The following is a 57,671-nucleotide window of genomic DNA, read 5'->3' as shown; positions in this document are numbered from 1 at the left end:
GCAAAGCGCATGTCATTGGCATCGAGCGTGTAGGGCACGATCAGCTGCGGACCGTGCGGCCCCTGGATCCAATAAGGCAGCTCGTCGGCGTAGGAGTCCGCGCTGTAGAGGAAGCCCTGCTCGTTCAGGACAATGTCCAGCGTGTGCTCTGACGTGCGCCCCTGATAGAAGCCGAGCGGCCGCGCGCCGGTGAGCTCGGTGTGGAGACGGATCGCCTGCTCGATATGGGCACGCTCCTCAGCCTCTGAAAAATCGCGATAGTCGATCCATTTCAGCCCGTGCGAGGCAATCTCCCAGCCCGCTTCCTTCATCGCGGCCACGGCGTCCGGGTTGCGGGCCATGGCGGTGGCGATGGCGAACACGGTGACCGGCAGCTTGCGCGCGGTGAACATCCGCCACAGGCGCCAGAAGCCGGCGCGCGCGCCGAACTCGTAGATCGATTCCATGTTCATGTGACGCTGGCCCGGCCAGGGCGCCGCGCCGACGATCTCGGACAGGAACGCTTCCGAGGCGGCATCGCCGTGCAGGATATTGTTCTCGCCGCCCTCCTCGTAATTTATCACGAACTGCACGGCGATTCGGGCATCGCCCGGCCAGCGTGGATGCGGCGGCGTGCGGCCATAACCGACCATGTCGCGCGGATAGATGTCGGCGCTCATCTGTGTCAGCTCCCGCGATAGGTCGAGTAGCTCCAGGGCGTCGCAAGCAGCGGCACGTGGTAGTGCGCGCTTGCATCAGCGACGGCGAAGCGGAGCGGGATCAGGTCGAGGAACAGCGGATCATCCGCGGCGAGCCCATGGGCCTTGAAATAGGCGCCCATGTGGAAGGTCAGCATATAGGTGCCGCTCGCGAGGTCGTCACCGGCCAGCACCGGCTGATCGGTCCGCCCATCGGCATTTGTCCGGACCTGCTTGATGCGGCGCCAGGAGCCATCCGGCTCCAGCCTGTCGAGGTCAATCGCGACGTCGGCGGCAGGCTTGCCCCTCACCGTGTCCAGAATATGCGTGCTCAGCCGCCCCATGCGTATGTCCTTCTGCGATCCATCCGAAGATTATCAGCCGCCGGTTAAAGCTTCGAGGCGATTTGACGCTCACGAGACGCCTATCGGCTGGTCAGCCCGCCTCCCTGCCGAAGCGCTCGACCAGGAAGTCGATGAACAGCCGCACCTTCACCGACAGGTGCCGCGTCGGAGGATAGATCGCATAAAGCGCGAGCGGCGGCGCCGTGTAGTCGGCCAGGATCGCGGTCAGTGCGCCGCTCTCGAGCGCGTCTGCGGCGATGAAGCGTGGAATCAACGCGATGCCCTGCCCCTTGATGGCGACGTCGCGCAACACTTCGGCGTTGTTGACGCATAACGACCAGGCCGGCTGAATCCAATGATCGCCGTCGGGGCCGGTGAGCTTCCACTGGTTGCCGGTCAGCAGGAAGCCATAGGTGAGCGAGGTATGGCGGCGAAGCTGCTCCGGGCTGGCAGGCGTGCCATGCTGCGCCAGATAAGCGGGTGCGGCACAGATCACCCGCTCCACCGGCATGATCTTGCGCGCAACCAGGCTCGACGATTCCAGCTCGGCGATCCGCAACGTGACGTCGAATCCGTCCTGCACCGGGTCCAGCAGGTCGTCGCTGAGCACGATCTGCAGCTGCAGCTCGGGATAGCGCAGCATGAATTCGGCGACGACCGGTCCAAGCCGCATGGTACCGAACGACATCGGGGCGTTGACCCGCAGCAGCCCGCGCGGCGCCGCCTGCGACTGGCTGACGGCTTGATCCGCGGCATCGAGCTCGGCCAGGATCGCGACCGCCCGCTCGAAATAAAGCTGGCCCGCCTCGGTGGGGCTTGCGTGGCGCGTGGTGCGAACGATCAGCTGCACGCCGAGGCTCGCCTCCAGCTCGCCGATATATTTGGAGATGGCCGAGCGCGACAGCCGGAGCTGCCGGCCGGCCTCGGCGAAGCTGCCGCTCTCGACCACCTTCACGAAGGCCCTGAGGCTGCTGAGCTTGTCCATCGTCCCGGATCGCCATTGTCGCCAAATCGTAGACAGAGACGTCACAAGAGCACAGATTGTCTCCAAATCAAAGCCGACCGATATTGCTGTCCAAGACTTCAACGCCCCTGAAGGGCCTGATCGACAGGAGATCCCCATGCCCGGACTGCACCACGTCACCGCGATTGCCGGCGATCCGATCAGCAATTTCGGCTTCTACACCCGCGACCTCGGCCTGCGCTTCGTCAAGAAGACGGTCAATTTCGACGATCCCGGCACCTACCATTTCTATTACGGCGACGAGACCGGCCGCCCCGGCACCATCCTGACCTTCTTCCCCTGGGCGGGGGTACGGCCCGGCCGCCGCGGCGTCGGCGAAACGCATCAGACCGCGTTCCGGGTACCGCAACGCTCGCTCGGCTATTGGACGCAACGTCTCACCGAAAAGGGCATCGCCTATGAGGCGCTGGAGAAGCGCTTTGGTGAATCCGTGCTGCCCTTTACCGATCCCGACGGCATGGCTCTGGCGCTGGTCGGCGTGCCCGGTGCGGAGAACGAGCCTGGTTACAGCCATGGCGACATCCCGGCCGAGCATGCCATCCGCGGCTTTCATGGCGTGACCCTGCTGCTCGACTCCGCCGAAAAAACCGCGGCCGTGCTCACCGACGTGTTCGGCTTCGAAGAGACAGGCCGCGAGGGCTCGGTGATCCGCTTCAAAGCGCCGGGCGACGCGCAAGGCAGCGTGGTCGACATCTACGAAGCCAAGGGCTTTCTGCGCGGCACGCAGGGCGCCGGCTCGGTGCACCATATCGCCTTCCGCGCGGCGGACGATGCCGCGCAGAGCGTGATGGCGCAGCGGCTGGTCGACCACCACGGCCTGCATCCGACCGAGCAGAAGGACCGCAACTATTTCCGCTCGATCTATTTCCGTGAGCCGGGCGGCGTGCTGTTCGAGATCGCCACCGACGTTCCGGGCTTCGCGGTCGACGAGCCGGTCGCCGAACTCGGACGCAATCTGAAGCTGCCCGCCTTCCTCGAATCGCATCGCAAGCAGATCGAGGGCGTGCTGCCCAACCTCGAGGAGGCCGCATCGTGACCACCACATTGTCCTTTACGCACCGCTTTCAGCCCGGAAGCGCAACCGGAGCAGCGCCGCTGCTGCTCCTGCACGGAACGGGTGGCGACGAGAACGACCTGTTGCCGCTCGGTGCCACGCTGTCGCCCGGCGCAGCGCTGCTGTCGCCGCGCGGCCAGGTGCTCGAGCACGGTATGCCGCGCTTCTTCCGCCGTCTGGCCGAGGGCGTGTTCGACGAGGACGACGTCCGCCGCCGGGCGCTGGAACTCGGCGAGTTCATCGGTGAAGCTCGTCGGCACTACGGCATCGCCGCGCCGGTCGCGGTCGGCTATTCCAACGGAGCCAACATCGCGGCCGCGCTGCTCCTGCTGCAGCCGCAAGCGCTGGCCGGCGCGGTGCTGTTCCGCGCCATGGTGCCGCTGAACCAGCCCCCGGCCGTGAAGCTGGCGCGCACGCCGGTCCTGATCTTGTCGGGCCTGACCGATCCGATCGTGCCCGCCGCCAACGCGGCAAAGCTGTGCAACCAGCTCATCGATGCCGGTGCCGACGTCACCCACACGACGCTTCCGACCGGGCATCAGCTGTCGCAGCCGGACATCGCGCTCGCCCGCGACTGGATCGCCGGATTGCCGCAGGCGATGGCCGCCTGAAGCCGCTTGCGGCGCAGAGCGATCCTGATCGACAATGCTCTCATCGGCCACCGCATCAGTCCGTCCTCAGGACGGCTGAGATGCTGTGGCCGATCGAGAGAAAGGATCTGCGTGATGGCCATCGACAAGCTGTTCATCAATGCGCGGTTCGATCGAGGCGCGCGCCACGCCATCGCGGTCGACAAGGGCCGCATCAGCGCTCTCCTCGCCGAAACTGAGCGTCCCGAGGCACGCGAGGTGATCGATCTCGGTGGCGCGCTGGTCGTGCCGGGCTTCGTCGAGGGCCACATCCATCTCGACACCAGCTTCTATGGCGATGCCTGGAAGCCGCACAAGCCATGCACCAACGGCTTCGACGTGCACGAGCGCGTTACCTTCCAGGCACAAAACATGGCCGCGGCCGCACCGATGGACGTGCGCGCCCGCAACCAGCTCGATCTCTGCATCGGCCATGGCACCACGCGCATGCGCAGCCACGTGATGGTCGACGGCTCCGTCGGGCTCAATTCACTCGAAGCCATCCTGCGTGTGCGCGACGAATATCGCGAGTTGATCGAGATCCAGCTCGTGGCGTTTCCGCAGAGCGGCATCCTCAAGAGCCCCGGCACGCCGGAGCTGCTTGACGAGGCGATCAGGCTCGGCGCGGATCTTGTCGGCGGCCTCGATCCGGCCAGCTTCGACCGCGATGTCGAGAAACATCTCGACGTCGTGTTCGGCGTCGCGCAGAAGCATGGCGTCGACGTCGACATCCATCTGCACGATCCGGGCATGCTCGGCCTGTTCGAGCTGGAGCAGATCGCGGCACGCACGCGCGTGCTGGGCATGCAGGGCCATGTCGTGGTCAGCCACGCCTATGCGCTCGGCGATCTCGCGGCAGATGCACTGAAGAGGATCGCTGATGTGCTGGCGACCTCGGGTGTTGCCATCATGACGAACGCACCCGGCGCGCGGCCGTTTCCACCTGTCGCGCTGCTCCGCGCAGCCGGCGTCACCGTGTTCAGCGGCAACGACAACATCCGCGATTCCTGGTGGCCCTATGGCGACGGCGACCTGCTGAACCGCGCCATGATGGTCGGCTACCGCTCCGGCTTCTATGTGGACGAGGAGCTGCGCATCGCCTTCGACCTCGTCACCGCGGCGGGCGCCAAGGCCCTGCGCCTTGCGGGGTATGGCCTGAATGTCGGCGCCCGCGCCGACTTCGTCACGCTCGACGCGGAGCACGTTCCCGAGGCGGTGGTGGCTGTCCCGAAAGGACGCTCCGTCTACAAGGATGGCCGCCTGGTCGCGCGCGACGGCCGCGTCCTCCGGCCGCGGTGAGCGTCACTGCGCCGGTTCGACCGGCGCGTGTGTGCGCGGGGGATCGGAGCGCGACACGGTTGCCACTTCGATCCAGCGCAGGACTGCCGACAATTCGCCACCGGACTCGCGATAGGCCTGCAGTTGATAGTCAGCGGAGCTGCCGAACTGCATGATGGTGCGGCAACGTTCGACCTCGGCGAGGCAGTCGAGCGCCTCCGCATGCGGCGCGATGTCGGCGATCATCCGGTTCAGGATCTCCTGCCCGGTAACGGGCCCCTCCTCGGCGACGAACAGGCAGTCGGTGCCGTAGCGCTGCGCCCGCCATTTGTTCTCGACCGCGATCGCGCGCTCGACATTGCCCACGGCATCGGCGAGGTCCGGATGGAGATAAAGATGGCGCGCCAAGGCCCGATACAGCGACGCGACCGCCACGGCGTCGTCGACCGACGTGCAGACGTCGGGAGCGCGCAATTCCAGGGTCGGGTGCCGCAGCGACGGCCGCATCGCCCACCAGACATGGCTTTCGTCCGGCATCACACCCGACCGTGTCAGCGCCGCAACATAGCGGTCGTACTCCGGCTTCGAGGTGAACAGCTCCGGCAGGCCGGTGCGCGGCAGCTCGTCATAGGCCGCAAGCCGATAGCCCTTCAGCCCGGTCTCGCGTGAATTCCAGAACGGCGAGGATGCCGACAGAGCGATGAACACCGGGATATAGGGAATCATCGCGCGCATCACCGCGAAGCGACGCTCGCTATCCGGCAACTGGACATGCACATGCATCCCGCACAGCATGTTGCGCTGGCCGACGATGCGGAGATCCTCCATCATCTCCGCGTAGCGTGGTCTCGGGGTCGGCTGCGAGCTGCGCCACATGGCGGTGGGATGCGTCGAACAGGCCAGAATCGTGAGCCCATATTGGCCGGCCACGCTGGCGACCTCACGGCGCAGGAATTTCAGCTCCTCGCGGGCGTCCCGCGAATCGACATGCACATTGGTCGCGACCTCGATCTGCGCCTGCAGCATCTCGCGCATCGCCTGTCCGCCAGTCGACCAGTTCGCCGCCTCGAACAGGTCATCCGGCGTGCGGATCGCGACGTCCAGCGTCCTCGCATCCGCCAGGAAGTACTCCTCCTCGATGCCGAAGGAATATTCGGTGACGTCCTCGCCGCCGGTAGCCGAGCGGATCACCAGGCGCCGTTCGTCGTCGCTCAGGCCCAACCTGAGCCGTTCGAGTATTCTCGGGTCCAATCCCATGTGATCGATCCTGTCAGACTCAGAGGCCGTGGGTTTGCAGCCAGGCTTCGAGCAGGCCCGCCTGCCACAGCCGCGAATGCCCTTTCGGGCTCATTTCGGCTTCAGGGTTTTGCAGCATGTGATCGATGAAATCGCGCTGGTAGAGCCCGCGGCTGCGCGCCTTCTCATCGCTCAGCACGTCCCGCACATAAGCGAGAAACGGCCCGCGCAGATAACGCAAGGACGGCACCGGGAAGTAGCCCTTGGGACGGTCGATCACCTCCGCCGGCACGCAACGGCGTGCCGCCTCTTTCAGGATATGCTTGCCGCCATGCGTCACCTTCAGCTCGGCTGGCATGCGCGCGGCGAGCTCGACGACCTCGTGATCGAGGAACGGTACGCGGGCTTCGAGCCCGAACGCCATGGTCATGTTGTCGACCCGTTTCACAGGGTCGTCCACCATCATGATTTCGGTGTCGATCTGCAGCACCTTGTCGACCGCAGAGACGCCGGCATGATCTGCAAAGAAGCGCTCGACGAGCTCAAGGCTCACATCGTCGCCGAGGAGATCCGGAGCGAGCAAGCGCCGCAGATCACCATGCTGCCAGTCGAAATAGGCGTTCTGATACTGATGGACGGCGTCATTCGCCGCGAGGAATCCGGGATACCAGCTGTAACCGCCGAACACCTCGTCGGCGCCCTGCCCGCTCTGGACCACCTTGACGCGCTTCGCCACTTCCGACGACAGCAGATAGAAGGCGACACTGTCATGGCTGACCATCGGCTCCGACATCGCTGCGATGGCATTCGGCAACGCCTCGAGCGCGCGATCCCCGCCGATCCTGATCTGCTCGTGATCGGTGCCGAAGGTTCGCGCGATGATGTCCGAGTAGCGGAACTCGTCACCGCTATGCTCGTCCACCGCATCGAAGCCAATCGAGAAAGTGCGGATATCTTGGTGTCCCAGCTTGGACAGCAGGGCGACCAGCAGGGATGAATCGAGGCCGCCGGACAGCAGCACGCCCACCGGCACGTCGGCGACGCGACGGCGGTCGACCGCCACGGTCATCTCATCGAGCAACGCATCCGACCATTCCTCCTGACTCATCGCCCGATCGGTCGGGCGCTGCTCGCCCACATTGAAACTCCAATAACGCTCGCGATGCTGCGTTCCGTCGGGATCGATCGTGAGCAACGTCGCGGGCGCAAGCTTCTTCACGCCGTTGAGGATCGTCCGCGGCGCCGGGACCGCAGCGTGAAAGCTGAAGAAGTGATGCAGCGCCGTAGGGTCCAGGGATGTATCGACATCACCAGCTGCGAGCAGTGCGGGCATCGACGAGGCGAAGCGGAAGAAGCCCGCGCCCTCGGCATAATACAGCGGCTTGATGCCGAGCCGGTCGCGTGCCAGCACCACGCGGCCGCTGTCACGTTCCCATAGCGCGAAGGCGAACATGCCCTTGAAGCGCTGCACACAACCCTTGCCCCACGCATGATAGGACTTGAGGATGACCTCGGTGTCGCCGTCCGAGAAGAAACGATAGCCCTTGGCCTGGAGTTCGGTCCGGAGTTCACGGAAGTTGTAGATGCAGCCGTTGAAGACAATGCCGAGCCCGAACGCCGCATCGATCATCGGCTGCTGGGCGGCAGCGGACAGATCGAGGATGCTGAGCCGGCGATGGCCGAGGGCAACCCCGCCTTGCACGTAGAGCCCAGCTGCATCGGGACCCCGCGCCTGCATCGCATCGTTCATGCGGCTCAGCGCGTGCAGCAACGGCGGGGAGGAATATCTGACTTCACCACAAATGCCGCACATCGCAGGACATCCAACTCCATTGTTCTATAGGTCTCCGACAACCCTCTGTGATCGCTTGCGTTCCGCATCAAGACCAGCAGTGCCTGCGGCAAATAGCGGAACGATCTCGGCAGCGCAGGACGCGCGCGCCACCAGCACATGATCGGGGGGCACCTCGATCCAGTCCGGCTCCCTGTCATAGGGCTCCGACACCGCGATCACTTGGTCGCCGTCCTCGCGATAGTAGAGCGAATTGGCGCGATCATTCGCGGCGAATCGGAACGCGTAGAGATCGTGGCCATTCGACAAAGCCGACGTGAAGCGCAGGTGCTCGCGAAGCCCGTCCTGGTTGACGAGCTGACAAAGTGACCCGAGCACCTTGCGCGTCGCGCCGATCGGGTCCTGATCGATGCCGGCGCCGACGATCGCGAGGAAGACCGCCTCGGAATCCGTGGTGCCGAGGCGCGACGGATACAGCGCATCGGGAATCATCGCCTCCACCTTGCGGCGCAGCCTGTTCCAGCTGCCGACAAAGCCATTGTGCATGAACAGCCACCGGCCACAGGCGAATGGGTGGCAATTCTGCCGTGTCACCGCCGTGCCTGTCGCGGCGCGCACATGCGCGAAGAAAAGGTGCGAGTGCAGATGCCGGCACAGATAACGCAGGTTCTCGTCCGACCATGCCGGCCGGGTCTCGCGATAGAGACCTGGCTCCGGATGATCGCCGTACCAGCCGAGGCCAAAGCCATCGCCATTGGTGCCTGCGGTCGATTCGAGCGCACGGATGCTCTGCGTAACCAGCGAATGCTCGGGCTCCGTCACATAATGCTCGAAGGCGGTTGTTTCTCCGCGATAGGCGATCCAGCGGCACATCGTGATGCTCCAATGCGGAGGGGGGCGTCGAACCGGCCGTCATGGCGGCATGCGATTGGCTGATCACGCCGGACGAACGTCTTGATCCGGGCTGTGTTCGCAGGTGGAAAGCGGGGATTTGCTCACTGCTGGCGTCTCCTGCTGATTGTGGGGCTGGCGGAAACGCCTTGCGGGACGGCCCGGTTCCACGCCGCGCGGAACGCTGATCGTCAGTATCAGCCGTGCGCTATGCGCCACGTCCCAGTCTGCCGTCGCGGGCCCTAGCCGGGCACCGGGCGCGATAACCAATGTCTCGCCCCACGTTCCACCGCAAACAACGCGCGACATCGTCGCGCTGTCGCTCACGCCTCGCCGCGTTCGCGGACCAGTCTGAGCCAAGCCGCGGCCGCGGGCGACAGATAGGCGCCGCGGCGCCAAGCCATCGACAGGGTCCATTCCGTACCCGGCTCGTCGAGCAGGACGAGACTGATCGGCACCTGCGTGCGCTGGGTCGCAATCATGCGCGGCAGGAAGGCGATGCCGAGTCCAGCGCCGGCAAGCTCGGCGATGAAGTCGATCTGGGTGCTGCGCGCCGCCACCACTGGCTCGAAGCCGTTGCGGCGACAGGCCTCGCGGATGATCCGGTTGAGCGCGAAGCCGGCTTCGAACAGCACGAACGGAGTCTCGCGCAAATCGGCCAACGTCACGGCGTCACGCTGTGCCAGCGGATGATCGACCGAGACCAGGGCCATCAGCGGCTCTCGGCGTACCACCTGGGCCGCGAACTCATCGGCGATCGGCGGCAGCAGGCCTGCGAAGTCGATTTCACCGGCGGCGAGCAACTCGCTGAGGCGGTCGCTGCCGTGCTCGACCAGCCGGATCTCGATATCGGGATAAAGCTGGCGATACAGCGCAAACAGCGGCGCGAACAGTGTGCTGGAGCCGATCGGCGGCAGGCCGAGCCGCAGCACGCCCCGCTTCAATCCCTTGAGTTCCTCAAGCTCCGCCTGCAGGTCGTCTCGTTCGGCAAGCAGCCGGATCGCGCGGCGATAGACGATCTCCCCGGCCGCGGTCATGCGGCTCTTATGGCCGAGCCGGTCCAGCAGGGGCAGACCGAGTTCGTCCTCAAGCTGCTTGACCGCCTTGCTGACGGTCGACTGGGTCGCGAAGACCACCTTGGCGGCCTGCGAGAAACCGCCTTGGCGGACGACCTCGACGAAGGCCCTGAGCGTCCTGAGTTCCATCCTCAGCATTCCAAATTCGACTGAAGATTATTCAACCAATTCATTTTGTACATGCTGCATTGCGACATATCCTCTTCTGCGACGGCTGACTTCGGACCCCCCATCATGACGCAACGCAGCATTCTTCTTCAGGCGCACCGCCTCCTCCGCCGCAACCAGCTGGCGCAGCTTGGCCTGCTCGGCGTGTTCTGGGCCGCTGGCGAGGCGGTCGCGCGGGCCACCGGCCTGCCGCTGCCCGGCGGTATCATTGGCATGGCCCTGGCGCTCGCGCTGTTCCTCGCAGGCGGGCTCAAGGTGGCCAGCATGAAGCGGGGCGCCAACTGGATGCTGGCCGAGATGCTGCTGTTCTTCGTGCCGGCGGTGCTGGCGCTGCTCGATCATCGCGAGCTGTTCGGGCTGCTCGGCTTGAAGATCTTTGCCGTCATCGTCGTGAGCACCACCGCCGTGATGTGCGTGACCGCTCTCACCGTGGATCTCTGCTATCGTTGGACCGAGCATCATGACGCTGGCAGCGCTGTGGCGTGAACCGCTGGTCCAGGCTGCGGTCTGGTCGCTGGCGACGATCCTGCTGTACCTGCTGGCCAAGCGGGTGCACCGGCGCTGGCCGCGCTGGTGGCTGATGCCGCTCGCTGTCGCGCCGGCGCTGCTGATGATCGCGGCGCTCGCGCTCAACGTCTCCTATCGTGACTACATCCGCGGCACGCATTGGCTGGTTGCGCTGCTGGGCCCAGCGACCGTCGCCTTTGCCGTGCCGATCTATGAGCAGCGGGCGCTGATTCGCCGCCGCTGGCCGCTGCTGCTCGCCGGCATGGTTGCCGGCAGCCTCACCGCCGTCGCGACCAGCTGGGCATTGGCCTATGTGCTCGGCATCGACGGCGAGCTGCGGCTGAGCCTGCTGCCGCGCTCGATGAGCACGCCGTTCGCGATGGAAGTCTCCGGCGAGATCGGCGGCATTCCTGACCTGACCGCAGTGTTCGTCGTGCTCACCGGCATCATCGGCGCCGCTGTCGGCGACATCGTGCTGGCACGGCTGCCGCTTCGCTCGACGCTCGCCAAGGGCGCGCTGTTCGGCGTGGGCGCGCATGGCGCGGGAACAGCGCGCGCACACCAGATCGGACGCGAGGAAGGCGCCATCGCGGGCCTCGTGATGGTGCTGGTCGGGCTGATGAACGTGGCGCTGGCGCCGCTCATCATCCAGTTCATGAAGTGAGCCAGCGAACTCAGCGCCGATCGAGTGAGGCCAGCCAGTTGCTGATCTCGGCTTGGCGCAGCGCATCGTCGGCCACGTCCTGATCGAGCCCGAGCCGCCACAGAACATCCCGCCTACCGCGGTCGCGATGTAGCGTCGCGAGATCTGCCGCGTAACGCTCCAGCTCGGCCAGATCGGCGAAGAAGCCTTCATCGACCAGCGGCTGTCCGATACGGCTGATCACCCAGGCAACGTCCTGGAAGCTGAACTCGGGATGATACTGCACGCCCCAGAAGCGACCGCGCCCGTATCTGATCTCTGCGGCCTGCACCTCGCTCATGCCGTTGCGCGCCGTCACGGTCGCATCCGGCGGCAGCCGGGTCACGATATCGCTGTGGATGGCCGGCGCATCGAACACGCTGCCGCGCGCAGCATGCAGGCGATGAGCGCGGCCCGCCTCCGTCAGCGCGATCTTGCGCGCGAAACCGACCTCGCGGCCGGCAGGATTGAGCGACACCTCGCCGCCGGCCGCCACCGTGGCGAGCTGCAGGCCCCAGCATGAGCCGAACATCGGCACGCCCTGGGCGAAGATCGTGCGCACCAGCTCGATCTGCCGCAGCGCTTCCGGCTCGCGCTGATAGATGTTGAGCGCGGAACCGGTGATGACGATGCCCTGATAGGCATCGATCGGCTGCGGCAACTGCGCATCGGCGTCGGCTGGCGTGGCGATGTCGACCACCGCCTCCGGCGCCAGCGCGCGAAGCACATCGGCATAGCTCTCAGATGGCGTATGCCCCGCGATCTCCGCCCAGCGGCGCCGGCCGGCAAGTGAGTTGCCTTCGAGGACGAGCAATCTCAGCACGTTTTCGCTCTCCGAACGTTCATGGATGCGGCCGCCTCAAGGATTCAAGACACCGCGCAGGAATTGCGCCGTCCGCTCGCGCACCTCCGGCCGGTTCAGGATCGTATGCACGTCAGCATCCAGCACCATCACCTCCGCCTTCGGATCATCCTTCAGCGCCGCCGCGCAGGAGCCGGTGACGGCGCGGTCCTTGTTCCAGGGATTGGCACCCGAGAAATAAGGATCGCGCGCCGAGATCGCATTCAGCACCGGCTCCTTCGGCCCGATGCCGAGCCGGGGCGCGGTGACGAAGTAGTTGTCCTCACAGGACCACGAATAGATCAGCCGGGCAGCGACGTCCTTGCCGGCGTAGCGGCCAACCGCCACCGCGCCCTCGCTGCTGCCGGCCAGCAGGGTCCGCTGCCGGTCGACCCAGCTCCAGTCGCGCGACGCCTTCAACGCGTTCTCCAGCTCGGCCAGCCGCAAGGTATGGACACGCTCATAGGTGTCGACATCGACCGGCGAGGTATAGGTCAGCCGGTCCGGGATCGCGAGGCTGTCGGGAGCGACCGAGGCGGCGCCGAGTTCGTCGGCCAGCCAGGTCTGAAACTCCTTGATCGCCGGCGCCACGCCGCTGGAGCCGTGCATCACGACCACCAGTGGCACGATGCCGATCACGTCGGGCGCATCCTCGGCACGGCCTTCCCAGCGCCGCCCGCCCGCGAGCGAAGCCGGCAGGACGAGATTGGCCTTGGTCCAGGTCAGCGCGAGATTCTCCGGCGAGGGCTCCAGCACCGTGCCCTTGATCGTGCCCGGCGCGTCGGCCGCGAAAGACGCGGCAGAGAGCAGCATCGCGACCCCAGCGAGCAGAGAGCGGCAAGAGAACATGATCAGTCCAGACCTCGTGCGTTGAGCGCGCTCCGACGAATTCAGCGCCGGAAGGCCCCTCAATCCCACGGCATGGCAGCCGGCACAAGATGACGCCAACGCGGGCTCCCCATGCAGGCCCGCCTGCCATGTGCAGCAGGTCACAGGGATCCAGCCTCACGCGATGAGGACATCGTTGACAATCATCTGCTCAAATGCGTCGAGAGAAAATCGTGCATCTCTGCGACCGAGCGGCCGGCGGCATCGGCGTCATATTGCAGCCAGTGCCCGAAATTGGACCGGCCCGATGCCAGCCAGGGAAAATCGAAGGCGTGATAGGCGCCGGGATAGACCTCCAGCCTGACAGGAGCGCCCTGGTCCGGTTGCAGCGACAGCCACTGCTCGCAATTCGCCGCGGGTGTCCAGTCATCCTTGTCGCCGATCAGGATGAGCGTCGGCACTACGAGCCAACGCCGCGCGGAGCTGCACCGCGGATAGTAGGCGACCGCAACCTTGAAAGTCAGATCATCGGGCAGCTCGTAGATCTTGACGTCATGCTTGGAAACGAGCCGTAGCGTGACGATGCCGCCTTGGGATGAGCCGACCAGGCCGATGCGCGAGCGGTCGACGAACGGAAGCGACGCGAGATACGTGAGCGCGCCCCAGGCATCGGCATTGCGATCCGGCATCGGGCGGTCGCAGGCCTGCGCAAGTCCGCGCGGCCGGAAGCTGTCGACGGCCAGCACGACATAGCCCCACCCCGTCAACAAACGCGAGAAGTACTGACGGGCGCGATCACCGAGCCCGGCGCAGCCGTGCAGATAGACGATCGCTGCGAACGGGCCGTCCCCCTCCGGCTTGGACAGATAGCCGTCGATCGTCTGGCCGGTCGCCACAACCATCTCGCCGCGCTCGAGCGCGAGACGCCGCTGGATTTGGCCAAGAACATAAGGCGCAGTGTCGAAGGTGACGTGCTGATCGGCCGTCTGGGCCGCCGCGCCTTGGATCAGCGACACGACAGTCAGCAGACACGCGACGATCCATTTCGACCCTTGCATGGCACACAGCCCTCGCGAGTTGCAGCGCCAGCATGATCCAAACGGCCTCCGGAATCCAGCGCGGTGCGCTTCATCTCACACGCGAACTGCGACGGTAATACGCGCGACGGCGCTGCGTCGGCACGTCCCGAACGATGTCAGCGCAGGCGCTCGGACGTGCCGCCGACGCAAGAGACGAGCCGCAATCGCGAACCAGACGCAGCCGCGGCTCGCCCGCGGCCTCTCGCCTCACCGAATGACTGTCGGCAACGTCCTGGCTCTCTGTCGGCAGCAGCGCCTGCAGCATCGTCCTCAGGCTCCTGAGCACCGCCGCAATGGCCCGTGAGGGATACGCCCAGCGCAACCGCCGCGGCGAGCGCTGCAAGCGGTCCGCGCGCCCGGCTGGACGTCCAGTGCGCACCCGGCGGCCGCGCGGGCTGGCCGCCGATGGGCCGTCATCGGTTGGCAGCATCACTCGAAACGGTTCCTCCGACGGACCGGTCACGATCAGCAATTTGCGCATGCGTCTCACCTTGATCTCATGGCAGCCGATGCATCGGCCGCCTTCGATCCGACCATGGCGCACGGGCGGTGACGGCAAGCTGTTGTCCGATGTCAGCGACATGTCAGCTCGCCGTCCCACCCTGTTCCCTGCTACTGACGCGCGGCGCGCGGTGCCTCGCGCTTCAATTGCTCCAGCGCCTCCGGCATCATGCGGCCGAACATCGAGCTTAGCATCGCCGTCGGGATCAGCCCCGAACTGCCGCTCTCCTGTCCCGGCCCGCCCGACATCAGGAATTGCGGCACCAGCGGCTGGTTGATCCGGGTCAGCGCCTCGGCGAACTTGGCGAAGTTCTGCTCGGCCAGCCGGAACTCCGGCCCGCCATAGGCATCGACCGCGAGCTTGGTCGCCTGCGCGCTGGCCGCGCCGACCGCCAGCGCGCGATCGGCCTCGCCCTGGCCTTCCAGTCGCGATTGTTCGCCGACGGCAGCTGCCGTGACCTTGCGTGTCTCGGCATCCTTTTGCGCACGGGCCAGCGCGGCCGCGCCCTCATTCTCGTTGACGCGGATCTGGATCAGTGACTGGGTCAGCGCGGCCTGGGCTGCCGCGGTCGCCTTCGCTTCGTTCAAGGTGCGCTCCTGGATCGCGGCCTTCTCCTGTTCCTGGAAGGTCTCGACCTGCTCGCGTGCGACCTGGCGCATACGCAGCTGGATCAGGATGTTCTCGATCGTCTGATCGCCTGGTGCCGCGCGCGGCGTGCCGATCAAGACCTCCTGCAGCTCGAGCGAATAGCCTTCGAACTTCACCTTCATCTCGGCCGCCGACTCCTCCTGGATCGCGGCGCGATTCTGCAGCAATTCGATCAGGGTCATCTTCTGCGCGACGTTCTTGAAGAACGCGCTGACCATCGGATCGAGCGTCTGTTCGACCAGCTTCTTCACGTCGCCGAAGCGTTGAATGATCATCGGCGCCTTCTTGTAGTCGATGTGCATCACGACCGAGAGCGGCAAGGTCGGCTCGAACGCGTCCTTGGTGATCAGCGAGATCTCCGACAGATTTTCATCGAGCTTCATCGCGCCGACCTCGCCGCGCACCCATTTCAGGATGAAGTTGACGGTCGGAATGATCTCGATCTTGCCGGCATAGGTGTTGAACGCATATTTTCCCGGCAGCAGCGGATCCTTCCAGACGCCGCGGCCGCCATTGCCGACCAGTTCGCCATGGCGATACTGCTCGCCCGACACGTCAGCCGTGCGCGGGCCGGTGTAGAAGATCACGACGCCGACATTGCCGACCGGGATGATGGTCTTCGGCACATTCTCCACGGTGGCAAACAGCCGGTTGATGTACCAGGTGCCCTCGACGATGACCTGCAGCTGGCGGCCGCGATGCCCGCCGGCGGCGAGAAATTTCTCCGGCTCCTGGAAGTTGTTGTGAAAGGTGCCGTCGTCATGCAGGTCGGTACCGACCTCCGGCGCGATGATCTCGCCGGGCGGCAGCGACGGACCGTCATGCACGGTGACGATGCCGACGAGGTCATGATCAGCCGCCAGGATGACGGGTGTGAAGCCCCAGCGCTCGGCGATCGTCAGTTGCATCGCGTCGAGCACGACACGCTCCTGCTCGCTCAAGGCATGGCCGTAGACGCGCTCGTCGGTGATGATGGCGAACTGCGTGGTGTTGATCGCATAGGTGCCCTCGCGCAGGATCTTGCGCTGCGGGCCCTTCTGGCCGCCGGCGCGCAGGAAGCGACGCGCGTCCTGGAAATCGCTCTTGTCATCGCTGTCGTTGGCGCCCAGCACCTGCGAGGCGCCGAGCGGCGCGCCGTCACGGGCAAAGACATAGGCGATCTTGCCCTGACCCACGGTGACGAGGTCGGAGCGATGGATGCGGTACATGAAGGGGAAGAACAGGTGCAGGCCGCCGCGCAACACTTCCGGCTCGAAGCCAGCCTCGCCGTTCAGCGCAATGAACCCGTCAGCCACGGAGCCGCGCGGCGTCCATAGTTTCTCGACAATCCCGACCTGGTTGTTCGGAATGTAGCGGATGACGTTGGAAAGCTTCAGCAACGCAAGCAGCGCAATGATCGCCCCGGCCGCGAGGGCCGGCTGGATCAGAGTGGTGATGTCCATGAGGGATCTCCAAGTCGCGCGCGGCCGGGGCGGCTCCTGCCGCCGCGCTGTCACCTCGCGCGATCATGCCGTTCGATGTCGGCGGGCGAGGAGCTAGGCATCCCCTGGACATTTCAAAGACCATCGTCGCCGAATTATTTCGCCTGCTCGGTTTGAACCTGCACCACGATCGGGCGACTCAGGCGCCTGCGCCGAGCCGCATCGTCACCAGCGCCAGCACCTCCGGCTCGTCGAAGGCCGCCGCCGTGAGCGCAGCGCCGGCGGCGATCAGATCGTCATGGCCGAGATTGCTGCGCATGCCGACCGTGACGAGGCCCGCGGCATTCGCCGCGGTGATGCCGGCCCGGGAATCCTCGAAGGCGAGCGAGCGATCGGGGGCGGCCCCGACCGCGCGCATCCCTTCGAGATAGGGCAGCGGGTGCGGCTTGCCGTGCGGCAGCTCGTCGCCGATGATGACGGCGCGAAACCGAGCCGCAATCCCGAGCCCGTGCAGGATCATTTCGGCATTGGCGCGCGGCGCGTTGGTGACGGCGACCACGGGGATCGCCGCCGCCTCGGCATGATCGAGCAGCGTCATCAGGCCCGGCAATGGCTGCACCTCGCCGGCGGCGAGGCTGCGAAACACCGCCTCCTTCTGCGCCATGATTTCGGCACGCCGCTCCGGCGGCTCGTCCGGCAGAAACTCGGCGCCGATCGACGCATTCGAGCGCCCCAGCAGCTCCCGCGCGGCCCGCGCCCGGTCGAAGATGTGGCCATATCGCCCAAAGACGGCATTGAAGGCCTGGATGTGCAGCGCATCGGTGTCGGCCAGCGTGCCGTCGATATCGAACAACAGCGCTCGCTGTCGCATGGAGAAGCTCCTCGAATCCGAAAATTTGACCGCATCTGATCCGGAAGTTGACGCGATCTGATCCAACTATCGACCATAGCGACTGTCGTTATCTCCCAAACGGCGTGAAACCGCGACGGGGGAAATTGATGATCAACCATTTCAGCGCGACGTCTCATTCAAAGTCCTTCGTGAGGCTCGGCGGCGTCGCAGCCGTGGTCTCGACAATTGCCCTTCTCACAAGCGGTCCGGCGCAAGCTGCGTCGGCCAGCAGCGAGACCGTCAACGAGCAGTACTGCAGCGATCTCTGCAAGGCCTATATGTCCTGGTCCAACCGCATGCTGGCCATCACCAACCCCTCTTATGCGCGGCCGCAAGTGCGGGTCGCTGTGCCGCAGCACGTTCCCCGCAAGAAGACGGCGAGCGCCGACAAGGTGGAGCGGCAGGAGCGAATGCCGCAGCATCCGCCGAAGACGCACCGGCCGGCCAACCTGAATTCGTTCGCCCAGTTGCCCGCTGGCAGCCACGCCGCCCAGTCGGCGATGGAGCCGCCGAAGACCGAGGTCGCCGCCGACGATCCCGGCGGCGCGCCGACCGGCCCGCTGTTTGCGGCCGACTCGACCCCGACCATGCCCTCCGCCTTGGCCGACATGCGCCGCGCGACCGAAGTGGTCGACATGCGGCTGGTGTCGATGACCGAGCCGGGCAGGGCCCAGGACTCGATCACGGTGGGCGAATCCAGCGGCGGCACCCGCTCGAAAATGCCCTCGATCTGGATCATGCTCGCCGCCGCGGCGCTGCTGGCCTTTTTCGGCCATGGCTGGATGAAACGGCGGGCGACCGCCCAGGAAGGGCTCGACTGAGCCCGCGTTCCGCGCCGGCCTGGACGCCCCGCGACATCTTCCAGGAACCATTCCGGACAATTTGATCCTCGGCCGCCCCCGCTCGGGTCGGCACGCGGTTGAACTCGCCGGCCCTCCGCCTTATGGCTGGGCGATGAACATCCCCCTCACCGCTCCGCCTTTGGGTTCCTGGCCGCGCCACCGCGCCGACCTTAAGCCTGCGCCGTTCCTGCCGATGAGCCGCCAGGAGATGGACGCGCTCGGCTGGGACGCCTGCGACATCGTGCTGGTGACGGGCGATGCCTATGTCGACCATCCCTCGTTCGGCATGGCGATCATCGGCCGGCTGCTCGAGGCGCAGGGTTTTCGCGTCGGCATCATCTCGCAGCCCGACTGGCATTCCGCCGAGCCGTTCAAGGCGCTCGGCCGGCCGCGCGTGTTCTTCGGCGTCACCGGCGGCAACATGGACTCGATGGTCAACCGCTACACCGCCGATCGCCGCATCCGCAGCGACGACGCCTACACGCCGAATGGCGAGGGCGGCAAGCGGCCCGACCGCAGCACGCTGGTCTACGCGCAGCGCTGCCGCGAGGCGTTCAAGGACGTGCCGGTCGTGCTCGGCGGCATCGAGGCCTCGCTGCGCCGGATTGCGCATTATGACTACTGGTCCGACAAGGTGCGCCGCTCGGTGCTGGCCGACGCCAAGGCCGGCATTCTGATCTACGGCAATGCCGAGCGCGCTGTGATCGAGGTCGCGCACCGCATCGCAGGTGGGGAATCGCCGAAGGACATCCAGTCGGTCCGCGGGACCGCCTTGTTCCGGAAAGTGCCGGAGGGGTTCGTCGAGCTGCATGCCGACGATCTCGATTCCGCCGACGAAGGCGCGGCCCGCGAGAAAGGCGACGTCGTCATCCGCCTGCCGTCCTGCGAGCAGGTCGAGCAGGACAAGGAAGCCTATGCGCGGGCCTCGCGCGTGCTGCACCGGGAGAGCAATCCCGGCAATGCGCGCCCGCTGGTGCAGCGCCATGGCGACCGCGACCTCTGGCTCAATCCGCCGCCGATCCCGCTGACCATGGCGGAGATGGACAGCGTGTACGATCTGCCCTACGCCCGCGCGCCGCATCCCTCCTATGGCGATGCCAAGATCCCGGCCTGGGACATGATCAAGTTCTCGGTCACGATCATGCGCGGCTGCTTCGGCGGCTGCACCTTCTGCTCGATCACCGAGCATGAGGGCCGCATCATCCAGAGCCGCTCGGAAGAATCGATCCTGCAGGAGATCGAGCGCATCCGCGACAAGACGCCGGGCTTCACCGGCGTGATCTCCGACATCGGTGGCCCGACCGCCAACATGTACCGGATGGCGTGCAAGGACCCGAAGGTCGAGGCTGCCTGCCGCCGGCCCTCTTGCGTGTTCCCCGAGATCTGCCCGAACCTCAACACCTCGCATGACGATCTCATCCGGCTGTATCGCAAGGTGCGCGAGGTCAAGGGCGTCAAGCGCGTGATGGTCGCCTCGGGCGTGCGCTACGACCTGGCGGTCGAGAGCCCCGCCTACATCAAGGAGCTCGTCACGCATCACGTCGGCGGCTATCTGAAGATCGCCCCTGAACATACCGAGCGCGGCCCGCTCGACAAGATGATGAAGCCGGGCATCGGCACCTATGACCGCTTCAAGGAGATGTTCGACGCCGCGGCGCGCGAGGCCGGCAAGAAGTATTATCTGATCCCGTATTTCATCGCCGCCCATCCCGGCACGTCAGACGAGGACATGATGAACCTCGCGCTGTGGCTCAAGCGCAACCGCTACCGCGCCGATCAGGTCCAGACCTTCCTGCCCTCGCCGATGGCCACCGCGACCGCGATGTACCACACCGGCGTCAATCCCTTGCGCGGCGTCCGCCGCGGGGCGAGCGACAAGGTCGAAGCGATCAAGGGCCTGAAGCAGCGCCGGCTGCACAAGGCGTTCCTGCGCTATCACGACCCGGACAACTGGCCGGTGCTGCGCGACGCGCTCCGCGCCATGGGCCGCAGCGACCTGATCGGCTCGCGCCATGATCAACTGGTGCCGGCACATCAGCCGCCCGGAACGGGCAAGGCCGCCACAACGCGACGGCCGGTGCGCCCGGAGCAGCGGCCGCAGCGGTTCACGACTAAGGGCGTGAAGATCAGGAAGTAGTCGGTGCGGTCGCCCACTGAGCGGAGCACTGCGCCGGGTCCAAGCGTGTGAGTTGGGAGATCCCGCCACACATTCATCTGTCATCATCCGCGAAGGCGGGTGATCCAGTATCCCGCGGCGCCTCGGCTCCATCTCCATCGTCTCTGGAATACTGGATCGCCCGGTCAAGCCGGGCGATGACAGCGAGCTTGTCGTACAATGCAGCCTCAATCTCCGTTGTCATCCCGGACGAGCGCGCAAAGCGCGCGAAGATCCGGGATCCATAACCAGAGAGAGACGTATTGGACCGCCTCTCTGAGCCACCTGCGCGCCTCACACATTCGAGGGTGGCTATAGGTCACGGGTCAAGTCCGGGACGACACCAAGTTTGTAGGACCGTCGCTCCAACTCACACGCCCAACGAGCACCACCGCGCGCGGCGCATCCACGCCGCTCCGCAAAATTAAGGTGACGCTGCATGCAACTAGACGCCAGTGCGTCGTGCACCTCCTCTATCGCGATTCGATCGCGGATCAGGACACCCCATCGCCCCGGCTCAGTCCTGACGCCGCCAGCCGCGCCTTCAGGCGCGCAGCGGCGAAGGCGAGGAAGGCGCGCAGCTTGAGCGGCAGCAGGCCCTGGCCGGCATGGACCAGGCTGACCGGGGCGGGCGGCGGCTCGAAGGATTCCGAAGCCAGTTGCAGCCGGCCGACGCTGATCGCGTCGGCGACCTCATAGGATAGCACGCGGGCTCCACGTTGCGCTCAACAGCTGGACCAACTACATCAACAACGTTGCCCAGACCGAGATCGACTTTCCTGCCGTGGCGGCGCGCGCCGCAGCCTGACGAGATTCCAGCAGCGCCTCCGCGACAGGCGGAGGCGCTGATATCGCACGCCCAATGAGCGAGGCCGCAGCGCGGCAAGGCCGTCCAATCGAGAGCGATCCGTTGGAGCGCATCGACCCCAACGCTTCACAATCAAGGGCGTGAAGATCAAGAAGTAGTCCCTGCGCCCGCGAAGTCTCATCATATGGACACGCGCCCGCCTTGCTGTCCGCTATCGCGAACAATTTAGGCAAGCGAAGATAGCCATGCGCTTCGTGGGGCGTGCCTGTTCTGGCAGGCGACGATTTCTCTGATTCTGGCAAAGAAGACGATTTCTCTGATTCTGGCAAAGAAAATGTGCGGGTCTTCTCGGGGTTCTAAGCCCACATCTACAGCGTTCGTTGACCTGGCACCGGTCATCAGAACTACTTTCTCATAGCGACGAAAGATGTCGTCCCGCGTCGTCTCGCCCAGAGACACGAGGCTGGACGATACAGAGAAAGGACCTAGCGCGCCCCAGCTCAGCGACCGCCGCATTCGCGTCGCGTGCGCCAGGCGTGTCCTCCGCCTCGGGCCTCTCTCAGACAAAGCGCAGCAGCCGCTGAACCGCCCTCCCCTGTCGCCCCCCGTGATTGCACGCTTCGGACCATAGCCCTATACTCCCCGCGATTTCTATCAAATGACGATTTACGATCCGGTCATTAATGCGCGCGTCGATCCAAACGGGGCCAATTCATGAACGATACGATCGATATTCAACAGACCTTCTGGAATAGTTGGAATGCGTCGACCCGGGAGAAGGACGTCGGAGAGGTCTCGATCGATCAACGCGACGTCATCATATCATGGCTGGAAGGCCTGGGACGGACCGACCTCAAAATCATCGAGGTTGGATGTGGCGCCGGATGGTTGTGCGAGCACCTGACCCGGTTTGGTCAGGTGACAGCCACCGACCTTTCTCACGAGGTCATCGCCCGGACCGCCAAGCGGCTCCCTGAGGTTCGCTTCATCCCAGGGGACTTCATGACACTCGATGTCGGCGGCGACTACGATGTCGCGATCAGCCTTGAGGTGCTCGCGCATGTTGCTGACCAGCAGGCCTTTCTGGCCAAGATCGCCGATCTGCTGAAGCCGGGAGGTCGTCTGATGCTCGGCACCCAAAATGCGCCGGCTTTGCGGATGAACGACATTCCGCCACCGGCGCAGGGACAGCTTCGACGCTGGACCGACAGACATGAGCTGGCGCAATTGCTCGGCAACCGCTTCGACGTCAGCGAGATGTTCTCGATCACGCCGCACTTCAATCGCGGACTGCTGCGCTACGTCAACGCGCCGCGCGTCCGACGATTGGCCGAAGCGCTCGGATTAGGTTGGCTGCATCGTTCTATTCGTCATACTCAAGAACGGATGTGGCTCGGCTGGACCATCATGTCGCTCGCCACCGTGCGGACAGCGCGGTGACAGCGCGCCCCCCCGCCGACCAGCACCGCGGCGGCAACCGGTCCACAATCGCGGCGGAGCGACAAATGCGGAGGATTCACGCGACCGGCGCAATCAATCGTTCGGAGATCGTGATTACCATCGCACCAGGCGTCTGGTCGGGGATGGTGAAAAGAACATGAACGGGCTCTGGTCGATCCTCAAGACGGCGCTGGGCGCCGCCACTTGGCGGCGTGCGGCGACGCCGGGCGCTGTCAGGATCCGCACTGCCATCATCTGGATCTTCGTCGCGATGGCTGCGGAGGCGGCTCGGCAATATGTTGCAGCCGATGGCGCGGCCAGTTTTACGCTGTATGGCGTCAATACGGTGATCGCCCAGGCCGCCATTCTGGTGGCCGCGGGATTGCTGGTGTTCTCGGCCGATCGGACCACGGGCGTCGCGCAATTGTTCGCGCTTGTCGTCCTCGCGGAATGCGCGGTGATGCTGATCAGCAGTCAGCCGGTGCTGGCTGCGGCCGCCGCTCTGAGCGTGGCCAGCATCGCCTATGTCTCGCGCAGCCGCACAGCGCTGTTCTGGAAGCTGTTTGCGCTGATCGGCCTCGTGCAGCTCGCCGCGCTCGCCATCGATCGCCTGCCGATGGCCGAGCGCTTCGATATGAGATTCGATGGTTGGATCAGCACGGCGGCCACAGCTACGCTCGTGCTCGTCCTGCTGATCTGGTGGACCGGCGCGATCGCCGCAGCGCTGCGTAGCGACCCCGCCTACCGCCGACCTGTCTGGCGTGCCTTGGGCCTGACGGCCCTGGTGTCGACCGCGCTGGCCGTTTTGCCTGCCTATCCGACCTTCATCGGTCTCGATACGTCACGCAGCTCCTACAATCTTTACGAATGGACCTTCGCCAAACTCGTCGGGCTCAACAACAACACGGCCCGTCTGGTCGACGCCGATACGGTCGAGCTCGCGCAAGGGCCGCTGCTGGAGGCCGCCACCGCAAAGCTGCTGCCCGAGCGCAAGGGCAAGCCCGGCATCTATGCCATCGGGATGGCCGGCTGGTCCGACCAGGATGTCTTCATCAAGGAGCTCGACGGCGGCCTTGCGGCGCTGGACAAAGCGATCGGGCTCGACCGTGGCACGATCCGGCTCGTCAACCACCCCGATACGGTCGACGCCCAACCGATCGCGAACCGGACGAATTTTGCGTCAGCCGTCCATGCGGTCGCCAAGGTGATGGACAAGGACGAGGATATTCTGCTGCTCTTCATCACCTCGCATGGCGGGCCGACGGGCGTCGGACTGCGGCTGTCCGGCGCGTTCCACGGTCAGCTTTCGCCCGATCACATCGCCACTGTTCTCGATCGCGAAGGCATCAAGAACCGGCTGATCATCATCTCGGCCTGCTATTCCGGCGTGTTCGTGAAGCGCCTCGCTTCACCCGACAGCGTGGTGCTGACCGCCGCCGACGAAAACAATCCCTCCTTCGGCTGCTCGAATGAGCGTGACTGGACGTATTTCGGCGACGCCCTGTTCAACCAGAATCTCGGCGCCGGCGTGTCGCTCGAAGACGCGTTCGACAAGGCCAGGGACCGAATCACGGAGTGGGAAAAGCGCGACGCCTTGTCGCCATCGAATCCCCAAGGCTTCTTCGGCGCTGAGCTGGCGGCGAAGCTCCGTGCGCGGCTGAAGCCGGACAGCGCACGGCATGCGCTCGCGGTCGAGCCCTGAACGGCTGTGATCGACGCCCCGCTGAACGGCCGTGGCGAAGCTTGCGACGCATCGGCCGCGAATACAGGCGAGCACCGGTCACCGCTGCATCGCGGGCGCTTGTTCGAGACGAAGCAACGGTCGGTGCAATTATCGGGTCGACAGATATCGTCGATATGTCCATTCTTTCAGAAGTGCCGGTAGTGACGGCGATCGTTGCCTCCACGAGCAAGGGAGCCGTCATGCCGACCATCATCATCACCGGAGCCAGCGACGGTATCGGAGCCGCCGCTGCGCGGCAGTTGAAGGCGAACGGTCACAATGTCGTGCTGGTCGGGCGCAGCAAGGCCAAGACCGAGGCGCTGGCGCGCGAGCTGAATGCGCCCTTTCACCTCGCCGACTATACGCAGCTCGCCGATGTCCAGCGGCTCGCCGGTGAGTTGCTCGATCACGGCCGCATCGACGTGCTCGCCAACAATGCCGGCGGCATCATGGGCCAGCGCGCACTCACCTCCGACGGCTTCGAGATGACATTCCAGGTCAACCACCTCGCGCCGTTTTTGCTGACCCGGTTGCTGCTGGAGCGGCTGATCGCCAGCCGGGCCAAGGTCATCCAGACGGCAAGCGCCGCGGCCAATATTTTCGGCCGCAACTTCGATGTCGACGATCTCAATAATGAGCGCGGCTACACGCCACAGGGCGCCTATGGCTACGGCAAGCTTGAGAACATCCTGTTCACCCGCGAGCTCGATCGCCGTCATCGCGCCGACGGGATCGCAGCAGTCTCATTCCATCCCGGCATCGTACGCTCCAACTTCGCCAATGATACGACGCATTTGATGAGGCTGTTCTATCACTCGCCGCTGAAATATCTGATCACGATCAGCCCAGAGCGCAGCGCGCAGCGGCTCACGTGGCTGGCCGAGAGCGCGCCTGGAACGGATTGGCAGCTTGGCGAATGCTATTCCGGCCGCAAGCCGATGCCGGTCGCCTTCAAGGATGACGGCACGGCCGCACGCCGGTTGTGGGAACACAGCGAAACGTTCGTCAAGCCCTGGCTCGGATGAGCGCCGCCGTCCTCGACCGCTCCGCGCCCTCAGGTCGCGCTGATGGCATGCAGATGCATGGCGAGCGTCATGCCATCATGATGCAGCGCGGCGGAATGTGAGGCGTAGGATGCCGTGTGGTCATGCGACGAGCTGGCATCGGCCGCATTGGCCGCGACCGCATCGGCCCGCGCATTCGCAAGCACCTGCGCCGCACCGGTGGGATCTCCAAGCTTGGTCAGGCTCGCCGCCGTCTCGGCGGCCACGGCCGAGGCGATGGTCGCGGCCTGCTGCGCGGTCTGCACCGGGGCTGCGGCGCCGGTGGCTTGCGGCAGCTGAGCGAGCAGCGCCTGCGTGTTCGGGGTCGAGATATTGAAGCCGAGTGCCTCCAGCACCACGAGGTCGATCGGCGACAGGAATTGCGACGTCGTGGGGTTGTAGAACTCATTGAGCGGATCGTTGGCGCCCTGAATGCCGGTGTTGAGGAAATCGGCCGGATCGGAGGTCTGGCCGAAATCCGCAATCTTGGTGACGCCGCCGTCGATCGAGAAATAGGCTGGCGGCGCCGAACTCAGGCTGTTGTTGATCAGATTGTGGCCGGGCCGGGTGAAGTCGAACAGATCGAACACATCCGCCTGGCCCGGCGTGGGCACGCGCCCCAGCGCATGCGACAGCTCATGCAGCGCGACGCCGACCAGCGACTGCGTCGGAATATCGGTGTTGAAGGTCGCGAAGCCGTCCTGCGTGGTTGTGTCGTTCGGCGCGATCAGGCCGAGCACCTTCGCCTCGGCGTTGGAGACAGCGACCATCGCATGGCCCTGGATCGTCGCCCCGGCCTTCAGATGATCGAACACTGTGTCGCCAGCCGCCGCATGATCGACGAGGTCGGCCTTGAGCTGCGTATAGTTGACCAGCAGGCCATTGCTGATATTGGCGCCGGCGCCGCCGCCGGTGCCCGCATAGTCGATCGCGAGATTGACCGTGGCCTTGTCGGTGATCGCCGACGACAGGATAGCCGCCGCCAGCTCGACGCCAGCGCGGAAGCTCTCGGGCGCTGCGGCCGCGGCAGCATCGAAGGTGAGATTGAAGGTGAGGCCGCCAGTATGCACCGACACCGTCTCCGAGCCGTCGGCGTGAAACACGGGCTTGGACACCGCTCCGGCCGGCAGCGCGGCGGCGGCTGATGCCACAGCGCCGGCGCTCGCGGCGGCCGCGGTCGGCTCGAGGCCGTTGATCGCATCGGAGCTCAGTCCGAGCTGGTCATAGGTCAGCATGTTCATTCAACGGACTCCCCAAGCTTCGCCTCGGATTCGCAGCTGCGAGGCATTCGCAATAGGCAGACCGTGGTCGGTGACTGAGTGAAAAGTCTGACGCAGCCGGACCGTCTTCGGGGCAGACTGCGTCACGGTTGGGTCCGCCAGGGGCGGCCCCGCCATGCTGCTGCCGCTCTGGTCACGCTCAGCGAACACAGGCAATCTGCAGCTCCAGCCCCAGCTCCCTTCAAGCTCCGCTCAATCGAGAGATCGTCATGAAGATGCGTCCGCTCGGCCGTTCCGGCCTCCTCGTTCCACCCCTCTGCTTCGGCTGCAACGTGTTCGGCTGGACTGTCGACGAGGCGGCCTCGTTCCGCCTGCTCGACAAGGTGCTGGAGGCCGGGATCAACTTTCTCGACACTGCCGACGTCTATTCGCGCTGGGTACCGGGCCACACCGGCGGTGAGTCCGAGACCATCATCGGCAAATGGATGAAACTGCGCGGCAACCGGGACAAGATCATCCTCGCCACCAAGGTCGGCATGGACATGGGCGACGGCAAGGTCGGGCTGAAGCCCGACTACATTGCGCGTGCGGTCGAAGATTCGCTGCGCCGGCTGCAGACCGAGGTGATCGATCTCTATCAGTCGCACAAGGACGACGAGACGACGCCGCAGGAAGAGACGCTGGCGGCCTATGACAAGCTCATCAAGGCCGGCAAGGTGCGCGTCATCGGCGCTTCGAACTTCTCGGCCGAGCGGCTGCAGGCTGCGCTCGACATCGCCAAGGCGCACAATCTGCCGCGCTATGAGAGCCTGCAGCCTGAATATAGCCTCGCCGAGCGCAATTCCTACGAGGGAGCGCTGCAGCGCGTGTGCGAAAGCAACGACGTCGGCGTCATCACCTTCTTCTCGCTCGCGGCCGGCTTCCTGACCGGCAAGTACCGCTCGGAGGCCGATTTCGGCAAAAGCCCGCGCGGACAGCGCGGCATTCCGAAATACATGAACGAGCGGGGATTGCGCATCCTCGCCGGCCTTGATGCCGTGGCCAAGGAGACCGGCGCCGAGCCGGCATCGATCGCGCTGGCCTGGCTCTTGGCCAAACCGTCCGTGACCGCACCGATCGCGAGCGCCACCAAGCCGGAGCATGTCGACACGCTGGTCGCCGCGACCCGGCTCACACTGACACCCGATCAGGTCGCGCGGCTCGATGCCGCAAGCGCGTAAGGCGGTAAGGACGCCTCGATCATTGCGAGGCGCGCATCGCGACGGGGCCGAAGCTCGTCGACCGTGCGCGCCCCGGCACGGGTCGCGAATTCACGACATCGATGCGGGCCAAACGCACGCAAAACGGATGCATTCAGACAAACACGATTTGTAGTCATCATACCGCGCGCCCTGCTTCGGATACGACACGAACTCATGCAGCGCATGCTACACGCCGGTACCGCAATTCCAGCGCTGGCGTGGAGCTGATTAGGCAAATTTGGAGCATCTTGCGCATCGCCGCGCTGCTGCCAAATTTCGGCCGGGATCGAACTGCTAGTTACCCGACCAAAGTAGAATAAATCCGGGGAAGCGTTCGGTGAATCGTGTCGCGCGTGCCGTTGTTGGCGTCTTCGTCTCTACATTCGGCCTCCTATCCTTCGTGACGTTTTCCGGCAACGCCGCAGCACAGCAAGCGCAACAGCACCGGCCGCCGCCGGCCAATGCGGCCGTGGTCGGCAATCTCCCGGACCGCGAGGCGCTGAACTCCGGCACCGTGACCGTCATCACCGCGCCGATCGGCGGTCCGATGTCGGTGATGGGCTCCGACATGGCGGCGGTGCTCGACGAAGGCGAGAACCTGCGCGTCCTGCCGATCCTCGGCAAGGGATCGGCGCAGAACCTCGTCGACATCATCATGTTGAAGAACATCGACATGGGCTTCGTCGCCACCGACGCGCTGGAATTCGTCAAGACGGAATATAACATCCCGGACATTGCCCAGCGCGTGCGCTACATCGCGCAGCTCTTCCATAACGACGTCCACATTGTCGCGCGGCGCGAGATCCGCAGCCTGCAGGACCTCAACGGAAGGCGCGTGTTCGCCGAGCGCTCGATCGGCCTGCCAGCGGCGCGGACGATCTTCCGCCGGCTCGGCATCCAGGCCGAGATCGATTCGCAGACCGATCCGACCGGGGGTCTGCAGAAGCTGATCGACGGCCAGGGCGACGCCTGGATCGCCTCGGTGTCGAAGGACGCCCCCGTCATCAAGGGCATCAAGAATGAGGGGGGACGGCTGCATTTGCTGCCCGTGCCCTACGACCGCGCATTGCAGGACATTTACCTGCCGACGACATTCTCGTCCGAGGAATATCCGAATCTGGTGCCGGCCGGGACCAAGGTCGACGCGGTCGCAGCCTCGACCGTGCTGATGGTCTACAACTGGCCCGAAGGAAGCGAGCGCTACCGCCGCACGGCGAGGTTTGTCGATGCGCTGTTCGGCAAGATCCAGGTGTTGCAGTCGCCACCGCGGCATCCGAAATGGCGCGACACCGTCCTATCCGCGCCGGTGTCGGGGCTGATCCGCTTCAAGGCTGCGCAGGACTGGCTCGACGGCGTAGGCCGGATGCAGTCGCCGGCGGAGGACCAGCGCACGCCAGCGGAATTCCGCAAATTTCTCGACGAGCGCAAGACACAGGCGCGCATGTCGACGGACGAGGCGGCGCGGCTCTATAGCGACTTTCTGAAATGGCAGCGGAGCAAGGAGACGCGCTGAGGCCGCGCGTCAGCATTCAAGCGGCCCCGCGAAGATCCTCAACACCAGCGCTGCAGCAGACCGGCCTTTTCCGTTGTGCGTCCGGCTGTTGACTCCGAACCGTTGATCGCCAGCGACGGCGCGTCCCGAACGTCCGCGCGCGCGAAGCTAAGCTCAACCGTGGTGCCTCCGCCCGGCGTGGCGCGCAGTCCGACGCGGCCATGATGGGCGGCCATGACCTGAGACACGATCGAAAGCCCGAGTCCCATTCCTTCGCCGCGGGTATGACCGCGCTCGAACGGCTCAAGCAGCCGTTCAGGTTCATCCGCCTGCAGACCGGGGCCGGAATCGATCACGCTGAGACTCGCGGCGGTGTCCACTGCAACGAGAATGGGACCGCCTGCCCCGGCATGAATGACGGCATTCCTGATCAGATTCGACAGCGCCACCGCGATCGCCGGCTCCGAGCCGCGGATCCACACCGGAGCGTCAGGACCGGTAAATCCGATCTCACCTCCGGCCTTCAGCGCCATCGGCACATGCTCGGCCGTCACCCGTCGTGCCAGCGCCACCAGATCGATATCGGTCAGTTCGACCGGCTCCATCGAAATCCGCGCCAATTGCAGGAGCATGGTGACGATGGTCGATAATTTCTGGTTCTCTGCAATGAGCCTGGCACGCAGCGCGCCATCCGGGATCACCTCGAGCATCGTCCGCGCATTGGTCAGCGGCGTCCTCAATTCGTGCGCGGCATTGGACAGGAAATGACGCTGCGCCTCGGCCGCCCGGTCGATCCGGGACAACGCCCGATTGAACGCGGTGACCAAGGGCAGCAATTCAGCGGGCGCACTGGCTTCAGGCAGCCGGCGGCCGTCCGGCACGCCGTCGATCATCTCGGCGGCGGTGGCAACAGCGCGCACCGGACGCGCGATTGCTGCCGGCACGAACACCAGTGCGGCGAAGCCGGTCGCCAGCAGCACCAGGATAATCGGCAGCGCGACGATCGTTGCATCCGTCAGGGTCCCGAGCATCAGCTGTGTCGACGTATAGGCCACGCCGCCAGTCTCGATGAGGACCTCGCCGACCGGCGTATTGCGCACGGCCGTCATTCGCTTGAAGTTTCGGGTCTCACCATCGATGGCGTAGGCAAGAAAGCTGGTCCCGTCCTGAACCGTGATCGGCTTATGGGGACGCCATTTCGGCAGCTGACCGTGGCTGACCTCGCCGCTCTTGTCGGAGACGACGTACCAGAATGTCGGAAAATCCTGGATGATCTTGTCGAGACGCGGAGTCTGTTTGACCAGAAGCTGGCCTTGCGCATCCCGTGCAACCGCCTCCTTCAACGCATCGGCGACATCCGCAGCGCCCCAGGTGCCATCGTCGTCGCCACCGAACCTGATCAGCAGGGCGGCGGCGCAGATCAGCATGATCGTCGTGACGACTCCGATCAGCGTTGCTGACAGCAGCGTAATCGAACGGCGCATGCCTTTGAGCTTCTTCCAGCTCGCGATCATCACTCACCGCTCAGCAAATAGCCGAGGCCGCGCACCGGCCTGATCGTCGCCTTGCAGTTGGCTTCGCGCAGGCGGCGCCGCAGTCGTGAGACGTGGGCCTCGATAGCGTTGGACTGAATTTCATCCTCGAACCCGTAAGCCGCCGATTCGAGCGTCTCGCGCAAAACCACCCGCCCGCTGCGACGCACGAGGGCCTCCAGGATCGCCAATTCGCGCCGCGGCACGACGATCGGATTGCCATCGACGCCAACGGCACGATTGACGATGTCGTAGCTCAGATTAGCGATCGAGACGACGGCGCCCCTGTCGAGGTACAGGCGCCGCAGCACCGCCCTGGCCCGCGCGACCAATTCGATCGGCTCGAACGGCTTGGCGACGTAGTCATCCGCCCCCTCATCAAGCGCCCGCGCAATGTCGGCAGGGTCGTCCAGGGCCGTCAACACCACCGTTGCGGGACTGGGCTTCTGTTGCCGGAGGTCAGGCAGAAGCGCAAGTCCGTCGCCATCGGGAAGCCCCCGGTCAATGACCACAAGCTCGAACGTGCGCACAGCGATCGCGGCCCGCCCCTCATCAAGGGTCGTCACGATATCGGAAGAGCCGAAGGCTGTTGCGAGTGCATCCCGCAGCCAGATACCTAGCTGGGGGTCATCTTCCACGACCAGCACTCGCACGCTACTCTCCTGCGCCATTTGCACGCTGTTGTTCCTATGATTACAGGGGGATTACAATAGGATTACGTCAGGAGCTACCCGATACCGTTTTCTGGAACCGCTTCCTCTCACCGCCTGGTTGCTCGTCCCCTTTAGGCAGAAACCTGCAGCCCATCCGCTGCGCTACGGTCCACCGCAGGGAATTAACCTCGCCGCTGCGGGCGCGATCGAACAACGACACCAGAGGTTGTAACCCCAATGATTCACCGCCATGCTTGCAGTTGTATGACGCCGCTGGCCGCGGGATCATGCGATCGCCGTGACAGCATCGCCGCGAACGCAAACGTTCCAGGATGTCAGCTTATTGTAATCCTGGGCGCCGAGACGGATGCACGGACACCGTCTGGAAAACGTTCACGGAGCTTGACGCATGATCGACCGGACACCGGGGGTCGCCGCACCCCCATCGGCTCCGGTTCGGTCGGGATCAACGCTGGACTGCCGACGGAGCGAAGCAGCCCCGCTTCCGCTCTGCTCCTGCCAACATCTGCTCCAGGGACTGTATCGCACATACGATCACTGGCTTTCGGCGGCCGCCGAACAGTCGGATCGGAGTCCGGCGGCTTGGCGTCGTCCCTTCCTGCGGTGGCTGGACGCCGTCGAGGGGGGCTGGGGCGTGCCGCTGCTGCTGGCCTGTTTCGCGCTGGTCTGGACGGCATATCTCACCGTCGCCTATTCCGGTGCCGGACTGCATCCGGATACCCTCGAGACCTGGAGCTTTGGAAGGCATTTCGCCTGGGGCTACTTTAAGCATCCGCCGCTGATGGGATGGGTGGCTGGCGCCTGGAGCCGCCTGTTTCCGCCGACCGACTGGTCGTTTCACCTGATGGCGATGACCAATGCTGCGCTCGCGCTGTGGTTCGTCGACCAGATTTCGCGGCGTTTCGTGACCGGAGACAAGCGCGCGATCGTGCTGCTTCTCCTGATGCTCACGCCGGTGTACCAGTTTCACGCGCAGCGGTTCAATGCGAACTCCGTGCAACTTGCGACTTGGCCACTCGCGACCTATTGCTTTCTGCGAGCGTATGAATCGCGGACGTTTCTCTGGGCCGCCATGGCGGGATTGACCGCCGCGGTCGCAATGCTCGGCAAATACTACTCGATCTTCCTGATCGCGAGTTTCGGCCTGGCGGCAATGCTACATCCGCTCCGCCGGGCCTACTTCACGTCGTTCTCGCCCTGGATCTCCGCCATGGTCGGACTGGCCGCGCTATGGCCGCATCTGGATTGGCTCATTGCGAGCGACGCGGCTCCGATTCATCACGCACTGACGCATGCCAATTCCGACATGCTGAGATCGCTCCACGATTCATTCTCATTCGTGATGGGACTTGCTGCCGCCCTGGCTCTATCCGCCTTGACCTGGGTCGTGGCGGCCGGCCGCAGGATCGCGCGATTCCCGAGGGACTTCGTAGCGCTTGATGACGGCCTGCGCCTGCTTTTTTACGTTGCTATTGGAACCATCTGCCTTCCGGTCGCCAACGCCCTGATCATGGGCACTGATTTGCCATCGCTCTGGGCGGTTCAGGGGCTTTTCTTGTTTGTCGTGCTGGTGGTGTGCGGCGCAAGTTATGGGATCGAGCGGTTCTACACTGTCAATATGACTGTACTGGCTGCCGCAATCGCCGTCGTCGCCGTCACCATCGCTGCGCCGCTCCATGCCCTCTACCGCAATTCGTTCGGCTATGAAGAGGGCCGCGGTTTCTATCGCGCGGTCGCGTTCGAAACCACCCGACAATGGCGCGAACTGGTCGGGATTCCGCTCAAATCTGTCGTCGGCGACGAGAGTCTCGGATTTGCAGTCGCATTTTACAGTCCCGATCATCCGTTTTACGGATTGTCTCCGTCACTCGCCCAGGCTGCCGCGGACGGGCCTACCGGTGCGACTCAGGATCAAGGCTGGGCCTCCGTCTGCTTTCTTGATCAAGTCGATTGTATTGAGGCCGCAACATCGCTGGCCGTTGCGGCAGGGAATTATGTGAGGCGCGAGTTCACAATGCAGTCGCAACTGTTTGGCTTGGCCGGGCTGTCGCGAGCAGCCGTCGCGTTTTTCGTGCTGCCGAAGGTCGACGGTCTGCGGTCGTCACACCCGCATGATTCAGCCCGGCCGGGCAGCAAATAATGCGGCAGGCGCGCAGACCGCGAGCCTTGCAACAATCCCAATACGGGGTCTCGTCAGAACGTCACGAGAATCCGGATCTCGTCGTAGGCGAACGATGGCACCACCCTGCGCGCCACGAAATCGTTCCAATCTTTGAACTTCGACTTGTCTCGCGCTTCCACGATCGCCTGGGCGCTGGCAGCGCTGAGGCGCGGCAGCTTCTGTAACTCCTCGGCGGGAGCCATATTGAGATTGAGCCTCTTGGCTTGCCGGACGACCCGGCCTGGCTGCGGCGTTTGCTGAATATCCGCTTCTGGCGAAGCAACCAAGACGGCGGCCACCGTGCCACCAGCAGCAATCAATGCGCAGCTGAGCCAGATGCGTCGCGTCATCATCCTAGCCGTATCCCACGAACCAGCCACAGTCCCGATGCGGCAATGCACGACGGACGGGTTACGCGAGGATGACCTGCACCCGGCGCTATCGCAGGTGAGCGGCAGCTTGGCGCCGGTGATAGGAGATCTGCATCTGCTTCATCTTCGAAGCGTCGATCGAATGGTCAACGCGAAGGCTGTCCGCCGGAACGACACCGGAAACCTCCAGATCGACAATCTCGCCATCGATCTGCATCGTGCGCCGCCCCTCGACGACGAGACCGCCGTCCGGACTCACGCGCGTGACCACGGCCGCCATGCTCATCCGTTTCAACTCAGCCTGGCCGACCGTCGTGCGGCCGGCAGTGTCGCGCGACGACGAAGCATCCGCCCTGCGGCTTGCCACGGCGCCGCCGGTGTCAGGCAACTCGTCGGCGTGCCGATTGGCATTTGCGCCACCTTGCGTGGACATGTCACCCGGATTCTCCGCGATATTGACTGTCATGGTGACGATATCGCCAATCTGCGGCGCGCGCTGCTTCGTGGACCAGGCATGCGATAAAGAGCGCAACCGGCGGTTCGGCTGATGCGCCGGAACGCGGGCGGCTGCGGCTGGCAGCAGCGGCTGAATTGACGCTTCGTCCGGCTCGGTCAAAGACTCAGCTGGCAACAACGCAGCAGAGTACGCGGGACCATCGAACTGCGCGCACCCCGACGAAATGACCAGAACGTTAGCGGCCAGGAGTGCACGTACGACTCTGCCGAACGTCACGACCAGTCTTTCGACACAACAAATATCACAACATCATCTTCTTATATGCGGCCAAGCCGCATCGCGGACCAGGACAAACAACGCCAGAAGCAAACAGGACATCAGATCGCTGCGGGGCAGGCGATCCGACGCACAGGCGCTGACATCCGAGACCCTTGCGTCTCCGTAGTCCGCCGCCCCCTCGGCCCTGCGCCCGCCGTCCGTTCACAAGCCGGACCGGCCCCGCCCCGGCTCGCCTCGTTTGCGCAGAGGAGCCATGACATCCGAGAAAGGGCCCCGCCTCGGCGGGGCCTGCAGGTCTCGTTTGCGCTCGGTCGCCTCAGTAGCCCGACCAGGCTCCATCCGAGTAGCCATCCTTGTATCCGGACACATAGCCGTCCGCGTAGCCGTCGCCATATCCCGGATCATAGTCGTACACATGATGACGGCGATAAACGACTCGTGGCGGCGGATAGTTGTCATCGACGTAGACATAGCTCGGCGCCGAACGAGCGGTAGCCGCGGATCCCAAAAGAGCTCCGATGGCCAGGCCGCCAACCACCCCTGCCGCCACGGCCGCACCACGATTGCCACCGGCCGACGCCTGGGTCGTCGTCGCACTGGTGACGGCCAACGCTACGATGAGACATGCGCTGATCTGCTTCATTGTGTTCTCCATGAGGACGCGCCGGGACGACGCGCCTGAGACCAATCGAGACGACCAGAGTCACACCTGCAGCTTACCACACCATGACAACGCGGGCCTGCCGTGCCGCGATCATGTCGCGGCAGGCTACCGCTTGGTGTCGTCAGAATCGATAGTTGACGCCCACGCTCACCGTATGGAGCGTGCTGTCAAACGTACCATTCCTCACGAGTCGTCCGGGTGACGGTGCGACGAAGCGCGCGGTGCCGAAGTCGTAATACTGATACTCCAACTTCGTCGACCAATTCGGCGCGAGCATATATTCAAGGCCCGCCCCGACTGTGTAGCCGCTCTTGTTGTCACGGACAGCAAAGGCAACCGGCGCCCCGGCCCGCGATCTCACGCCGTAGCTCGTGTCCTGATAAGCATATCCGCCTTTGACATAAAGCAGACCTGCTCCCCACGTGTAGCCCAGACGCCCTGTCAGCGCACCGATGCCATTACGGTCACGGGTCAGCTCGCGACGACCGAGGGTGGAGGTCTGCCCGTTTCCAGCAAGCCAGCTGTATTGACCTTCGGCACCCAACACCCAGTTCGGCGCAAACTGATAGTCAGCGCCAAACTGCAGGCCGCCGAGGAAACGCGATTCCCGGCCGAATGCTCCGCTGGCACCGCTGAATTCTCCGCCGAGATGACCGCCGACATAAAGACCGGTCCAACTGCGGACGGGCGAGATCTGCGGCACAACCACGGCGGAGGTCTTGGCCGGCCTCGCCGCGAGGTCTGCGGCCATTGCGCTCTCCGCGCCGAAAAGAGCAATAGCTGCAGCAACAAGCCAAGTCTTATTCATATCATCCTACGATGTTGCATCTGGTCCGCTCACGATGTCCGGCCAGTTCATCGCAGAGAAATGCCGCATTCGCCTTGCGACAGCATTACAAGCCGCCTTAGACACCACGCTCCGGACATAATTCGTCTCGTCGTACGGCGGATCATGAACAATGATACGTGTGTGAATGTCTTCGCGAAGGACGACATAGCGCGGCGTGGCACCGCACGCGCTCGTCCAAGCAAGACAAACGATTGCTTCAGCGCGATGCGATAGAGGCAGCTCACAATTCAGAGCCAGAACGCTCTGCAGGCCGTTCGGGAATGTGGGGCTGGACACCTCCCGAACGGCCCGCTCACTGGAGTCCGACGACGTCCGAAGCCATGCGGGCTTACCAGTGTAGAGAAGGAGCGTGCCGCAGTGGGGCGGAGCTGGCCTCGACGAGGCCCGACGCTCTGTTCCGCGACGCCATTCCAGTGTCCGGCCGGGCGAGATCGACATCGAGATTCGTGAGCACGGTTCCCGGTCTACGCTGTCGACAGCGAAGATGATACCGTCTCGATCGTAAGGACACGCGCAAGCTAGCGAGCGAGCCTTACCGCAGCATTACGACGCTCGCATCGATGCGCGTCGTCGGTGGACCGGCAAGGAGAGCGGATCTCCCGCGCGTCAGCCTGTCGTAACGATCCCGCGGCTAATGGCCCAGCGTCTTAGCAGCAACATCTGATGAGACGTCCGGTGAGGGATCGTGCGGCCTGATCAGGTCACCACCGGATGAGCGGGCGGTGCCCCCGCACGCGAACAGCGCGCTCGCTTCGTCCGTCACGCGAACCGGCGCATTACGTACAAGGAGTCATCGCATGAAAATAACGCAAGTCATTCGTCTCTGCGCGGTGCTGCTCCTTATCGGCATAAGCGAGCAAGCTGCTGCAACCGGGCTGGAAGGTTACGCCGGGGTCAATCTGAACATCCGCTCTGGACCGAATGTGCGGTTTCCAGCTGTTGGCGTGCTGGGGTCCGGCTCGTCGCTGACGATCCACGGTTGTCTCAGCGGCTATAAATGGTGCGATGTCAGCGCTTCCGGCCTTCGCGGCTGGGCCTCAGGTGCTCACATTCAGTTCATCTACGAGACACGCCGTGTCTACGTTCCCGCCTACGCGCCGCGCGTCGAGATTCCAACCCTGACCTTCCACATCGAGACATATTGGCACGAGCACTACCGAGAGCAGCCATTGTACGTCGACCTGCCGCAATGGGTCGGCTACCATTGGGAGGAGGACAATCTGCCTCCTGGTTGGCGAGACAATTGGGACGACGACTACTTCGGCCACGAATATGAGCCACCGAGTGGCGAATGAGCTCTGCCGGACCAGCACCGTTCGCCAAGCACATCGTTACTGGCCGAGTCCGGGACATTCTTAGCCGAGGCCGGGAGCCGCGCGTCCGGCTGCGGTTCAACCGCGGACATCCATCCGGCGATTGGCGAATGCAAGACGGCACGCCGTTTTCCGCAAACCGCGCAGAGATCGGTTCATGCCAGAATGGGGCGGACACGCCCCATTCACATCTCTGATTTCGACTGGACGACCGCCTGACACGTCTTTCGAGAGCCGTCCGTCTCGTGAGCGCAAGTCAGGCAGCACTGAAGTCAGGCAGCACTTGAGACGACGAGTTGAACGCAGCGTGACGGCGGCAACTGGCGATGGCTGCCTCCTCGTCTCCGGCATTTAGCGATCACGAATGGCTCGTTCACTTTCCGTGAGGCAGCGTCAACTGACAGACCTCCCTCAATACGAGCACATCGCGAGATCACTACCTGTGTGACGAGTTGGCAACACCTCGAACTTGTCGAGATATTACTCATCATTTCCACAAACACCCGCCACGTTTCAAATGATACGATGTTCACGTTTGTGTGCGTAGTTGCGATGGGGTGGCGGAATGATCTTGCGAGTCGGACAGGGCCTTTGTGAATCAACCACCGTCCGACGGCAGGTTCGTCGTTTCTCCAGCCAAACCAGCGCTTCGGCACTGGCCCTCGGCCTTGCCGCGCTGGCACTCGGGACCGGCTCGGCCAAAGCCGACTGTACGCCGGCGGCGGCCAACAATGTGACCGCGACCTGCGCCGGCACGACCACCAATCAGGGCGCAGGTGCCCCCGGAACCAGCGGCAGCACTTTCGGCTATGGCTCCGGCGCCGAGACGGGCGTGACGATCAATGTCGCGACCGCAGCGACCGTGAGCGGAACCAATGCCGGGATCAGAATTCAAGGCGGTAGCGTCCTGAATGCGGGATCGATCAGCGGCTTCGAGGGTGTGCAGGGCGCCTCTCTCGCGATTATCAATTCGGCAGGCGCAGTCATCACGGGGACCAATAACGGGATCGAGGCGTTTTCCACCTTCGCCATTGCCAACTCCGGCACCATCTCTGGTTCGGCAGGCTTCATCAGTCCGTTCGGCTCGGGGACCCTCGTGAACCTCGCTGGAGGCGTCATGAGTGGAACAAATGCGGGAGTTAGCGGCGGCAACGGGGTTCTTACTGTTCTGAATTCGGGAACGATCAGCAGCAGTTCAGGAGGTGGCGTAGTCCTCGGAACTAATTCGTTGATCTTCAATGATGGCACGATCAGCGGTGCCGCCTATGGCATTTCCGCCGCAGGCTCCTCGATCATCAATGCCGGTACGATCAATGGCGGAATCAACTTCTTCGGACCGGGCAACACCCTGACGCTCGCACCGGGGTCCGTCATCAATGGCCTGGTGGGCGGAAGCACCAACAATGCGTTGCAGCTCGGCGGCAGCGGCACCGCGAGCTTCGACCTTTCGCAACTCGGCAGCACCGCGCAGTATCGCGACTTCTCCACCTTCAATAAGGTCGGCGGCTCGGTCTGGAGCCTGACCGGAACCACCACGTACACCGGCGCCGTGAATGTCGATGGCGGCACGCTGCGTGTCGACGGCAATCTCGCCTCCGCAGGCAGCACGACCGTGAACGCGGGCGGCACGCTCAGTGGCACCGGCACGCTCGGCCGCACCAGTGTTGCGAACGGCGGCATTCTGGCGCCCGGCAGCGGCGCGGCTGGTACATCGCTCTCCATTTCCGGCAATCTCGCCTTCCAATCCGGGGCGATCTACCTGGTGCAGGTCTCGCCGACGAACGCCTCCACGACCAATGTCAGCGGCATCGCGACGCTCGGTGGGGCAACCGTGAACGTCGCATTCGCGCCCGGCAGCTACATCGCAAAATCCTACACGATCCTGAGCGCGACCGGCGGCATCTCCGGCACGTTCGCGCCGACCGTCAGTGCAAATTCGACCACGCTCACGCGCTCGCTCAGCTATGATGCCAACAACGTCTATCTGACCGTCGCACTGGGCTACAGCGGCATCCCGGGGCTGAATGGCAATCAACGCGCCGTCGGCGACGCCTTGACCAGCGCCTTCAACGCCGGCGGCGGCATGTCCGCGATTTATGCATCGCTGACGCCAGCCGGCCTTGCGCAGGCTGCCGGCCAGATCGGCAGCTCGGCGCAACAAACGACGTTCAGCGCCATGAGCCAGTTCATGGGCCTCGTCAGCGATCCGACGCAACGCGGAAACACGTTTGGTGGCCCGAGCACCGCGACCGGTTATGCCGAGGAGGACGGGCGCGCCGCCTATGCCGCACGCCGCCGCGACGACGCCTTTGCCATGGTGACCAAAGCGCCGGCTGCGCCCTTCGCGTCGCGTTGGAGCATGTGGGCGGCCGGCTTTGGCGGCTCGCAGACCACCGATGGCAATGCCGCCGGCGGCTCGGCCAATAGCGCGAGCAGCCTATATGGCACCGCGGTGGGGGCAGACTATCAGCTCTCGCCGAACACGCTCGCCGGCTTCGCGTTGGCGGGGGGCGGCACCAATTTCAATGTCACCGGCCAGGGCTGGGGTCGCTCCGACCTATTCCAGGCAGGGGCTTACATCCGTCACGTGCAGGGCCCCGGCTATGTCGCGGCTGCGCTTGCCTATGGCTGGCAGGCCGTGAGCACCGACCGCGTCGTCACCATTGCAGGCTCCGACCATCTCGCTGCAACGTTCAACGCCAATGCCTATTCCGCCCGTATCGAGGGCGGCACACGCTTCGTCATGCCGTGGATCAGCGGCATGGGCCTCACGCCCTATGCGGCAGCCCAGGTCACAACCTTCGATTTGCCCGCCTATGCCGAGCGCGTCGTCTCCGGCGGCGGCGCATTCGCGCTCGCCTATGCCGCGAGAACGCCGACCGACACCCGCACCGAGCTCGGCCTGCGGAGCGACAAATCCTTTGCCATGCAGAATGGCGTGCTGACTCTGCGCGGCCGCCTCGCCTGGGCGCATGATTTCAATCCGAACCGGGCGGCGGCGGCAACCTTCCAGGCGTTGCCTGCGGCCAGCTTCATCGTCAACGGCGCGCCACAAGCGGCCGATTCCGCATTGACGACCGCTTCGGCGGAAGTGAATTGGGTCAACGGCTGGTCGGCTGGCGCAAGTTTCGAGGGCGAGTTCTCAAACGTCACGCGCTCCTACGCAGGCAAGGGGCTGGTCCGCTACGCCTGGTGAGCCGAGACTTGCCAATTCGCGCGAGAACCGAGATCCGCCGGATGTTCTCGCCGATGGACCACACTCTCGCCGAACTACGACGGCAAATTCCCGTGATTGTCCGAGACGACCGCATGACGACGGCATCTATGTGAGCTGACTGCAGTGCAATCAGCTGTTCTGCGCCAGAACCTCGCGCAACGCCGCCGTCAAGCGCGCCAGCTCCGCTTCCGAGCCGATTGTGATCCGGAGGTAGTCGGCAATGCGGGACGCCGTGAAATGCCGGACGAGCACCGCGCGTTCGCGCAAGGCCGCAGCCAAGGACTGGCCAGAACGATCCGGATGACGAGCGAAGACGAAATTCGCGCTTGATGGCAGGACGTCGAAGCCGAGGCGAACCAGTGCGGCCGTGAGGTCGTCGCGATTCCGCATGATGGCCGCACGCGCCTGCTGAAAATGCGCATCGTCTTCGATCGAGGCGATCGCGCCGGCCTGGGCGGGCCGCCCGAGCGGATATGAATTGAAGCTGTCCTTGACCCGCGTCAGGCCTTGAATGAGCTCGGCATCGCCAATGGCGTAGCCGACGCGCAGCCCGGCGAGCGCACGCGACTTCGACATGGTGTGAACGACCAGAAGGTGCGGGTGGTCGCGGATCAGCGGGATGGCGCTGTCGGCACCGAAATCGACGTAGGCTTCATCGATTACGACGGCAGCCTCGGGGCGCGATGACACCAGCCGCGCGATCTCCGTGCGCGGCAGCGCGATGCCCGTCGGCGCATTCGGGTTGGCCAGGATCACCGGTCCAGTGCGGCCGAGATAGTCGTCGACCCGCACCCGCATCTCGGCATCCAGTGGAACCGTCGTGTGGTCGATGCCGAGCAGCCGGCAATAAACGGGATAGAAGCTGTAGGTCACATCCGGGAACAGCAATGGGTCCGACTGCTTCAGCAGTGCCGCGAAAGCGTGGGCAAGCACCTCGTCCGAGCCGTTGCCGACGAAGATTTGCTCCGGGGCCACGTTGTGATACGCCGCCAGCACCTCGCGCAGCCGCGTCGCCTGCGGATCGGGATAGAGCCGAAGCGTATCGGCCGCGGCGGCTCGGATGGCCTCGATGGCCTTTGGCGACGGACCGAACGGGCTCTCATTGGTGTTGAGCTTGATGAGGCCCGGAATTTGCGGCTGCTCGCCCGGAACATAAGGCGACAGCCCCCGGGCGAGTTCTGACCAGAAACGGCTCAAGACTTTCCTCCTGCGGACCCGCGACGCCCGACACAGTTCGACCGGAAAGAAGCGGATCGCGACACAGCGGTTGGCGGGCAACGGCCAAAGGCGCGTCCGGAAGGCCTCGAACGCGTGGCTCCGAGACCAGCATTGAACATGATCTCACCGTACGCTAGTCAATCGCGCGGTGCGGCGCAATGACCTGCCCTCTCCGGCAGCACATTGCCGCGGGATAAGAACGGCCGGTCGGTTCCGCATCGCGCCAGCAGTGGATGAAAGATACCGCCGCCCGGACACATGCGAGCACGGCTCCAAGCCGTTTCGATGCCTTGGTGTCTGCACAGGGCTCCCGCGCAGCGAGAGCAGACCGTCGGCAGCATGCCAAGGATGACGCCGGGGTTCTCGCCGACCGATCAGCGGCAGACCAGCGATCGATCCGACGTGCCGCTCACTCGGCTGCAATCACTCGCCCACTCACCTTCGGGATCAGAATATTGTCAGCGTCAGAACATCGAGGGCCTGCGAGACTGTTCAGGAGGCGTGGGATACGCCCTCCCGAACAGCCTGCCACCATGGTTGCATCGGCTAAACCGACGCGGCTGGCGAACGCAAATCGTCCATCTGCACGCGGCGAGGCTTGCAGCAGTACAAACAACCAAGATGCAACGTGGTCAAAGCCGCCTATCTCGAGAGACGCCGCAACCCGACATCGTCCTGCTGCAGACACGTTGCACGCGTCCTCTATCGAGACACGGACATTACCGGAATATGACGGCACACCGCCTAGCGCGATCACAGGTTCTGAAGCCACGAGGCCAGAAGCGCGCCCTTGGGCCGGATGGAGACCTGCGGAAATGCCCGCTTCACCTGGCTGGGATTGATGCCGTACCGGCGACGAAAGGCACGGCTGAAGATCTTCTCGGATTGATAGCCGCAGGCGTAAGCAACCGTCGAGACGCGCTGTGCGGCTCCACCATCGGCGCAGGCCAAGATCCGCATAGCATGGGCCATGCGCCGATCTCGGATATAATTCGCGACGCCACCATCGGCCTCAAACAGCTTGTACAACGGGGTCCGAGAGAGACCAAACGTCGCACAGAGCAGCTCCACGCCAAGATCGGGCCGATGAAGGTTCTGCGCGACGAATTGACGAAGCTGGATCTCAGCCGGCGCAAGATCGTCGCCGCGATCTTCATCGTCCGCAGTCAGGACCGCGTTGCAGATCGCAAGCGCCGCTGAGGTCAGATGATTTCTCTGCTCGGCGTCGGCGCGCGTCAGGCATGCCCGCATATTCAACAAATGATCGGCCAGCAGCTTCAGCAGCGGATTGCCGCGTGACGGCAGAACCCTTGCAGCCGGCGCATTTGGACGGCCGGCATATTGCGCGATATGGCGCCTGGGAATGCAGATCTGGATGGCAGACATGCCTTCCGTGGCGAGACGAAAGCTGCGCGCAAGGTCGAGAACAACAAAATCGCCGGGCGTCGCAACAAGCTCGCCGTCGACATGCGCCATCCGGGTGGCACCGGCTGTCTGTAACGCAATGAAGATGTGGTCGACACCCTGCGTTACGATCTGGGACTGTGTGCGCTCCGCCCGATGCGCGCAGGCTCTATGGTCGAAGAAGAGCATCCGCTCCAGGTGGTAGCAGCGCAGAAAAATATCGCAGACCGATTGCGCCGCAACGGCCTGATCGGTGACGAACAAGCTTGCCGTGAGCTCCTGCCACGTCCGGAGCCGGATTTGATCATCGTCCGCTTCTGAGGATCTCAGATCTATCAATTTGAGCGGCATATTTGCAGCGCCCGATTCGTCGGTCGCAGTCATATTCCGCCGGCGCATTACCGCGGCATTACCGGACTTGCCGGACCAGCGTCGTTCGAGTTGCGAAGGTGCCGCCTCCTGGGCGGGAGATGAAGCGCTGATCATCGGAGATAGTTGACCAGGGACAATTTGGAGATCATCGCGGTGACTTGGTAGCTCGCCTGCAATCTGTTCTGCAGGCTCACGAGCTCAGCCACGACCGCTTCGGCCGGAGCGCTCTCGAGACGGTCAAGTTGGGTCCGGTGGATTGCGCGGATCGCCTTGTTTTCAGACTGGGCCTCGGAGAGCGCCGCCTGGGCGAGCCCGAAATCATTGGTGATCCCGTCGACGGCCTCTTGCGTGGGTAGCAGCGCCAGTGCACGGGATGCGAGCGACTTCGAGCGCTCAGTTGAAGCCGCGGTTGTCGTTCCAGATCCACTCGCGGCAACGGATGCAAGCCCGGCCAGGGCCGAACGAAGGGCGTCCTCGTTGGCGCGCGCGCCAACGGCCAACGCGCTGGTCGACGACGTCTGCACGACCACCGCTTCGCGCGGAGCCGCGGTCGATCCCTCGCCGCGATACCAGGTGACGGTCGAGGTGGATGCGATCTGCGCGTAGGCGGGCGTAGCTGCGCTGAAATCGATCCGCCGCGCCGCAAGTCCCGGCGCGCTCTGTCCGGCGAAGAAATCCTGTGTCGCGCGCACGGTCGAGCTCGCCGCCAAGACTGTATCGGACGCGCGAGCCAAGGCGCGGCGCAAGGACTCGGAGATGTTCTGCGCGGTCTCCGTCAGGGTCGCGCCGATGGCAAAGTCCGACGCCGAGTCCGCATCGACCCTGGACTGCGCCTGCAGGGTCACAGTGGTGGTAGTTCCGTCGCGCAGCGCCAGCTTGATCGAGAGCTGGTCACCGACCGCGGGCTGGCGTGCAACATCGATGGTCAGCGCTCCGGCTGTACCGCCGGTGGCAAACGTCGCCTGAAGCCCGGGGGGCGTCGCGCTCTGGACGCTGGCGATCTTGCCGTTGCCGAGCAGCGCTAGCAGGGAGGACGCCGCATTGGCCGGCGAGCTGATATCAGCCAGATCGGCGCCGCTCAGGTCATACGTCTTCTGTCCGCCGGACGGCTGATTGACCACCACGCGAAAACGGTCGCTCGGGAGCGGAGCCTGCGCGAATTGTGGCCCGGCGCCGTCGATGGTGCCGGCCGAATGGCTCACAGTCGCGAAGCTGCTCGACACGACGGCGGCGCCAGCAAGCGTGAAGCCGAAGTTCGCTCGGGCTCCGGGGTCGGCATCCTCTCTGAGCTGGACGCTGGTCGGGCTTGGCCTTGACACTGCCAGCCGGCCGGTGCCGTCACCTCTGTCGGCCCGCGTCTGCTCCGCCACCAGGGCCTTGAGTCCCGCCAATGGCTTCGCAGGGTCGCTGCTGTCGCCGTCAAGCAGCACGGCGGCGCTCGCGACGGGCGGCATCCTGTCCTCTCGTCCGCCGAACACGTAGCGGCCACCGATCTGCTGATTGAGAACGGCGATCGTGCTCTCAAGTCCATCACGTGCAAGCGCCTCGCTGGCGCCTGCTCCGGGATTGTTGCTCACCAACGCGTTGCGCAGCGTGACAACCGATTTCGAGATCTGCGCGACGCTGGTCGAGATCAGTTGGACCCGCGGTTGGGCGCTCGTGATTCCGACATCATAGCCATCCAGCGCACTCAGCATCGCCCGGGCACTCAGACTGTCCGATCGGCTGGCACCCAGCCCGGCGAAGGTCTCGCCGACCCGGCCGCTGCTCAATTGCGACGACAATTGATCAATCTGCTGCTTGAGCGCCATCAGGTCGGCTGCGCTGCGGCCGATCGGGTAGCTGCTCGCGGGGATGCTGGGGTAGATCGTGGTCATGCCAAGCCTCACGCCCTGAGCAGAAGGTCGATCATCTCGCGGGCTGCGGTCAGCACGCGAGCATTGGCTGCATAGGCTGTCTGCAGCGCAATCAGCCGCGACATCTCCTCGTCGATGTTCACGCTCGCGCCCTTCGAGAACCAGGCATCGGCGTTGGCCTTTGCGACGTTTTGCTGGTCGGCAACGGTGGCTGAGGCCGCGGCTTCGGAGCCCGCGGCCGCCACCACGTCCTGCGCGAACGAGATCACCGTCGTCATGGCGGGGGACCGGTTGCTGCTGCCGTTCGGCGAAGAGAAGCCCTGCTTCTCGGAGGTCAGCGCCTGGTACAGGGCCTGCGGACGCGACAGCGCCGACGGTGACGAGCCCACGGCGACAAGGGCCGACGTATCGGCCTTCAGCGCCGTGTTCACCGCGAGGCGGGCAGCCAATCCCGCACGCTGGGGACCATCATCCATCGCCCCGTTCACCAGCGCATTCGCCGCGCCATCGACGAAAACAGCGAGCTTTGGATAGCCGCCAGAGAGGTCGCCCGCGGTTTTCGGCTGGGTGACGGAAGCTGTCACGCTCTGAATGCCGTCCCCGCCGACCGTGATGCTGTTGGAGCCGCCGCTTGTCACCGTCAGGCCCGGTGCGGTGGCCGAGATCGCGGTGGATAGCGCAGCGGCATAGGCCTGCGACGTCACCGGAGCCGGTGGGATCGCGAAGGTCTGGACGCGGCCGGGCGGCTGCGCAACGTCCAGCGATTTCGAAGCGAGATTGGATGCGACGAGAACAATGGTGCGTTGCGTGTCGCCCGAACCGACCGCAATCGTGATCGTATTGCCGGGTTGCATCTGGGCGACATCATCCAGGCGAAGGTCGAAGCCGGCGCCACGGCGACCGGCGGTCACCGTCGTATTCGTGAACGCCTGGGCGAGCCCGAACGCGAGATCGTCGAGCCGACGCTGGGCGCGCGGCAGAATGGCATCGCGAATCTCCAGATTGGCTGCGATCGAGCCTGATGAGACCGCCGAGGCATCGAGCTCGAGCCCAACTCCGCCCGGCAGGGTGGCCAAGATCGCACCGCCGCCGGTCGCTGGCGACCGATCGATGAAGGACAGCTTCGTGGCAGCACCACGCTCGACCAGGGTCAGACCCGACGCTGTCATCAGAGTGACACCGCCGTCGCGCTGACGAATCGACTTCACTTCCATATAGCGGGCGAGTTCCGTGATCTGCTGGTCACGGCGATCAAGAATACCCACGCGTGTTGCGTTGTCGGTTACGGTGGTAGCTTTGATGTTCAGATCCGCAATCGACGTCAGCAAGCCGTCGGCGGCGGACACTTCGGCCGCAAGCCGCTTATTGGTACTGTCACGCATGGCCTGGAGGGCATCCGCCATCCCGCGGATCTTGTCAGCAAGAACGGATGCCGCGTCCACGACCGTGCTGCGGCTGCTCGCTGACGCGCCATTCGAAGCCAACGCCAGCAACGACTTGGCGAGGCCATTGAGACGAGCATCGAGCGCGCTGGAATCAGCTGGCTTGCCGCTGAGCTTGTCGATCTGCGCCAGGATGTCGGCCTTGGCCGACGCATAGGCCGCATGCGCGCTTTCGAGCCGCATCTGCTTCAGCGCCATCTCATCGAAGGTGCGGTCGATCCTGGCGACCGCAACTCCGGAATTGCCGGGCCCTGCGGACTCCGTCGACACAACGCGCCGCGTGTATCCGGCAACGCCGGAATTGGCGACGTTCTGCGAGACCGTTCCGATGGCGACCTGGAGCGTCTGCAGACCCGCGGTTGCGGTATTGAAGGCGTTCGTCAACATCAGGCGTCTCCGGTCCAGCAGCAGCGCGTACGATCAGCGGATCGCGTTGAGCAGGTCGGACATCATCTGCTGGGAGGTCGTCATGACCTTGACGTTGGCCGAATAGGCCTGCTGCGTCGCGATCAGCTTGGAGAATTCGCCCGCGACATCGCTGTTGGAGGCCTCGACATTGCCGCCGACGATGGTTGCGCCATTGAGGCCGGCGATCGGCGGACCGGAGTCGCGCGTCTGCTCATAGCTGCCGCCGGACGCCGGCTTGAGCGCGTTCGGATTGGCAAAGTTCGCAACGCCGGCCACAGCCACGGCAGCGGTCATATCATTGGTGAAGGTGCCGACGATCGTTCCCTCGGATGTAACCGAGAGGCTTTTGAGACTTCCCGCCGGGTAGCCGTCCTGAGCCAGCGTGTTGGTCGTCACAGCGCCGGAGGACGTCGCCAGTTGCGTCAGGCCACCCGAGCCGATGCTGAGCGTGACATCGCCCGAATTGACGCCGTCGACGGTCAATTGCGGGATCTTCAACGCCACACTTCCATCTCCCGCCACGACAGCAGCGGCGGGCGGCACGAATTTTCCGGCGCCATCGAAGGCGAAGGCGTGCCCCACATTGGTCCAGTCGCTGGCCTTCGACCCGGTCGAGCTCGACGCGTAGAACAAGTTCCAGGTCGCGTTCTTCGGAGGCGTGGCCGCGGCGTTGGCGTCCTGCACCTTCGCCCAACGTGTCGAGACCGACACGGGCGTGCCTCCGGCGCCATACATCGTCAGCGAGGGGCCTGGAAGCGACTTATCGAGAAAGGATTGCGCCTGCGCCGCAGGCACCTTCTTGCTGGTATCAGGTGTGGCCAGCGTCGGATCGGTCACGATCGCAGTGGCGACCGCGTAGGGCGTGGAATCACCGGCCGACCCCGCCGTCGTCACCGGCGCCTTCGGCAGATTGGCGCCGTAGTCGATCCTCGTGGTCTGCCGGCCCGGCATGTTGGAGTTGTTGATCCTGATCGGGCCGGACGAGACTGCACTCCCGGTCGCGGGATCGAGATTGGTCCCGAACAGATACAGGTCGGCCCCGTTCATCAGATAGCCGTCCTTGTCGATCGTGAAGTCTCCTCGGCGCGTGTAGAGCGGAACTCCGGAGAATTTGCTGTCACCCGTCTTCTGTTGGACGGAGAAGAACGCGGGACCATTGATCGCCATGTTGGTCGACGTGCCCGTCGCGCGAAGCGCCCCTTGGACCGAGTTGGTGAACCTCGCTTCCGCAACGACACTTCCTGCCACCGCCTGCTTCCTGGTCTGCGAACTGATGAGATCAGAGAAGCTTGTGTCGACGTATTTGTAGCCTGGCGTCTGGGTATTGGCGATGTTGCCGGAGATGTTGGCCATCGCGTAAGACTGCGCCTTCATGCCGCTGAATGCCGTCAACAGAGCGGTCGAGATGCTCATTTTTCTGTCTCGTATCGAAGATTGGAGATGAGGGATGGTTTTGGGCGCCCGGCCTGCCGGCCGCCCGTCGTTGTTTTTCCCGTGTGCTCCGCGGCTTCACCGCGCGCGAAGCAACGATAAGCAGGACATCATCGACACGTTCCCGGATATGCGTGAGCTGCCCCGTCATCACGCGCTCAGAGCGCGTTATGACGATGCGAAGATCAACGCGCTAGCGGAGAAGCTGGAGGATGCCCTGCTGCGCCTGGTTGGCGAGCGACAAGGCCGAAATACCGAGCGAGTTGCGCAAGCTCAGCGCGTTCTGGTTTGCAGTTTCTTCGTTCAGATCGGCGATCGTGAGGTTGTTTGCGCCCACATCGAGAATATTGATCATGTTCTTGGTGAACGCCTGCCGGTTCTGAATCACCGTCAGATTCGAGCCGAACGTCGAGGCTTGGCTGCGCAGCGTCGATGATGCATTCATCAACTGACTGAGCGCGGTCTTGACCTCGTCGTTCGTCGCGAAGTTGCCGCTCGACTGAGTGATCCCCAGACCGGACGCGTCGAACTTGACGCCCTTGATGTCGAGATAGCTCGTGTCCTTCTCGTTGAAGGTCATGTGCAGCGTGTTTTCTTTCGGATCGCTGCCGGTGCGGTAGAGCAGGTTGGCGCCCTGGAACCGCGCGTCTTGCGCCGCCATGGTGATCTGGTTCAGCAGTTCATTGAACTGTTGCGCCAAAGCCGCGCGCTGATTGGTTCCGTTCGCTGCGGTCGCTCCGGCGCCAGCCGCAGTTCTCGCCTTCGTTGCGTCTCCAGCGGTACCGAAGCCGATGTCCTTCGTGCTCGCAGCGGCCGAGGTCACCGTCAGCTTCTGATCGCCGCCCGAGGCCGTCGTACGAAGCGAAACCGTGCCCGCAGCATTGTCATAGGTCGCGATCACCTTGCCCGAAATGCCGGTATCGGCATTGAGCTGACGGTTGATCGCGGCCGCGATATCCTGAGCCTTCAAAGTGGCCACGCCGAGGGCTGCGTCGGCCGTCTTGTTCAGATTGATGGTCTTGGTGAGACCATTGCCGAGCTGGACCGTGATGGAGGCGTCGCCAGCGGTCAGGTCGAAATTGCTGGCCGTTCCGAGCGCGCCGATCGCTGCGCCCGTGACGCTCGCCTTGGCCGAGCCATCCGTCGCATCGATGCCGGACGCGGCGACAGCGGTCAGTGCGCCGGTTCCAAAGCCCACATCAACCGTGTTGGTGGCGCCGCCGCCCGAGATCGTGAGCTTCGCATCCGAGCCCGTGAGGGTCGAGGTGAACGTCAGGCGACCGTCATTCGTCATCGACGCGGTTGCAAATGCGCCCGCCTGGTTCAGCTGCTGATTGATCTGGGTGAGGATTTCGGTCGACGTGACCTTCGAGATGTCTCGCACACTCTGCGCCAGGCGAGAGCGATCCAGCGAGACCGTGGTGGCATTGCCGAAATTGTCGGTGACGGTGAAGACCGAGGCCGCCGATGCCGCGCTGTAGTCGTGAGTGCCATCAGCCGCAGCGCCGGTGCCTGGGCCGAGCAGCGATTTGCCGCTGGATGCGGCAACCACCGCGCCCGTCGCAGCGGAGCCGGACGCCGTGTTCTGAACCGCAAGCGCCTGCTGCGCGGTGCTCTTGGCGGAGTCGACAAGCCCCTGAATGCGCGTGATGCCCTGGTTCGCAGCCTGGATGGTCTGGATGCCGTTCGAGATTCCGTCCATCAAGGACATCAGGTCTGCGGAGCGGGCCGTCATGCTCTGCGCCGCGAAATAGTTCACCGGGTTGTCCAGTGCGGAGTTGACCTTCTTCTGGGTCGACAGGCGCGACTGGGTTGTCGCGAGCAGGGACGCTGTGTCCTGCAACGACAGCAAATTCTGGCGCGTGGCAGCAGACAGTGTGATTTCGGAGGGCATGGCTGAGATCTTTCTCTTCTCTTTTCGCCGCTTCATGCGACGAGCGTGAGCCTCGCCCCGGACTATTTACGACATCGAAATTCCTCGAGCCCTCCACGCGCCGTTTTGACACCCTCCGTCCTCATCGAGGTACTTTTTGTACTTATCGATCGAGAATCGATGTCGTCGTTATTTCATGCTCATCGGCATGCGACGCACGAAGGCGCGGCACAGCGCACGGTCCGGCGCGACTGCCCTGACTGCGAATGTCCTGGGATTATTAGCTGATGAGGCTGGATCTAGAGGGCGACCGAGCCGCGCGAACTTCAATCAACGATTGCGCGACCACTGCGCCAGTCGCGACAAGATAGTTGACTTGCCGACACGGCGGGCTGACAGGCTTGACTGAAAGCGCTCTTATCAATTCGACTTGCAACTGGCCCGAAGAGCGAGAGGGCTCGTCGCGGCATTTGCTCGTCGCGAGACGCACGCGATCGCACCGCCGGCTTTGCGGAGCACGACAATCCGAGGCCCTGGCGGTTGACGCCACAGCATCCGCCGTCAGGCCGATCTTGTACGCTACGCCGGCTTCTCGGCCGCCAACAGAACAGCGCGCCGCGTCGTTCGCTAGCGGTACGCGCGTGTCAGGAAGGCCGAAACTCCGGAAACGCACCGATGCCTACACACAATCGATAGGCCCTTGCTCGTCGTAGGCGGCATCGGCGCAATATCAGAAGTCGACATCTAGACCCGTGCGCTCGCGTGGATCACCCGCCTGACACTGTCGAGCGGATAGTTTCGACCGCCGATCGACAGCATGATTGGACTCTTGGTGAGGTCGACAGATTCAACGACGCCCTGCGCCTCTGCCGCCACGGCGATGGACTTTCCGCCGATGTCCTTCGCATCGACGACCAATCTGTACTGGCCGGGAGGGCACATCGCACCATTGCTCGCCTGGCCGTCCCAGGAAAAGCTTGTATCGCCGGAGTTCAATGCACGGGTCGCGGAATAGACCAACTGACCGGTCACGTTCCTCACCGAAACCGTGGCCGTGGCACTCTTGGGGGATCTCAGGTTCCACACGGCGGAGCCGCCCTTCGCGAGGCTGGCGTCGCTGCCATCGACCACTGCCGTCCTGCCGACGAGCATCAACGCCTGTGTCGATTGCGTCGATTTTTGAGCCTCGACGAGCCGTTCGAGAAGCGTGTTGCCCTTGAGCTGCTGCTCGACCTGCGCGAACTGGACGAGCTGTTGGGTGAACTGATTGACGTTGAGCGGATCGAGAGGGTTCTGGTGATTGAGCTGCGTTGTGAGCAGCGTCAGGAATGACTGAAAATTGTCTGCGATTCCCGCCCGTGCGCTGGCCGACGGCTTGACCGGCTCCTCTGTGCGGGTCTTTGACCCTGTGGCGACTGCCTTCTGAGGTGATGAGGTCGATTCAATGCCCATCTCGTGCTCACGGCCTCAAAGTACTCGCGACCCGCAATCATGGGATTGCGCGCGCGGGATCGATTCGATGTTGTCAGTCCACACCTCCTAGCTTGCGGCAACATTACGGCGAGAACCGATACGGCTAGTTGCGGCTAGGCCGACTCACTCATCGTTGGTGGAGGAAGCCTCTCCCTTCATCCTTGTAGAGGACGGATATTCGACGACGAAGCGCGTAGCCGTTGCTCGCGTGCCGATGCGACGCGGGTCTCGCTACAGATAAGCGCGCCGAGGTGCGAATGAGATCAGCTTCATCATTCGCAAGGCGATCTTTGCTGACTGTGCGCGCCGACGCTGCCGCCCTGCCCCAGATGCCTCGATGACGATGAAGGACGATTGATGATCCCGTCGTCCCAGCGGCCGCGACCGCCATCTCTCCTGCGCGAGGCTCCTGGCGCATCGGCCAGCAACGGACCTCGGTCATGATGGGAGGCGATCGGTCACGCCCCCTGTCATCTGTTCAGGGACGCCCCACAGGGTCGTCCGAACGCCGGCTCGTTGGAAGGGATCCTCGCTTCCGCTGCGTCTCAATAATGCAAAATACGCGTATTCAGAGTAAAGCCACGATCTCCTACGCTTTTGATACTGCGTATTAATTTTCCGTCGCTTCCCGTTCGACTCGTCCGCGATCGATGAGCGTTCGAACCGGCCGCGCCCCTCCGGTCGTGCCTCTTCTGTGAGATCTTGGTCAGCATCATATCTTTGCGGTGTTCTTCGGCAGGAGTTAATTGCCGCCTGCGGTCTTGCCACCATCGATCGGAATGACGGCGCCCGTGATATAGCTGGAGGCATCGGACGACAGCAGCAGCGCCAATCCCTTGATCTCGTGCGGCTGAGCAAGGCGGCCGAGCGGGACTGTTGCGGCCTCGCGTGCCGCGTTATCCGGGTCGAAGAAACGACCGCCATTGATATTGGTCTTGAACGGTCCAGGAGCCAGACCGTTGACCTGCACGCCGAACGGCGCCAGTTCCAGGGCAAGTTCCTTGATCAGCAGGACCAAGGCAGCTTTCGAAGCCGTGTAGGAATAGCCGATCGAGGGATTGGCGCGCAGCCCAGCGATCGAAGCGGTCACCACAATCTTCCCGGAGCGCTGTTCTTTCAGAGTCGGGATCGTCGCCTTCAAGGTTGAGACGATGCCGGTCAGGTTGACGCCGATGGTGTGATTCCAAGATTTGAGATCAATATTCTGCAGCAGGCCGGCGTCATTGCCGCCGACGCCTGGTCCATAACCGCCGCTGATCCCGGCATTGGCGAACACGATATCGACACCGCCGAGCGCCGCGATCGCGGCCTCGATCGTCGCGTCGAACCCGTCGGCCGCCACGTCGCCATGGACCCCGGACACCCTGAGGTCGCGGCTGATCAGCCGCGCGATCTCGCGCTCCAAGGCCTCTTTATTGCGGTCAACGATCGCGACGACAGCGCCGTTCTCCGCCAAACCCTCGGCAATCGCGAGGCCGATCCCGCTGGCACCGCCCGTAACCAGCGCCTTCTTGTCCTTGACTGCAAAGATGTCCTGAATGCTCATGCTGCGCTCCCATTCATTGGCCGCGTTTCCGCAATTCGATGATCAACGTTCGATCGGTCGCCTGCCTCCGGCGATCCATTCCGACCAAGAGCCCGGATACAAGCTCACTTCCTTTTCGATCTCAGCAAGCGCGAGGACGAAAAGGGTCGAAGCGATGCCGCCTCCACAATAGGTGGCAAGCGGTCGGGCGATGTCGATGCCGGCCTGCTCCAGCCGAGCGGCAATTTCCGATCTGGCGAGCAGCTTCTTGTCGGGGCCGAGAAGCTGCTCCGCCGGAAAGCTCTTCGCTCCGGGAATGTGCCCGGTCCCGTCAGCGCCGAATTGCGCGAGCGGCCGCACGTCGACCAGCGTTCCTTTCGCCGGAAACGCGGCCGCCTCGTCGGCTTGAAGGAACGGAAGCGCGCCGGCCCTGACCTCGATGTCGCTCGACTGTCGCGGCAGGACCTCTCCGCTGGTGAGCCGCAGACCGGCGGCTTTCCAGGCGTTCAGTCCACCATCGAGCAGCTTCGCGTCGGCGATGCCGGCCCACCTCAACACCCACCAAGCGCGCGCCGCCGGTGCACCGTTGCTGTCGTCATAGACGACGACCGAACAGGACCTGCCGATGCCCAGCCGGCGAAGATCGGCCTGGAGCCGCGTCGGATCCGGCAGCGGATTGCTTCCGCCTCCGTCGGCGCGCGCCACAGGGTCTGCCAGTTCCGTCGGCAGATCGATATAGAGAGCGCCTGGAAGATGGGCCTCGAGATAGCTGTCCCGCCGCCCTGGCTTGCCCGGCGTGAAGCGCACGTCGATCAGAGCGATATCGCGGTTTGCGGTGAGTTGCGCGGCCAGCTCATCAACGCTGATGGTGTTCGGCGATCGCAGTGACGGATGAAGCGTCATCGGCTTGTCCCGGGTTTGAGCGGATTGTTCGCGGGTTCGGTCAGTGGCGGGCCGATCCGAGCGAGCGCCAGCGCGTGAGCCGTTGTTCGACCATCAGAAAGAGCGCATTCAGAACGTAACCGATCGCCGCGATGGTGAAGATGCCGGCGAACAGCGCCTTCACGTCGAGAACCTGCTGCGCTTCGAGAATGAAGTAGCCAATGCCGCTATTGCCGGCCAGCATTCCGGTAACGACGGCGATCACCAACGTGACCGCGAGCGCCTGACGCATCCCGACGAGGATGTAGGGAAGTGCCGCCGGCAAGCCGATCTCGATCTGTGTCTGGATCCAGTTCAGTTGGAAGGTCTGGGCCGTCATCGCCATCGTCTTGGAGATGCTGCGCGCGCCGGCATAGGAATTCAGAAGGATCGGAAACGTCGCAGCCAGCATAACGATGACGATCTTGAAACTATCGCCTATGCCAAGATACAGGATCAGCAGGGGGAGTAGCGCGGTGATAGGGATCTGGCGGAGGATCTCCACGACGGGTTCGGCGCCACCCCACACGACCGGAACACGCCCCATCAGAAAGCCCAGCACAACGCCCGTGACGGTTGCGAATGCATAGCCGATCGCGGTGATTCTCAAGGTCTCGAGCACCGCAGCAACGAGATCCCCGTTCTGCACATGATCGAGCCAGACCGCGCCGATGTCTGTCAGGGGCGGAAGTTGCGGCATCCGGTGAAGGGTGCTGGCAATCTGCCAGGCCCCCAGAGCCAATAGGACGATCGACCAGCCAAACGCCCTGCTCGTAAAGTATCTCCGTGCCAGAAGAACGACTCCAGGCCGCGCCGGCCCCGGCGAGCGTTTGCTGAGCGCGCCAAGCCCCAGACGGCCGGCAGCTTCATCGTGCGAGGACATCGTGGCCTCCGTTCATGTCAGTTCGGCGCGAGGACGCGCTTAAGGATGTCGCTTCTCATTTCCACGAATGCGGGAGCGCGACGCGTTTCGATCTGGTGCCGTGGACGCGGCAGCGGCACGTCGACGTCCATCTGGAGCCCGCCGCCATTCGGTTGGAGAACCAGGACGCGGTCGGACAGATACAGTGCTTCGTCGATGTCATGGGTGACGAAGACGATCGTCAGCGCATGAGACTGCCAGATGCGAAGCAGAAGGTCCTGAAGATTGGCTCGGCTCAGCGCATCCACCGCCGAGAACGGCTCGTCGAGTAACAGGATCTGCGGTTCGGAGGCCAGCGCGCGGGCGATTGCCACGCGCTGCTGCATTCCGCCCGACAGCTCCGACGGATATCGGTCGGCGGTCCCCGCAAGACCGACCTCGGCCAGCTTCTCGTCGATGACCGCGCCGATTCCCGCGCGGTCCGTCAGTATCGACCGGCGATAGGCGTGTCGCAATCCGAACTGAATGTTTCCACCGACTGTACGCCACGGAAGCAGCGACTCCCCGTAGTTCTGGAACAGATACCGCACACTGTCGGGCGGCCGCGAGACCGGAGACCCATGAACGGCGATGCCGCCGCCGCTCGGCGCTTCGAGCCCCGCAACCAGACGCAGCAGGGTCGATTTTCCGCAGCCGGAGCGTCCCACAATGGACACGAAGGTACCATCGGCGATCGAAAGACTGACCGGCGAGAGGCCCGTGACATCTTCGCCGCGAGCGCTCCTGTAGCGTTTGCTGACGGCGGACACTCGAATGGAAACACCTTCGGATGTCATCACTCCGCCGCCGCCTCCGCCGTCGGCGCCGAGAAGCGGTTCGCCGGCTTTGGCAGGCCGAGGTGTCCGCGCAGCGTGTCGGCCTGGTACGCGGTCTTGTAGACGCCGAGGCGCTGCAACTCCGGAATCACCAAGTCGACGAACGCATCCAGAGGGCCTCGCGCATAGGGTGGAAACAGCTTGATCCCGTCGAAAGCCCGTGCCTCGAAATGATCAGCGATCCAGCGCGCCACCTTCTTGCCGCTGCCGACCACGGGCGGCTGGTTCAGGTGGCCCCTGTTGGAGACGTAGTGGAACAGGTCGAGGAAGGTGACGTTCTCGTCGCCGAAGGCATCAAGCGCGGTGCGCAGCCACTTATTCTTCTCGAACTCGGCGTCGTCCAGGACGTCGACCAGCCGCTCCTTGCGATCGACCGCGCTCAGGTCGCGTCCGAGTACCGTCGCCACATGGGCCGGCGCATAGTCGGAGACGACAAGATCCTGCACCTCGCGGAATTTGCGATGCGCCTCGGCGTCAGTGCCGGCGACGTAGAAGGTGATCCCGGGGATGACATGGAACTCCTCCGGGTTTCGCCCGAACAGTGCCAGGTAGCTCTTGACCTTCGCATAATAGTCGATGTTCCACTCGGTGGAGACGAACGGACTGAACCGGATATCGGCATATTGCCCGCCGTAGCGGAATGAACTCTCCGAACCTCCGGCATGGACGATCGGGATCTGGCCCTGCGGCGGGCGAGGAAGGTTCAGCGGCCCCCTGACGGAGAAGAATTCGCCCTTGAAGTCGATGGTGTGGGCCTTCGACGCGTCGACGAAAACGCCGCTGGCACGATCGTCGCGGAAGTACCCGTCCTCCCAACTGTCGCTGAGCTGATTGATGATCGAGATGAACTCATGGGCCTTGCGGTATTTCTCATCTCCGGCGAGATGCCTGATCTGGCCGTAATTTTGCGCCGGCGCATTGATCTGAGGCCGGAAAACTGGACCATTTTTGGCTAGAGTC

47 protein-coding genes (1 of these 47 running past the window's edge) are annotated in these 57,671 nt (G+C 64.1%); 15 read left to right on the top strand and 32 right to left on the bottom strand.

Features of this window, described 5'->3' with window-relative positions; all coding sequences use genetic code 11:
- The 3 genes from puuE to HL671_RS15720 all read right to left on the bottom strand — a co-directional run.
- Positions 1 to 659, bottom strand: the start of a protein-coding gene (gene puuE, locus HL671_RS15730) for an allantoinase PuuE (protein ID WP_012047005.1). Its footprint begins 769 nt before the window's first position; the window shows 659 of its 1,428 coding nt (coding positions 1-659); its start codon is at positions 657 to 659; the stop codon falls past the left edge of the window.
- Positions 660 to 664: 5 nt separating this feature from the next.
- Complete coding sequence (gene uraH, locus HL671_RS15725) at positions 665 to 1,021, bottom strand: hydroxyisourate hydrolase (protein WP_012047006.1); 357 nt, start codon at positions 1,019 to 1,021, stop codon at positions 665 to 667.
- 91 nt (positions 1,022 to 1,112) lie between these two features.
- Positions 1,113 to 2,006, bottom strand: coding sequence for a LysR family transcriptional regulator (locus HL671_RS15720; protein ID WP_172236937.1), 894 nt, complete (start codon positions 2,004 to 2,006; stop codon positions 1,113 to 1,115).
- A 136-nt stretch (positions 2,007 to 2,142) separates the two neighbouring features.
- Here HL671_RS15720 and HL671_RS15715 point away from each other — a divergent pair, with 136 nt between their 5' ends.
- The 3 genes from HL671_RS15715 (at position 2,143) to HL671_RS15705 (ending at position 5,027) form a co-directional block, all read left to right on the top strand.
- Positions 2,143 to 3,081, top strand: a complete 939-nt coding sequence (locus tag HL671_RS15715) for a ring-cleaving dioxygenase (RefSeq protein ID WP_172236936.1) — start codon at positions 2,143 to 2,145, stop codon at positions 3,079 to 3,081.
- A complete protein-coding gene (locus HL671_RS15710) occupies positions 3,078 to 3,710 on the top strand; it encodes an alpha/beta hydrolase (protein WP_172236935.1) in 633 nt (210 codons plus the stop codon). Before HL671_RS15715 ends, HL671_RS15710 begins: the two co-directional genes overlap by 4 nt.
- Positions 3,711 to 3,824: 114 nt before the next feature.
- Positions 3,825 to 5,027: an amidohydrolase family protein gene (locus tag HL671_RS15705; RefSeq protein WP_172236934.1), complete on the top strand. Its 1,203-nt coding sequence runs from the start codon at positions 3,825 to 3,827 to the stop codon at positions 5,025 to 5,027.
- Between the two features lie 3 nt (positions 5,028 to 5,030).
- Here HL671_RS15705 and HL671_RS15700 read toward each other — a convergent pair whose 3' ends face one another.
- The 4 genes from HL671_RS15700 to HL671_RS15685 all read right to left on the bottom strand — a co-directional run bounded on the left by HL671_RS15700 (position 5,031) and on the right by HL671_RS15685 (position 10,130).
- Positions 5,031 to 6,263: a carboxylate-amine ligase gene (locus HL671_RS15700; protein ID WP_012047011.1), complete on the bottom strand. Its 1,233-nt coding sequence runs from the start codon at positions 6,261 to 6,263 to the stop codon at positions 5,031 to 5,033.
- Positions 6,264 to 6,282: 19 nt separating this feature from the next.
- Positions 6,283 to 8,055, bottom strand: coding sequence for an N-acetylglutaminylglutamine amidotransferase (locus HL671_RS15695; RefSeq protein WP_041751063.1), 1,773 nt, complete (start codon positions 8,053 to 8,055; stop codon positions 6,283 to 6,285).
- 24 nt (positions 8,056 to 8,079) lie between these two features.
- Positions 8,080 to 8,907: a class II glutamine amidotransferase gene (locus HL671_RS15690; RefSeq protein ID WP_012047013.1), complete on the bottom strand. Its 828-nt coding sequence runs from the start codon at positions 8,905 to 8,907 to the stop codon at positions 8,080 to 8,082.
- Positions 8,908 to 9,248: 341 nt separating this feature from the next.
- The gene (locus HL671_RS15685) at positions 9,249 to 10,130 is read right to left on the bottom strand and encodes a LysR family transcriptional regulator (RefSeq protein ID WP_012047014.1); all 882 of its coding nucleotides are present in this window, start codon (positions 10,128 to 10,130) and stop codon (positions 9,249 to 9,251) included.
- A gap of 105 nt (positions 10,131 to 10,235) precedes the next feature.
- On the opposite strand from HL671_RS15685, the gene HL671_RS15680 reads away from it, so the two are divergent.
- Positions 10,236 to 10,655 carry a CidA/LrgA family protein gene (locus HL671_RS15680; RefSeq protein WP_172236933.1) on the top strand — a complete coding sequence of 140 codons (420 nt, stop codon included), beginning with the start codon at positions 10,236 to 10,238 and terminating at the stop codon, positions 10,653 to 10,655.
- Positions 10,630 to 11,340 (top strand): LrgB family protein, encoded by a 711-nt coding sequence (locus tag HL671_RS15675; RefSeq protein WP_012047016.1) that lies wholly within the window; start codon positions 10,630 to 10,632, stop codon positions 11,338 to 11,340. The genes HL671_RS15680 and HL671_RS15675 overlap by 26 nt, the downstream gene beginning before the upstream one ends.
- Positions 11,341 to 11,350: 10 nt before the next feature.
- Here HL671_RS15675 and HL671_RS15670 read toward each other — a convergent pair whose 3' ends face one another.
- From HL671_RS15670 to HL671_RS15650, 5 genes are all read right to left on the bottom strand, one after another.
- Positions 11,351 to 12,181, bottom strand: coding sequence for a type 1 glutamine amidotransferase (locus tag HL671_RS15670; RefSeq protein ID WP_172236932.1), 831 nt, complete (start codon positions 12,179 to 12,181; stop codon positions 11,351 to 11,353).
- Positions 12,182 to 12,217: 36 nt separating this feature from the next.
- Complete coding sequence (locus HL671_RS15665; protein WP_012047018.1) at positions 12,218 to 13,012, bottom strand: dienelactone hydrolase family protein; 795 nt, start codon at positions 13,010 to 13,012, stop codon at positions 12,218 to 12,220.
- Positions 13,013 to 13,230: 218 nt separating this feature from the next.
- Entirely contained in the window at positions 13,231 to 14,085 is an 855-nt protein-coding gene (locus HL671_RS15660) for a dienelactone hydrolase family protein (protein WP_172236931.1), read from the bottom strand.
- 633 nt (positions 14,086 to 14,718) lie between these two features.
- Positions 14,719 to 16,698 (bottom strand): SPFH domain-containing protein, encoded by a 1,980-nt coding sequence (locus tag HL671_RS15655; protein ID WP_172236930.1) that lies wholly within the window; start codon positions 16,696 to 16,698, stop codon positions 14,719 to 14,721.
- A 178-nt stretch (positions 16,699 to 16,876) separates the two neighbouring features.
- A complete protein-coding gene (locus HL671_RS15650; RefSeq protein WP_012047022.1) occupies positions 16,877 to 17,548 on the bottom strand; it encodes an HAD family hydrolase in 672 nt (223 codons plus the stop codon).
- 128 nt (positions 17,549 to 17,676) lie between these two features.
- On the opposite strand from HL671_RS15650, the gene HL671_RS15645 reads away from it, so the two are divergent.
- Together HL671_RS15645 and HL671_RS15640 are read left to right on the top strand one after the other, a co-directional pair.
- Positions 17,677 to 18,390 carry a hypothetical protein gene (locus HL671_RS15645; protein WP_172236929.1) on the top strand — a complete coding sequence of 238 codons (714 nt, stop codon included), beginning with the start codon at positions 17,677 to 17,679 and terminating at the stop codon, positions 18,388 to 18,390.
- A 133-nt stretch (positions 18,391 to 18,523) separates the two neighbouring features.
- Entirely contained in the window at positions 18,524 to 20,548 is a 2,025-nt protein-coding gene (locus tag HL671_RS15640) for a YgiQ family radical SAM protein (protein ID WP_172236928.1), read from the top strand.
- A 512-nt stretch (positions 20,549 to 21,060) separates the two neighbouring features.
- Here HL671_RS15640 and HL671_RS15635 read toward each other — a convergent pair.
- Complete coding sequence (locus tag HL671_RS15635) at positions 21,061 to 21,273, bottom strand: type 2 periplasmic-binding domain-containing protein (protein ID WP_172236927.1); 213 nt, start codon at positions 21,271 to 21,273, stop codon at positions 21,061 to 21,063.
- An 815-nt stretch (positions 21,274 to 22,088) separates the two neighbouring features.
- Between HL671_RS15635 and HL671_RS15630 the strand changes: the two genes are divergently transcribed.
- From HL671_RS15630 to HL671_RS15620, 3 genes are all read left to right on the top strand, one after another.
- Positions 22,089 to 22,814: a class I SAM-dependent methyltransferase gene (locus HL671_RS15630; RefSeq protein WP_172236926.1), complete on the top strand. Its 726-nt coding sequence runs from the start codon at positions 22,089 to 22,091 to the stop codon at positions 22,812 to 22,814.
- 157 nt (positions 22,815 to 22,971) lie between these two features.
- On the top strand, positions 22,972 to 24,516 hold the full coding sequence (locus tag HL671_RS15625) for a C13 family peptidase (protein WP_172236925.1): 1,545 nt from the start codon (positions 22,972 to 22,974) through the stop codon (positions 24,514 to 24,516).
- 221 nt (positions 24,517 to 24,737) lie between these two features.
- Positions 24,738 to 25,562, top strand: coding sequence for an SDR family NAD(P)-dependent oxidoreductase (locus HL671_RS15620; protein WP_012047028.1), 825 nt, complete (start codon positions 24,738 to 24,740; stop codon positions 25,560 to 25,562).
- Positions 25,563 to 25,591: 29 nt separating this feature from the next.
- Here HL671_RS15620 and HL671_RS15615 read toward each other — a convergent pair whose 3' ends face one another.
- Positions 25,592 to 26,821 (bottom strand): NF038122 family metalloprotease, encoded by a 1,230-nt coding sequence (locus HL671_RS15615; RefSeq protein ID WP_172236924.1) that lies wholly within the window; start codon positions 26,819 to 26,821, stop codon positions 25,592 to 25,594.
- A gap of 248 nt (positions 26,822 to 27,069) precedes the next feature.
- Here HL671_RS15615 and HL671_RS15610 point away from each other — a divergent pair, with 248 nt between their 5' ends.
- Positions 27,070 to 28,020, top strand: coding sequence for an aldo/keto reductase (locus HL671_RS15610; protein ID WP_172236923.1), 951 nt, complete (start codon positions 27,070 to 27,072; stop codon positions 28,018 to 28,020).
- Between the two features lie 358 nt (positions 28,021 to 28,378).
- Entirely contained in the window at positions 28,379 to 29,554 is a 1,176-nt protein-coding gene (locus HL671_RS15605) for a TAXI family TRAP transporter solute-binding subunit (protein ID WP_012047031.1), read from the top strand.
- 38 nt (positions 29,555 to 29,592) lie between these two features.
- On the opposite strand, the gene HL671_RS15600 is transcribed toward HL671_RS15605, so the two are convergent.
- Both HL671_RS15600 and HL671_RS15595 read right to left on the bottom strand, forming a co-directional pair.
- Positions 29,593 to 31,047 (bottom strand): sensor histidine kinase, encoded by a 1,455-nt coding sequence (locus tag HL671_RS15600; RefSeq protein ID WP_172236922.1) that lies wholly within the window; start codon positions 31,045 to 31,047, stop codon positions 29,593 to 29,595.
- Positions 31,047 to 31,718, bottom strand: a complete 672-nt coding sequence (locus HL671_RS15595; protein WP_041751742.1) for a winged helix-turn-helix domain-containing protein — start codon at positions 31,716 to 31,718, stop codon at positions 31,047 to 31,049. Before HL671_RS15595 ends, HL671_RS15600 begins: the two co-directional genes overlap by 1 nt.
- A gap of 409 nt (positions 31,719 to 32,127) precedes the next feature.
- On the opposite strand from HL671_RS15595, the gene HL671_RS15590 reads away from it, so the two are divergent.
- Positions 32,128 to 33,879: a glycosyltransferase family 39 protein gene (locus HL671_RS15590; RefSeq protein ID WP_172236921.1), complete on the top strand. Its 1,752-nt coding sequence runs from the start codon at positions 32,128 to 32,130 to the stop codon at positions 33,877 to 33,879.
- A gap of 53 nt (positions 33,880 to 33,932) precedes the next feature.
- On the opposite strand, the gene HL671_RS15585 is transcribed toward HL671_RS15590, so the two are convergent.
- The 4 genes from HL671_RS15585 to HL671_RS15570 form a co-directional block, all read right to left on the bottom strand.
- Positions 33,933 to 34,253 carry a ComEA family DNA-binding protein gene (locus HL671_RS15585; RefSeq protein WP_172236920.1) on the bottom strand — a complete coding sequence of 107 codons (321 nt, stop codon included), beginning with the start codon at positions 34,251 to 34,253 and terminating at the stop codon, positions 33,933 to 33,935.
- An 85-nt stretch (positions 34,254 to 34,338) separates the two neighbouring features.
- Positions 34,339 to 34,887: a flagellar basal body L-ring protein FlgH gene (locus HL671_RS15580; protein ID WP_172236919.1), complete on the bottom strand. Its 549-nt coding sequence runs from the start codon at positions 34,885 to 34,887 to the stop codon at positions 34,339 to 34,341.
- 436 nt (positions 34,888 to 35,323) lie between these two features.
- Positions 35,324 to 35,650, bottom strand: a complete 327-nt coding sequence (locus tag HL671_RS15575) for a hypothetical protein (RefSeq protein ID WP_172236918.1) — start codon at positions 35,648 to 35,650, stop codon at positions 35,324 to 35,326.
- Positions 35,651 to 35,792: 142 nt separating this feature from the next.
- The gene (locus HL671_RS15570; RefSeq protein WP_172236917.1) at positions 35,793 to 36,422 is read right to left on the bottom strand and encodes an outer membrane protein; all 630 of its coding nucleotides are present in this window, start codon (positions 36,420 to 36,422) and stop codon (positions 35,793 to 35,795) included.
- Between the two features lie 896 nt (positions 36,423 to 37,318).
- On the opposite strand from HL671_RS15570, the gene HL671_RS15565 reads away from it, so the two are divergent.
- Positions 37,319 to 37,816 (top strand): SH3 domain-containing protein, encoded by a 498-nt coding sequence (locus HL671_RS15565; RefSeq protein WP_172236916.1) that lies wholly within the window; start codon positions 37,319 to 37,321, stop codon positions 37,814 to 37,816.
- Positions 37,817 to 38,399: 583 nt separating this feature from the next.
- Positions 38,400 to 41,030 (top strand): autotransporter outer membrane beta-barrel domain-containing protein, encoded by a 2,631-nt coding sequence (locus HL671_RS15560; RefSeq protein ID WP_246579562.1) that lies wholly within the window; start codon positions 38,400 to 38,402, stop codon positions 41,028 to 41,030.
- 150 nt (positions 41,031 to 41,180) lie between these two features.
- On the opposite strand, the gene hisC is transcribed toward HL671_RS15560, so the two are convergent.
- From hisC to HL671_RS15500, 12 genes are all read right to left on the bottom strand, one after another.
- Positions 41,181 to 42,248 carry a histidinol-phosphate transaminase gene (gene hisC / locus HL671_RS15555; RefSeq protein WP_172236914.1) on the bottom strand — a complete coding sequence of 356 codons (1,068 nt, stop codon included), beginning with the start codon at positions 42,246 to 42,248 and terminating at the stop codon, positions 41,181 to 41,183.
- A gap of 774 nt (positions 42,249 to 43,022) precedes the next feature.
- Positions 43,023 to 44,159 (bottom strand): AraC family transcriptional regulator, encoded by a 1,137-nt coding sequence (locus HL671_RS15550; RefSeq protein ID WP_148221557.1) that lies wholly within the window; start codon positions 44,157 to 44,159, stop codon positions 43,023 to 43,025.
- Positions 44,156 to 45,922: a hypothetical protein gene (locus HL671_RS15545; protein ID WP_172236912.1), complete on the bottom strand. Its 1,767-nt coding sequence runs from the start codon at positions 45,920 to 45,922 to the stop codon at positions 44,156 to 44,158. The genes HL671_RS15550 and HL671_RS15545 overlap by 4 nt, the downstream gene beginning before the upstream one ends.
- An 8-nt stretch (positions 45,923 to 45,930) precedes the next feature.
- Complete coding sequence (flgK, locus tag HL671_RS15540; RefSeq protein ID WP_172236911.1) at positions 45,931 to 47,730, bottom strand: flagellar hook-associated protein FlgK; 1,800 nt, start codon at positions 47,728 to 47,730, stop codon at positions 45,931 to 45,933.
- 33 nt (positions 47,731 to 47,763) lie between these two features.
- Positions 47,764 to 49,164 (bottom strand): flagellar hook protein FlgE, encoded by a 1,401-nt coding sequence (locus HL671_RS15535; RefSeq protein ID WP_012047045.1) that lies wholly within the window; start codon positions 49,162 to 49,164, stop codon positions 47,764 to 47,766.
- A 211-nt stretch (positions 49,165 to 49,375) separates the two neighbouring features.
- Positions 49,376 to 51,076: a flagellin N-terminal helical domain-containing protein gene (locus HL671_RS15530; protein ID WP_041751071.1), complete on the bottom strand. Its 1,701-nt coding sequence runs from the start codon at positions 51,074 to 51,076 to the stop codon at positions 49,376 to 49,378.
- Between the two features lie 723 nt (positions 51,077 to 51,799).
- Positions 51,800 to 52,507, bottom strand: coding sequence for a flagellar hook assembly protein FlgD (locus HL671_RS15525; RefSeq protein WP_172236910.1), 708 nt, complete (start codon positions 52,505 to 52,507; stop codon positions 51,800 to 51,802).
- A 763-nt stretch (positions 52,508 to 53,270) separates the two neighbouring features.
- Entirely contained in the window at positions 53,271 to 54,074 is an 804-nt protein-coding gene (locus tag HL671_RS15520; protein WP_012047048.1) for an SDR family NAD(P)-dependent oxidoreductase, read from the bottom strand.
- A 42-nt stretch (positions 54,075 to 54,116) separates the two neighbouring features.
- Positions 54,117 to 54,956: a sulfurtransferase gene (locus tag HL671_RS15515; protein ID WP_172236909.1), complete on the bottom strand. Its 840-nt coding sequence runs from the start codon at positions 54,954 to 54,956 to the stop codon at positions 54,117 to 54,119.
- Between the two features lie 40 nt (positions 54,957 to 54,996).
- Entirely contained in the window at positions 54,997 to 55,857 is an 861-nt protein-coding gene (locus HL671_RS15510; RefSeq protein WP_172236908.1) for an ABC transporter permease, read from the bottom strand.
- A 17-nt stretch (positions 55,858 to 55,874) separates the two neighbouring features.
- On the bottom strand, positions 55,875 to 56,672 hold the full coding sequence (locus HL671_RS15505) for an ABC transporter ATP-binding protein (protein ID WP_246579563.1): 798 nt from the start codon (positions 56,670 to 56,672) through the stop codon (positions 55,875 to 55,877).
- The coding region (locus HL671_RS15500; protein WP_172236907.1) for an LLM class flavin-dependent oxidoreductase at positions 56,672 to 57,671 on the bottom strand (1,000 nt) is incomplete at its 5' end. The genes HL671_RS15505 and HL671_RS15500, both read right to left, overlap by 1 nt.

This window comes from Bradyrhizobium denitrificans (genome assembly GCF_013179005.1).
Classification (GTDB): domain Bacteria; phylum Pseudomonadota; class Alphaproteobacteria; order Rhizobiales; family Xanthobacteraceae; genus Bradyrhizobium; species Bradyrhizobium denitrificans.
The sequence above is the reverse complement of the archived record's forward strand: the minus strand, read 5'-3'. Positions and strand labels throughout refer to the sequence as shown.

What these genes read in the sequence shown, in the direction of transcription:
- HL671_RS15685 (WP_012047014.1), bottom strand. Translation starts at nt 10,130, where the DNA reads ATGGAACTCAGGACGCTCAGGGCCTTCGTCGAGGTCGTCCGCCAAGGC.
- HL671_RS15515 (WP_172236909.1), bottom strand. Translation starts at nt 54,956, where the DNA reads ATGACGCTTCATCCGTCACTGCGATCGCCGAACACCATCAGCGTTGAT.
- HL671_RS15565 (WP_172236916.1), top strand. Translation starts at nt 37,319, where the DNA reads ATGAAAATAACGCAAGTCATTCGTCTCTGCGCGGTGCTGCTCCTTATC.
- HL671_RS15600 (WP_172236922.1), bottom strand. Translation starts at nt 31,047, where the DNA reads ATGATCGCGAGCTGGAAGAAGCTCAAAGGCATGCGCCGTTCGATTACG.
- HL671_RS15675 (WP_012047016.1), top strand. Translation starts at nt 10,630, where the DNA reads ATGACGCTGGCAGCGCTGTGGCGTGAACCGCTGGTCCAGGCTGCGGTC.
- HL671_RS15585 (WP_172236920.1), bottom strand. Translation starts at nt 34,253, where the DNA reads ATGATGACGCGACGCATCTGGCTCAGCTGCGCATTGATTGCTGCTGGT.
- HL671_RS15620 (WP_012047028.1), top strand. Translation starts at nt 24,738, where the DNA reads ATGCCGACCATCATCATCACCGGAGCCAGCGACGGTATCGGAGCCGCC.
- uraH (WP_012047006.1), bottom strand. Translation starts at nt 1,021, where the DNA reads ATGGGGCGGCTGAGCACGCATATTCTGGACACGGTGAGGGGCAAGCCT.
- HL671_RS15525 (WP_172236910.1), bottom strand. Translation starts at nt 52,507, where the DNA reads ATGGGCATTGAATCGACCTCATCACCTCAGAAGGCAGTCGCCACAGGG.
- HL671_RS15570 (WP_172236917.1), bottom strand. Translation starts at nt 36,422, where the DNA reads ATGGCCGCAGACCTCGCGGCGAGGCCGGCCAAGACCTCCGCCGTGGTT.
- HL671_RS15505 (WP_246579563.1), bottom strand. Translation starts at nt 56,672, where the DNA reads ATGACATCCGAAGGTGTTTCCATTCGAGTGTCCGCCGTCAGCAAACGC.
- HL671_RS15640 (WP_172236928.1), top strand. Translation starts at nt 18,524, where the DNA reads ATGAACATCCCCCTCACCGCTCCGCCTTTGGGTTCCTGGCCGCGCCAC.
- HL671_RS15575 (WP_172236918.1), bottom strand. Translation starts at nt 35,650, where the DNA reads ATGAAGCAGATCAGCGCATGTCTCATCGTAGCGTTGGCCGTCACCAGT.
- HL671_RS15645 (WP_172236929.1), top strand. Translation starts at nt 17,677, where the DNA reads ATGATCAACCATTTCAGCGCGACGTCTCATTCAAAGTCCTTCGTGAGG.
- HL671_RS15510 (WP_172236908.1), bottom strand. Translation starts at nt 55,857, where the DNA reads ATGTCCTCGCACGATGAAGCTGCCGGCCGTCTGGGGCTTGGCGCGCTC.
- HL671_RS15695 (WP_041751063.1), bottom strand. Translation starts at nt 8,055, where the DNA reads ATGTGCGGCATTTGTGGTGAAGTCAGATATTCCTCCCCGCCGTTGCTG.
- HL671_RS15715 (WP_172236936.1), top strand. Translation starts at nt 2,143, where the DNA reads ATGCCCGGACTGCACCACGTCACCGCGATTGCCGGCGATCCGATCAGC.
- HL671_RS15650 (WP_012047022.1), bottom strand. Translation starts at nt 17,548, where the DNA reads ATGCGACAGCGAGCGCTGTTGTTCGATATCGACGGCACGCTGGCCGAC.
- HL671_RS15535 (WP_012047045.1), bottom strand. Translation starts at nt 49,164, where the DNA reads ATGAGCATCTCGACCGCTCTGTTGACGGCATTCAGCGGCATGAAGGCG.
- HL671_RS15545 (WP_172236912.1), bottom strand. Translation starts at nt 45,922, where the DNA reads ATGACCACGATCTACCCCAGCATCCCCGCGAGCAGCTACCCGATCGGC.
- HL671_RS15690 (WP_012047013.1), bottom strand. Translation starts at nt 8,907, where the DNA reads ATGTGCCGCTGGATCGCCTATCGCGGAGAAACAACCGCCTTCGAGCAT.
- HL671_RS15700 (WP_012047011.1), bottom strand. Translation starts at nt 6,263, where the DNA reads ATGGGATTGGACCCGAGAATACTCGAACGGCTCAGGTTGGGCCTGAGC.
- HL671_RS15615 (WP_172236924.1), bottom strand. Translation starts at nt 26,821, where the DNA reads ATGAACATGCTGACCTATGACCAGCTCGGACTGAGCTCCGATGCGATC.
- HL671_RS15705 (WP_172236934.1), top strand. Translation starts at nt 3,825, where the DNA reads ATGGCCATCGACAAGCTGTTCATCAATGCGCGGTTCGATCGAGGCGCG.
- HL671_RS15655 (WP_172236930.1), bottom strand. Translation starts at nt 16,698, where the DNA reads ATGGACATCACCACTCTGATCCAGCCGGCCCTCGCGGCCGGGGCGATC.
- HL671_RS15590 (WP_172236921.1), top strand. Translation starts at nt 32,128, where the DNA reads ATGATCGACCGGACACCGGGGGTCGCCGCACCCCCATCGGCTCCGGTT.
- HL671_RS15720 (WP_172236937.1), bottom strand. Translation starts at nt 2,006, where the DNA reads ATGGACAAGCTCAGCAGCCTCAGGGCCTTCGTGAAGGTGGTCGAGAGC.
- HL671_RS15680 (WP_172236933.1), top strand. Translation starts at nt 10,236, where the DNA reads ATGACGCAACGCAGCATTCTTCTTCAGGCGCACCGCCTCCTCCGCCGC.
- HL671_RS15560 (WP_246579562.1), top strand. Translation starts at nt 38,400, where the DNA reads ATGATCTTGCGAGTCGGACAGGGCCTTTGTGAATCAACCACCGTCCGA.
- HL671_RS15550 (WP_148221557.1), bottom strand. Translation starts at nt 44,159, where the DNA reads ATGATCAGCGCTTCATCTCCCGCCCAGGAGGCGGCACCTTCGCAACTC.
- HL671_RS15660 (WP_172236931.1), bottom strand. Translation starts at nt 14,085, where the DNA reads ATGCAAGGGTCGAAATGGATCGTCGCGTGTCTGCTGACTGTCGTGTCG.
- HL671_RS15625 (WP_172236925.1), top strand. Translation starts at nt 22,972, where the DNA reads ATGAACGGGCTCTGGTCGATCCTCAAGACGGCGCTGGGCGCCGCCACT.
- flgK (WP_172236911.1), bottom strand. Translation starts at nt 47,730, where the DNA reads ATGTTGACGAACGCCTTCAATACCGCAACCGCGGGTCTGCAGACGCTC.
- HL671_RS15520 (WP_012047048.1), bottom strand. Translation starts at nt 54,074, where the DNA reads ATGAGCATTCAGGACATCTTTGCAGTCAAGGACAAGAAGGCGCTGGTT.
- HL671_RS15610 (WP_172236923.1), top strand. Translation starts at nt 27,070, where the DNA reads ATGAAGATGCGTCCGCTCGGCCGTTCCGGCCTCCTCGTTCCACCCCTC.
- HL671_RS15630 (WP_172236926.1), top strand. Translation starts at nt 22,089, where the DNA reads ATGAACGATACGATCGATATTCAACAGACCTTCTGGAATAGTTGGAAT.
- HL671_RS15665 (WP_012047018.1), bottom strand. Translation starts at nt 13,012, where the DNA reads ATGCTGCTCTCTGCCGCGTCTTTCGCGGCCGACGCGCCGGGCACGATC.
- HL671_RS15530 (WP_041751071.1), bottom strand. Translation starts at nt 51,076, where the DNA reads ATGCCCTCCGAAATCACACTGTCTGCTGCCACGCGCCAGAATTTGCTG.